This is a genomic window from Streptomyces sp. NPDC005799 (assembly GCF_040630525.1).
Taxonomy (GTDB): domain Bacteria; phylum Actinomycetota; class Actinomycetes; order Streptomycetales; family Streptomycetaceae; genus Streptomyces; species Streptomyces griseorubiginosus_B.
Genome location: NZ_JBEXXQ010000074.1, coordinates 1 through 45,458, shown reverse-complemented (window position 1 = coordinate 45,458; position 45,458 = coordinate 1). Strand labels below are relative to the sequence as shown.

Annotated in this window: 41 protein-coding genes, 2 tRNA genes and 2 pseudogenes; 34 read left to right on the top strand and 11 right to left on the bottom strand. The window is 70.2% G+C overall.

Going from position 1 to position 45,458, the window contains the following annotated elements; all coding sequences use genetic code 11:
* Positions 1-125: 125 nt before the first annotated feature.
* Entirely contained in the window at positions 126-641 is a 516-nt protein-coding gene (locus ABZ453_RS44985) for a DsbA family protein (protein WP_359024915.1), read from the bottom strand.
* 233 nt (positions 642-874) lie between these two features.
* Here ABZ453_RS44985 and ABZ453_RS44980 point away from each other — a divergent pair, with 233 nt between their 5' ends.
* Together ABZ453_RS44980 and ABZ453_RS44975 are read left to right on the top strand one after the other, a co-directional pair.
* Positions 875-1,318, top strand: a complete 444-nt coding sequence (locus ABZ453_RS44980) for a hypothetical protein (RefSeq protein ID WP_133044916.1) — start codon at positions 875-877, stop codon at positions 1,316-1,318.
* A gap of 131 nt (positions 1,319-1,449) precedes the next feature.
* Positions 1,450-1,626: a hypothetical protein gene (locus tag ABZ453_RS44975; protein WP_359024917.1), complete on the top strand. Its 177-nt coding sequence runs from the start codon at positions 1,450-1,452 to the stop codon at positions 1,624-1,626.
* 144 nt (positions 1,627-1,770) lie between these two features.
* Here the strand turns inward: ABZ453_RS44975 and ABZ453_RS44970 are convergent, their stop codons facing one another.
* Positions 1,771-2,331 carry a CGNR zinc finger domain-containing protein gene (locus ABZ453_RS44970; protein ID WP_359024913.1) on the bottom strand — a complete coding sequence of 187 codons (561 nt, stop codon included), beginning with the start codon at positions 2,329-2,331 and terminating at the stop codon, positions 1,771-1,773.
* Between the two features lie 238 nt (positions 2,332-2,569).
* Positions 2,570-2,983: an SsgA family sporulation/cell division regulator gene (locus ABZ453_RS44965; RefSeq protein ID WP_004002642.1), complete on the bottom strand. Its 414-nt coding sequence runs from the start codon at positions 2,981-2,983 to the stop codon at positions 2,570-2,572.
* Positions 2,984-3,184: 201 nt separating this feature from the next.
* Between ABZ453_RS44965 and ABZ453_RS44960 the strand changes: the two genes are divergently transcribed.
* The 7 genes from ABZ453_RS44960 to ABZ453_RS44930 all read left to right on the top strand — a co-directional run bounded on the left by ABZ453_RS44960 (position 3,185) and on the right by ABZ453_RS44930 (position 10,768).
* Positions 3,185-3,643, top strand: a complete 459-nt coding sequence (locus ABZ453_RS44960) for a TIGR02611 family protein (RefSeq protein ID WP_359024911.1) — start codon at positions 3,185-3,187, stop codon at positions 3,641-3,643.
* 54 nt (positions 3,644-3,697) lie between these two features.
* A tRNA-Val gene (locus ABZ453_RS44955) sits at positions 3,698-3,769 on the top strand.
* Between the two features lie 332 nt (positions 3,770-4,101).
* Positions 4,102-5,391 (top strand): sugar ABC transporter substrate-binding protein, encoded by a 1,290-nt coding sequence (locus tag ABZ453_RS44950; protein WP_359024909.1) that lies wholly within the window; start codon positions 4,102-4,104, stop codon positions 5,389-5,391.
* A 23-nt stretch (positions 5,392-5,414) separates the two neighbouring features.
* A complete protein-coding gene (locus ABZ453_RS44945) occupies positions 5,415-6,371 on the top strand; it encodes a sugar ABC transporter permease (protein ID WP_359024907.1) in 957 nt (318 codons plus the stop codon).
* A complete protein-coding gene (locus tag ABZ453_RS44940) occupies positions 6,368-7,255 on the top strand; it encodes a carbohydrate ABC transporter permease (protein ID WP_359024905.1) in 888 nt (295 codons plus the stop codon). Before ABZ453_RS44945 ends, ABZ453_RS44940 begins: the two co-directional genes overlap by 4 nt.
* A gap of 61 nt (positions 7,256-7,316) precedes the next feature.
* Positions 7,317-7,889: a hypothetical protein gene (locus ABZ453_RS44935; protein ID WP_359024903.1), complete on the top strand. Its 573-nt coding sequence runs from the start codon at positions 7,317-7,319 to the stop codon at positions 7,887-7,889.
* Between the two features lie 143 nt (positions 7,890-8,032).
* Positions 8,033-10,768: a Tat pathway signal sequence domain protein gene (locus tag ABZ453_RS44930; RefSeq protein ID WP_359024901.1), complete on the top strand. Its 2,736-nt coding sequence runs from the start codon at positions 8,033-8,035 to the stop codon at positions 10,766-10,768.
* A 74-nt stretch (positions 10,769-10,842) separates the two neighbouring features.
* On the opposite strand, the gene ABZ453_RS44925 is transcribed toward ABZ453_RS44930, so the two are convergent.
* The gene (locus tag ABZ453_RS44925; RefSeq protein WP_359024899.1) at positions 10,843-13,263 is read right to left on the bottom strand and encodes a hypothetical protein; all 2,421 of its coding nucleotides are present in this window, start codon (positions 13,261-13,263) and stop codon (positions 10,843-10,845) included.
* 76 nt (positions 13,264-13,339) lie between these two features.
* Between ABZ453_RS44925 and ABZ453_RS44920 the strand changes: the two genes are divergently transcribed.
* The gene (locus ABZ453_RS44920; protein ID WP_359024897.1) at positions 13,340-13,786 is read left to right on the top strand and encodes an SRPBCC family protein; all 447 of its coding nucleotides are present in this window, start codon (positions 13,340-13,342) and stop codon (positions 13,784-13,786) included.
* A 39-nt stretch (positions 13,787-13,825) separates the two neighbouring features.
* A tRNA-Val gene (locus ABZ453_RS44915) sits at positions 13,826-13,897 on the top strand.
* A 52-nt stretch (positions 13,898-13,949) separates the two neighbouring features.
* On the opposite strand, the gene ABZ453_RS44910 is transcribed toward ABZ453_RS44915, so the two are convergent.
* Positions 13,950-14,675 carry a 3'-5' exonuclease gene (locus tag ABZ453_RS44910; RefSeq protein ID WP_359024896.1) on the bottom strand — a complete coding sequence of 242 codons (726 nt, stop codon included), beginning with the start codon at positions 14,673-14,675 and terminating at the stop codon, positions 13,950-13,952.
* A gap of 169 nt (positions 14,676-14,844) precedes the next feature.
* On the opposite strand from ABZ453_RS44910, the gene ABZ453_RS44905 reads away from it, so the two are divergent.
* The 3 genes from ABZ453_RS44905 (at position 14,845) to thrS (ending at position 18,729) form a co-directional block, all read left to right on the top strand.
* Entirely contained in the window at positions 14,845-15,411 is a 567-nt protein-coding gene (locus ABZ453_RS44905; RefSeq protein ID WP_359024894.1) for a DUF4365 domain-containing protein, read from the top strand.
* Positions 15,408-16,643, top strand: a complete 1,236-nt coding sequence (locus tag ABZ453_RS44900) for a hypothetical protein (protein ID WP_359024892.1) — start codon at positions 15,408-15,410, stop codon at positions 16,641-16,643. The genes ABZ453_RS44905 and ABZ453_RS44900 overlap by 4 nt, the downstream gene beginning before the upstream one ends.
* 109 nt (positions 16,644-16,752) lie before the next feature.
* A complete protein-coding gene (gene thrS, locus ABZ453_RS44895; protein WP_359024890.1) occupies positions 16,753-18,729 on the top strand; it encodes a threonine--tRNA ligase in 1,977 nt (658 codons plus the stop codon).
* 28 nt (positions 18,730-18,757) lie between these two features.
* Here thrS and ABZ453_RS44890 read toward each other — a convergent pair whose 3' ends face one another.
* Positions 18,758-19,414, bottom strand: a complete 657-nt coding sequence (locus tag ABZ453_RS44890) for an ion channel (RefSeq protein ID WP_359024888.1) — start codon at positions 19,412-19,414, stop codon at positions 18,758-18,760.
* Between the two features lie 67 nt (positions 19,415-19,481).
* Here ABZ453_RS44890 and ABZ453_RS44885 point away from each other — a divergent pair, with 67 nt between their 5' ends.
* On the top strand, positions 19,482-20,039 hold the full coding sequence (locus tag ABZ453_RS44885; RefSeq protein ID WP_359024886.1) for an HIT domain-containing protein: 558 nt from the start codon (positions 19,482-19,484) through the stop codon (positions 20,037-20,039).
* Positions 20,040-20,054: 15 nt separating this feature from the next.
* On the opposite strand, the gene ABZ453_RS44880 is transcribed toward ABZ453_RS44885, so the two are convergent.
* Complete coding sequence (locus ABZ453_RS44880) at positions 20,055-21,764, bottom strand: hypothetical protein (RefSeq protein WP_359024884.1); 1,710 nt, start codon at positions 21,762-21,764, stop codon at positions 20,055-20,057.
* Positions 21,765-22,068: 304 nt separating this feature from the next.
* Positions 22,069-24,267 carry an elongation factor G-like protein EF-G2 gene (locus tag ABZ453_RS44875; protein ID WP_359024882.1) on the bottom strand — a complete coding sequence of 733 codons (2,199 nt, stop codon included), beginning with the start codon at positions 24,265-24,267 and terminating at the stop codon, positions 22,069-22,071.
* A gap of 220 nt (positions 24,268-24,487) precedes the next feature.
* On the opposite strand from ABZ453_RS44875, the pseudogene pgsA reads away from it, so the two are divergent.
* The 15 genes and pseudogenes from pgsA to ABZ453_RS44800 all read left to right on the top strand — a co-directional run bounded on the left by pgsA (position 24,488) and on the right by ABZ453_RS44800 (position 39,804).
* A pseudogene (gene pgsA / locus ABZ453_RS44870) lies at positions 24,488-25,214 on the top strand (phosphatidylinositol phosphate synthase).
* Positions 25,211-26,200, top strand: a complete 990-nt coding sequence (locus ABZ453_RS44865; protein WP_359024880.1) for a phosphatidylinositol mannoside acyltransferase — start codon at positions 25,211-25,213, stop codon at positions 26,198-26,200. Before pgsA ends, ABZ453_RS44865 begins: the two are co-directional and overlap by 4 nt.
* Positions 26,197-27,363 (top strand): glycosyltransferase family 4 protein, encoded by a 1,167-nt coding sequence (locus tag ABZ453_RS44860; protein ID WP_359024878.1) that lies wholly within the window; start codon positions 26,197-26,199, stop codon positions 27,361-27,363. Before ABZ453_RS44865 ends, ABZ453_RS44860 begins: the two co-directional genes overlap by 4 nt.
* A gap of 86 nt (positions 27,364-27,449) precedes the next feature.
* Positions 27,450-27,992, top strand: coding sequence for a hypothetical protein (locus ABZ453_RS44855; protein ID WP_359024876.1), 543 nt, complete (start codon positions 27,450-27,452; stop codon positions 27,990-27,992).
* A 114-nt stretch (positions 27,993-28,106) separates the two neighbouring features.
* The gene (gene pdxS / locus ABZ453_RS44850) at positions 28,107-29,018 is read left to right on the top strand and encodes a pyridoxal 5'-phosphate synthase lyase subunit PdxS (RefSeq protein ID WP_208781057.1); all 912 of its coding nucleotides are present in this window, start codon (positions 28,107-28,109) and stop codon (positions 29,016-29,018) included.
* Positions 29,019-29,026: 8 nt separating this feature from the next.
* A complete protein-coding gene (gene pdxT, locus ABZ453_RS44845; protein WP_359024874.1) occupies positions 29,027-29,635 on the top strand; it encodes a pyridoxal 5'-phosphate synthase glutaminase subunit PdxT in 609 nt (202 codons plus the stop codon).
* Between the two features lie 52 nt (positions 29,636-29,687).
* Positions 29,688-30,440 (top strand): YebC/PmpR family DNA-binding transcriptional regulator, encoded by a 753-nt coding sequence (locus tag ABZ453_RS44840; protein ID WP_133044892.1) that lies wholly within the window; start codon positions 29,688-29,690, stop codon positions 30,438-30,440.
* 142 nt (positions 30,441-30,582) lie between these two features.
* Complete coding sequence (gene ruvC, locus ABZ453_RS44835; protein WP_359024871.1) at positions 30,583-31,122, top strand: crossover junction endodeoxyribonuclease RuvC; 540 nt, start codon at positions 30,583-30,585, stop codon at positions 31,120-31,122.
* A complete protein-coding gene (gene ruvA / locus ABZ453_RS44830) occupies positions 31,119-31,724 on the top strand; it encodes a Holliday junction branch migration protein RuvA (RefSeq protein ID WP_359024869.1) in 606 nt (201 codons plus the stop codon). The genes ruvC and ruvA overlap by 4 nt, the downstream gene beginning before the upstream one ends.
* 31 nt (positions 31,725-31,755) lie before the next feature.
* Positions 31,756-32,826 (top strand): Holliday junction branch migration DNA helicase RuvB, encoded by a 1,071-nt coding sequence (ruvB, locus tag ABZ453_RS44825; protein WP_359024867.1) that lies wholly within the window; start codon positions 31,756-31,758, stop codon positions 32,824-32,826.
* Between the two features lie 175 nt (positions 32,827-33,001).
* On the top strand, positions 33,002-33,505 hold the full coding sequence (gene yajC, locus ABZ453_RS44820) for a preprotein translocase subunit YajC (RefSeq protein WP_133044888.1): 504 nt from the start codon (positions 33,002-33,004) through the stop codon (positions 33,503-33,505).
* 135 nt (positions 33,506-33,640) lie between these two features.
* The gene (gene secD, locus ABZ453_RS44815) at positions 33,641-35,422 is read left to right on the top strand and encodes a protein translocase subunit SecD (RefSeq protein ID WP_359024864.1); all 1,782 of its coding nucleotides are present in this window, start codon (positions 33,641-33,643) and stop codon (positions 35,420-35,422) included.
* 1 nt (position 35,423) lies between these two features.
* On the top strand, positions 35,424-36,539 hold the full coding sequence (secF, locus tag ABZ453_RS44810) for a protein translocase subunit SecF (RefSeq protein WP_359024862.1): 1,116 nt from the start codon (positions 35,424-35,426) through the stop codon (positions 36,537-36,539).
* On the top strand, positions 36,536-37,075 hold the full coding sequence (locus tag ABZ453_RS44805; RefSeq protein WP_359024860.1) for an adenine phosphoribosyltransferase: 540 nt from the start codon (positions 36,536-36,538) through the stop codon (positions 37,073-37,075). Before secF ends, ABZ453_RS44805 begins: the two co-directional genes overlap by 4 nt.
* A gap of 203 nt (positions 37,076-37,278) precedes the next feature.
* The gene (locus ABZ453_RS44800) at positions 37,279-39,804 is read left to right on the top strand and encodes a bifunctional (p)ppGpp synthetase/guanosine-3',5'-bis(diphosphate) 3'-pyrophosphohydrolase (protein WP_359024858.1); all 2,526 of its coding nucleotides are present in this window, start codon (positions 37,279-37,281) and stop codon (positions 39,802-39,804) included.
* A gap of 89 nt (positions 39,805-39,893) precedes the next feature.
* Here the strand turns inward: ABZ453_RS44800 and ABZ453_RS44795 are convergent, their stop codons facing one another.
* The gene (locus tag ABZ453_RS44795) at positions 39,894-41,123 is read right to left on the bottom strand and encodes a DUF349 domain-containing protein (RefSeq protein ID WP_359024856.1); all 1,230 of its coding nucleotides are present in this window, start codon (positions 41,121-41,123) and stop codon (positions 39,894-39,896) included.
* A 157-nt stretch (positions 41,124-41,280) separates the two neighbouring features.
* On the bottom strand, positions 41,281-42,099 hold the full coding sequence (locus tag ABZ453_RS44790; RefSeq protein ID WP_359024854.1) for a peptidylprolyl isomerase: 819 nt from the start codon (positions 42,097-42,099) through the stop codon (positions 41,281-41,283).
* Positions 42,100-42,290: 191 nt separating this feature from the next.
* Here ABZ453_RS44790 and ABZ453_RS44785 point away from each other — a divergent pair, with 191 nt between their 5' ends.
* The 3 genes from ABZ453_RS44785 to ABZ453_RS44775 all read left to right on the top strand — a co-directional run bounded on the left by ABZ453_RS44785 (position 42,291) and on the right by ABZ453_RS44775 (position 45,209).
* Positions 42,291-43,001, top strand: a complete 711-nt coding sequence (locus ABZ453_RS44785; protein ID WP_359024852.1) for an MBL fold metallo-hydrolase — start codon at positions 42,291-42,293, stop codon at positions 42,999-43,001.
* 12 nt (positions 43,002-43,013) lie between these two features.
* Positions 43,014-44,276: a histidine--tRNA ligase gene (gene hisS, locus ABZ453_RS44780; RefSeq protein ID WP_356764450.1), complete on the top strand. Its 1,263-nt coding sequence runs from the start codon at positions 43,014-43,016 to the stop codon at positions 44,274-44,276.
* Positions 44,277-44,393: 117 nt separating this feature from the next.
* Entirely contained in the window at positions 44,394-45,209 is an 816-nt protein-coding gene (locus ABZ453_RS44775) for a tetratricopeptide repeat protein (protein WP_359024850.1), read from the top strand.
* A 17-nt stretch (positions 45,210-45,226) separates the two neighbouring features.
* Here the strand turns inward: ABZ453_RS44775 and ABZ453_RS44770 are convergent.
* Positions 45,227-45,310: pseudogene (locus tag ABZ453_RS44770) on the bottom strand (DNA-binding response regulator); the annotation flags it as partial.
* Between ABZ453_RS44770 and ABZ453_RS44765 the strand changes: the two are divergent.
* Positions 45,269-45,458: hypothetical protein (locus ABZ453_RS44765; protein ID WP_359024848.1), on the top strand; the 190-nt coding region annotated here is incomplete at its 3' end. The pseudogene ABZ453_RS44770 and the gene ABZ453_RS44765 overlap by 42 nt on opposite strands.

The following is a 45,458-nucleotide window of genomic DNA, read 5'->3' as shown; positions in this document are numbered from 1 at the left end:
GACCTGGACCCTAGACAAGTCCCATCGTTGCAGGTCAGGAGCACTCTCCGCGTTTCTGATCACCCACCGGACGCCCTGCACATGAAAGCGCGAGGCTAGGACCCGCTCTCGGCCCACTCCGGCGTTCAGGCCCCGTCGGCCAGCAGCCGGTCCGCGATTCTCTCGATCCGCTCCCGCAGCCCCGCCTGGCTCTTGCCGCCATCCAGCCGCTCCCCGCCGATGACGTACGTCGGCGTGCCGGTCACGCCGATCGCCTTGCCCTCGGCCTGGTCGGCGTCGACGATCAGGATGTGCCGCCCGTCGATCAGCGCGGTGTCGAGCTCCTCGGCGTCAAGGCCGAGTTCACCGGCGACCTCGACCAGGAAGGGTTCCCCCCTACGGTCCAGCTCCTCCACCCGGCCCAGCACCGCCTCGACGTACTCCCAGCCCCGGCCCTGCTCCAGCGCTTCCTCGGCGGCCTGCGCGGCGGCGAAGGCGTGCTTGTGCTTCTCCAGCGGGAAGTGCCGCAGCCGCAGCTCCAGCCGGTCGCCGTAACGGGCGCGCAGGGCGCGCAGATCGTCCAGGGCCCTGCGGCAGTCGGGGCACTGGAGCTCGCACCAGACCTCGAGGACGGGCGTGGGCACGGGGGAGGAGTCGCTCATGCGGTCAGTCTCCCAGGTCGGGGCGAGGCCGACCCAATCGAGCCGGACGGTGCCGGTCCACCGCGCCGACCCCGATCCACACCCGGGGGTGGGCATCCGACCGGCACCTGGGGAGGAGGGGACCCGGAGATGTCCCTGATGTCCGCCCGAGGCATGGCCCGGCGGGGTCCGGGCGGTGCAGGATGGAAGGGACGAAGTGCCCCTGCCCTACCGAGCCCTGCCTGGAGGACCGGATGATCGCCGAGACAATCTGCTCCGCCGTGTCCGCGGCCGGCCTCGGCATCGCGGCGGTCACCGCGTACCGCAAGCGCTTCCTCTCGGCCGCCCGGATCGCGGCCTACTCCCTCGTGCCCATCGGCCTGGTGATGACCGGGGTCGTGCAGTGGCTCGCGGACACCGCATTCAGCGTCACGGCCTGGGCGGGCTTCGGCGTGCTCGGCGTCGCCTGGCTGCTGTTCTCCACGACCCGGGCCGTGGAGCGGCGCCGGGGCGGCACCCGCAAGGAGCGCAAGGAGGCCAAGGCCGCCGCGCGGCGCGACGCCGTCGCCCCGACGGCCTCCGCGCCCTCCCTGGGGCCGGGGACCCAGGCGGCCACCCGCCCCGCGACCGCACCCCGCTCCGGATCCACGGACGACTTCAGCGACATCGAGGCCATCCTGAAGAAGCACGGCATATGACCCTCGCATGACGACTGAAACGACACAGTGGATCAACGCCGTGCACGGAACTGGTCGCTTCCGAAACCGGACATCACGGGATCTGGCGAACTCCTGGTCATTCCGGGCGTGTTGATCGCGCGGAAGCCGCAGTGTGCGCCATCATCGCCCGCGAGATGCTGGACACGACACAAGGCGAAACCGCGCCGCCGAAGGACGAGCCGCGCGGGTGCCTCTTCGCCCTTTCCCAGCCACCGCTGATGATCTTCCTTGCGGTGATCGGGTGTCTGCTGCTCATGGCTGCGCTGCACGATCTGCTGCTGCTCTGAGCCGTACCCGTGATCCCCGGCGCCACCCGCCGGGGATCACGACGACAGCACCGTGGTCGACAGCACCTTGACGGACCTTCCGGGGCCGGGAGGGACCGCGCGCCGGGAAATTGCCGCACCGTCCGGGCGTCTCGATCGTGCCCGTCAGCCCGCCGCCTCCTTGCGGCGCGCCCGGTAGGCGGCGACATGCAGGCGGTTCCCGCAGGTGCGGCTGTCGCAGTAGCGCCGCGACCGGTTGCGGGAGAGGTCCACGAAGGCGCGCCGGCAGTCGGGGGCCTCGCAGCGCCGCAGCCGCTCCTGCTCGCCGGCCACCACGAAGAAGGCCAGCGCCATCCCGCAGTCCGCCGCGAGGTGATCGGCCACGGAGGCGCCCGGCGCGAAGTAGTGCACGTGCCAGTCGTAGCCGTCGTGGTCGGTGAGGCGGGGCGTGGTGCCCGCGGCCGCGACCAGTTCGTTGATCAGCCCCGCGGCGACCCGGGCGTCGGGGGCCGCGAACACCGACGCGAACCGCCCGCGGATCTTCTTCACCGCCGAGAGATCGAACTCCGACAGCATGCCGACATCGCTGACCTCGTGGTTCTGCACGAAGTCCTCGAGCGCCGCCACGTCGGGCAGCCCGTCCGGCGTGGTGTCGTCCTCCGGCGCGGTGTTCACCAGATCGACCACGGTGTCGAGGGCGCACCGGGTGTCGTGGGTGATCAGCACGTTTCGCTCCCTGGCCTGGGGGTCGGGCACACGCCCGCCGATGCTGGCCGATGGTAATGGTTTCCGGGAGACGGAGAGCGGCCCCGGCGCCCCGCGGTCCGGCTTCCGTGACCGCCCCGGGCGCGCACGTCGGCGCCGCCCCACCGTGGGACGGCGCCGACGCGTGCCGTATGCGGTTGTCCTGGCCCGAGCCGTCTCCCCGAGTCGACGGCGCCGGGCGGCTTGGTGCGGCCTCGGCCTAGCTCTCCGCCAGGATGTGGGAGAGCTCCTGGTCGAGGTCGAAATGCCGGTGTTCCGTGCCGGGCGGCACGGCGGCGTCCGTCCGCTTCAGGAAGGACTCCAGAGCCCGCGCCGGGGCTTCCAGCAGCGCCTCGCCCTCCGGTGAGCTCAGGGCGATGCAGACGACCCCCTGACCGTGACTGCGCGACGGCCAGACTCGGACGTCGCCGGTGCCGGTGGGCCGGTGCAGACCCTCCGCGAGGAGGTCGCGGGCGAACACCCACTCGACGGTCTCCTCGGCTCCGGTGTGGAAGGTGGCGTGCACGGCGTAGGGGTCGGCCGTGTCGTACCGCAGGCCTGCGGGGACAGGCAGGGAGGACTCGCTCGACACAACGAGGCGCAGGTGCAGCTCGCAGCTGACCGTGGTGTTCATAAGCGCCAGGGCCTTTCGCTCAGTGTGCGCTCGGGGATTCGCACGTCGGCGAAATCGACATGCCACCTACGGTGCCGTTGTAAACCCCTCTGAGTGTTTTGCGTGCCTTTACGTAACTCTTCCGGCCGAGACCTCCTTCGTACGGTACGCCCATTCCGGTGACTGGTTTCCGGTCAGTAAAGTAAGGTAAAGTTTGGCCGTATGAATACGGGGAGTGACCAGTCGCGCGAGGTCGCCGTGGCACCTGACGGGACGCCCGCGGACGAGGCGAAGCCGGACGGTGAGCAGGGACTCGGCTCCAGGGCGCCGGGCTTCATCAAGCGGAGCCGCGCCCTGCATCTGAGCTGGCAGGTCGGCGTCTTCGTCGTCGGCCTCGCGATCGTCGGGGCCGGCATCGTGATGCTGCCGCTGCCCGGGCCCGGCTGGGTCGTGATCTTCGCCGGCATGGCCGTCTGGGCGACCGAGTTCGTCTGGGCCCAGCTGGTGCTGCGCTGGACGAAGCGCAAGGTCACCGAGGCGGCCCAGAAGGCCCTCGACCCGAAGGTGCGACGCCGCAACATCACACTCACCGTGATCGGCCTCGTGATCGTCGCTGTCCTGGGCGGCGTGTACCTGTGGAAGTTCGGGATGGTCATGCCCTGGAAGATCAGGGATCAGTGAGCTGCCGGGGTGCGGGCGCACCCCCTGACATGGGGTAATGTTCTTCCTGTGCCCGGGCGATTAGCTCAGTGGGAGAGCGCTTCGTTCACACCGAAGAGGTCACTGGTTCGAACCCAGTATCGCCCACCCGGAGGCGGCGGCCCATCTGCTTCAGTGCAGGTGGGCCGTTGTCGTGCCGAGAGGTCAACTACCCGATCCGCCGGGCGGGTTTCGGCCGTACCGCCTTCGCGCACCACCGGCTGTCGGCCGTTCGGTCCGTCGATCGCGCCTCCCTCACCTGGGACGTTGTCGCGATCGTCCGCGCATGCCGCCTTTCCGTCGCTCCGGGGCGCTCGGCGGGCCCGCGAGAAATTCCTGTCCGAATCATTGACGCACTCCGAGCCCCTCCGTAACTTGTGCCAGCAAGCGCTTACTTGAAACGATTCATGCACAGGCGACGACGCCGGGGAGGCCCGACTGTGGGAACCAGCAGGAATGTTGAGAGGCGTACGATCCTGAAGGCGGCCGGGGCGGGGGCGGCCGCGCTCGGGCTGGGAGCGACGACGGGGTGCGGGGGCGACAGCGGCACCTCGGCCGACGGCACGGTGACGATCCGTTACTCGTGGTGGGGAGCCGACGAGCGGGCCAAGAAGATCAACCAGACCATCGCGCTCTTCGAGAAGAAGTATCCGAAGATCAAGGTGAAGACGGACTTCCAGGACTATGTGTCTTTCTGGGAGAAGTTCCAGACACAGGCCTCCGGCGGAAATCCCCCGGACGTTTTCCAAAACGCCGTCACATTCCTTCGCAAGTACGACAAGAGAGGCGTGCTGCTCGACCTCAGGTCGCAGATCGACGCCGGGAATCTGCGCCTGGACAACTTCCGGGCCGGTGTCACGAAGGTCGGCGAGGTCGACGGCAAGCAGCTCGGCGTCCCCGTCGGCTCCAACACCATGGCTCTCGTCGTCGACAAGAAGGTCTTCCAGAAGGCGGGCGTGGAGCCGCACCCGGGCTGGACCTGGGACGACTACTTCAAGGCCCTGAAGACCATCCACGACAAGACCAAGGTGCCGGGCGACACGGGCTACTTCAGCATCATGTACCTGTACGACCTGTACCTGCGGCAGAACGGCAAGGCGTTCTACACCAAGGACGGACTCGGCTTCGACAAGGCCGATCTGACGGAGTGGTGGCAGGACGGCTACAACCGGACCAAGGCCGGCATCATCACCGACCCGAAGATCGTCGCGCAGGACCGTCCCAAGTCCTCCCTCTCCGCCGGACACGGAGCCTCGGAATTCACCTGGGACAACTTCACCGTCCGCTACACCGCCGAGGGCGACAGCGAGTACGGCCTCGCGCCGATCCCCACCATGGACGGCAAGCACACCGGTCAGTACCTCGCCTCCCTGATGCTGAGCGCGTCGTCGCGCACCCAGCACCCCAAGGAGGCCGCCCAGTTCATCGACTTCATGGTCCACGACCCCGAGGTCGGCAAGATCATGGGCTACGACCGGGGCATCCTCGCCGCCACCGAGCAGTACGACGCCTTCAAGCCGACCGACCCGGTCAACAAGGAGATCGCGCGGTACGAGGCCGACACCGCCGAGGCGGGAGTCCTCGGCACGATCACCCCACACCCCTCCGGCGCCGACACCATCGAGGCCTCCTTCCTGCGCATCGGCGGTGACCTCGGCCTGGGCAAGGTCAAGACCTCCGACGCGGTGAAGCAGTTCTTCGACGAGGCCCAGGCCGCCTTCCAGGCCTGACCGGAACCGATGGGGAAAGCACCGTGACGCTCGTCAAGGACTCACCGCCCGCCACCCGGCGGGCCCGCTCCGCCGCCCCCGCCGCCGACAAGCGGCGGGGCCGCCGGGAGAACCTCGCCGGCTACCTCTTCATGTCCCCGTGGATCGCGGGCTTCCTGCTGCTGACCGCGGGCCCCATGGTCGCCTCGCTCTACTTCGCCTTCACCGACTACAACCTCTTCAACACCCCCAAGTGGGTCGGGCTCGACAACTTCACCAAGATGTTCGACGACCCCCGGTGGCAGAAGTCGGTCGCGGTGACGGCCAAGTACGTCGTCATCGGTACCCCGCTCAAGCTGCTGCTCGCCCTCGGGGTCGCCCTGCTGCTCGCCCAGAGCCGACGCGGACAGGCCTTCTACCGGGCCGCCTTCTACGCCCCCTCGCTCATCGGCGCGAGCGTCTCCGTCGCCTTCGTCTGGCGGTCGATCTTCTCCGACAACGCCATCGTGGACCGTGCGATGTCCGCCGTCGGCATCCACGCCGGCGGCTGGGTCGGCAACCCCGACTGGATCCTCTACAGCCTGGTCGTGCTCACCGTCTGGCAGTTCGGCGCGCCCATGGTCATCTTCCTGGCCGGTCTCAAGCAGGTACCCAGAGAGCTGTACGAGGCCGCGGAACTCGACGGGGCCGGAGCCTTCCGCAAGTTCTGGAGCGTCACGCTCCCGATGATCTCCCCCGTCCTCTTCTTCAACGTCCTGCTGGAGACCATCCACTCCTTCCAGATCTTCGGCTCGGCCTACGTCGTCTCCAACACCTACTGCGGCCCGGCCGACGCCACGCTCGTCTACACCTGCTACCTGTACCAACAGGGCTTCAAGAACGCCCAGATGGGCTTCGCCTCCGCGATGGCCTGGATGCTGCTGCTCGCCGTGGCGCTGGTGACCGCCGTCCTGTTCTGGTCGCAGAAGAAATGGGTGCACTACGAGGAGGACGCCCGATGAGCGCGACCACGACCAGACCGACCGCCACGAAACCCCTGCCCCTGAACCGCAGGCGCACCGGCTCGCTCGCCTGGCACATCGGCGCCCTGCTGATCCTCGCGGTCATCCTCTACCCCGTGCTGTGGGTCGTCGGAGCCTCGTTCAAACCGAGCAAGGACATCATCAACAGCCTGCAACTGTTTCCCGGCCACCCGATCCTGGCGAACTTCAAGGGCCTCGCCGACGGCATAGCCGACATCTCCATCTGGACCTTCTTCAAGAACTCCCTGTTCTACGCGGGCGGTGCCGTCGTCGGCATCCTCGTCTCCTGCTCGCTGACGGCGTACGCCTTCGCGAAGATCAGGTTCGCGGGCCGGAACCTGCTGTTCTCCCTGATGATCGGCACGCTGCTGCTGCCGTACCACGTCCTGCTCATCCCGCAGTACGTGATGTTCCAGAAGCTGCAGCTGATCAACACCTATGTGCCGCTGCTGCTCGGCAAGTACCTGGCCACGGAGGCGTTCTTCGTCTTCCTGATGGTCCAGTTCATGCGGAACCTGCCGAGGGAACTGGACGAGGCGGCGCGCATCGACGGCTGCGGGCACCTGCGGATCTACTGGTCGATCGTCCTGCCGCTGTGCCGGCCCGCGCTCATCACCAGCGCGATCTTCACCTTCATCAACGCCTGGAACGACTTCATGGGCCCGCTGATCTACCTCAACGAGCCCGGCAAGTACACCGTCTCGCTCGGCATGATGATGTTCCGCGACTCCGACGGCGTGGCGGCCAACTACGGCGGACTCATCGCCATGTCCCTCGTGGCGCTCCTCCCCGTCCTTCTCTTCTTTCTCGCCTTCCAGCGCTATCTCATCGACGGCATGGCGACCTCCGGACTGAAGGGCTGAGGCGGTCACGATGGCTCAGGTACGGGTGAAGGCCCGCGGGGAATCCGCGAGTTCCAGTGCTATGTCACATACCACCGCGCGGCTCGCCGAGCGGTTCGCCGTGTTCGCCGAGTGTCTGCTGACGGGGGTGTGGATCGCGGTCGTGTCGGCCGGCGTGGTCACCTACCCCGCGGCCTTCGCCGCGGGAGCACGACATCTGCGCCGGCGGACGGCTCATCAGGGCGGCGGCTGGCGGGAGTTCGCCGGCGACTTCCGTACGGCCGTGCGGCGCGGGTGGGTCGTCGGGCTCGGCGGCTGGGTCGCCGTAGCGCTGGTCTGGGTGGACGTCCAGGCCGGGCGGGCCGGGCTGCCCGGTGGGCCGGCCGTCGGGGCCGTCGGGCTGTTCGCGCTCATCGGGGCCGCCGTGGCCGGGCTGCGCGCGGCGGCCGTGTGGACGCCGGGGGAGCGGTGGCGGGCGCTGCTCGCGAGCGCCGGGCGCCGTACCGTCCTCGATCCGGCCGGATCCTTCCTGATCGTCGGCGGCTTGGCGCTCGTCGCGTTGTCCGCCTGGTTCATCGCGCCGCTGGCCGTTCCCGTGCTGGGAGCCGTCGCGGCGGCCGCCGTCGCCGTGGAGGAGCGGCGGCGGGGGCGATGAGGGGTGGGGCCGCCGGGAATCCGGCGGCCACCACCGTTGGACGCGAGGGCAGTGGTATGTGACATACCACTGTGCCTGCCACCTGTCATGCCCCTGACCATCCGCTCGGAAGCAACCTCCGGAAAAGGAAAGGCTGAACTCTCATGTCCCCCATCCCCCGCAGGTCCCTCCTCAAGGCGGCCGCCGTCGCCGGAGCCGCCGCGCAGTTCAGCTGGGTGCCCGGAGCCCGGGACGCCGAGGCCGCCCCCAGAGCCGACTCGGCCGACGACGGTGCCGTGACCCTGGACTGGCTGGAGGACGGCGGCCTCGGTGCCGCACCTGGCTCCACCGTCGGCGTCCCCTGGCCCAAGGGCGCCCATCGGCCCGGCCGGACCTTCGCGCTCACCGACGCCGACGGCAAGGCCGTACCGGTGCAGTCGTGGCCGATCGCCTACTGGCCGGACGGATCCCTCAAGTGGACCGCCCATGCCATGAGTTCGGGCTCGGGCAAGCTGACGCTCAGCGCCGGTGACGCGGCCGCCCCCGACAAGAAGGTCACCGTCGACCAGAGCGGCGGCACGATCGACGTGTCCACCGGCGCCATCGCTGTGAAGATCGGCAAGAACGGTTCGACGATCATCAAGTCCGTCACCCGCGGATCCGCCGAGATCGCCAGGAACGGGCGGCTCGTCCTCGTCCGGCAGCCCGAGACCGAGGACGAGGACCAGGGCACGGTCAGAACCGAGCGCTTCGACGGGGCGATCGGCGAGGTGACGGTGGAGCAGGACGGGCCGGTCCGCGCCGTCGTCCGCATCGACGGCAAGCACCGCAAGGGCGGACGGAGTTGGCTGCCCTTCTCCATCCGGCTGTACTTCTACGCCGGCGCCGACTCCTTCCGCATGGTGCACACCATCACCTATGACGGCACCCAGGAACCCGGCAGGGCGAGCGGCGACTTCATCCGCGGACTCGGTGTGCGCTTCAGCGTGCCGATGCGGGACGAGTCCTACGACCGCCACATCCGCATCGGCGGCGAGGGCACCGGACTGCTGCGGGAGGCCGTGAAGGGCATCACGGGACTGCGCCGCGACCCCGGCGCCGCGGTGCAGGCGGCACAGTACGCCGGGCAGAAGTTGCCGGACCCGTCCACCTGGGACCAGCGGGTGACGACCCGGCTTCAGTATATCCCCGAGTGGGGTGACTACACCCTCTCCCAGCTGTCCGCCGACGGCTTCACGCTGCGCAAGCGCACCAAGAAGGGGTACGGCTGGATCGGCGCCGGCGGCGGCAGACGGGCCTCCGGGTTCGGGTACGTGGGCGGGGCGAGCGGCGGATTCTCCTTCGGCCTGCGGGACTTCTGGGAGAAGTACCCGGCCCAGCTCGACATCCGCGACGCCCACACCGACGCGGCCGAGGTCACCCTCTGGCTCTGGTCGCCCGAGGCCCAGCCCATGGACCTGCGCTTCTACCACGACGGCATGGGCCAGGACACGTACGCCAAGCAGCTCGAGGGTCTCAACATCACCTACGAGGACTACGAACCCGAGTTCGGCACCCCCTACGGCATCGCCCGCACCTCGGAACTGCTGTTCTGGGCCAACGACTCGACGCCCAGCGCGGAGACGCTCGCCCAACAGGTCGCCGCCGTACGAGTGTTGCCGCAGCTGGCCGCCCCGCCCAAGCAGCTGATCAAGGCCGGGGTCTTCGGGCCGGGGCTGTACTCCGAGCCGGACCGCTCCACCCCGGCCAAGGCGAAGATCGAGGACCACCTCGACTTCCTCTTCACCTACTACAAGGAGCAGGTGGAGCAACGCCGTTGGTACGGCTTCTGGGACTACGGCGACTTCATGCACACGTATGACACCGTGCGCCACCAGTGGCGCTACGACATCGGTGGCTACGCCTGGGACAACTCCGAGCTGTCGCCGGACATCTGGCTCTGGTTCGCGTACATCCGCTCCGGCCGGGCCGACATCTTCCGCTTCGCCGAGGCGCTGACCCGGCACACCGGCGAGGTCGACGTCTACCACATCGGCCAGTGGGCGGGCCTCGGCACACGGCACGGTGTGCAGCACTACGCCGACAGCGCCAAGCAGCAGCGCATCGCCAACACGACGTACCGGCGCTACTACTACTTCCTCACCGCGGACGAGCGGGTCGGCGACCTCATGCACGCCAATGTCGACTCCGACGAGACGTTCCTCGTCCTCGACCCGCAGCGCAAGGTGCGGACCGATCCCTACACACCCGACCGGCACGCGCTGTCGATCGGCTTCGGCACGGACTGGAGCGGGCTGGTGTCGGCCTGGCTGACCGAGTGGGAGCGCAAGGGGCCCAAGTGGGAGAAGGCCAAGGCGCGGGTCCTGTCCACGATGGAGGGAATCGCCGCCCAGCCCAACGGTTTCGTCCAGGGCAGCGGACTGTACGACCTCGACACCGGCACGTTCGCCGTGGCGAGCGCGCCGGCGGTGTCCGTGTCCCACCTCTCGGCCGTCTTCGGGCTCAACGAGCTGTGCGCGGAACTGATCGACCTGGTCGACATGCCGAAGTTCGACCAGGCGTACTTCGACTACTGCCGGTACTTCAACGCCACCAAGGCCGAGCAGAAGGCGCGGTACGGCTCCGACTTCGGCACGCTGCTGCTCTTCCAGGGGCACTCGCGGCTGGACGCGTACGCGGCCGTCCAGACGGGGGATGCGGCGCTGGCCAAACGGGCGTGGACGAAGTTCTACAACTCCGACGGGTACACGGAGGCGTCGCCCTGGAAGACCGAGCCGTTGAGCGGGCCGGTGGCGTTGGTGGCGGGTGGTGAGGCCGCGTGGGTTTCGTCGAACGACACGGCTCTGTACGGGCTGGCGGCCATTGAGAATCTGGCGTTGCTGGGGGACAGGATGCCGTAGCGCCGCGGGGGGACGGCGCGGGGAACTGCGGGTCCGTTGTGGATGGCGCAGTTCCCCGCGCATCTTCGGGCGCTTCAGTGCATGTTCGTCAAGACGTCCCGGACTCGGCGGACATCGCGGATCCGGCGTTCGTAGGTGGAGCCCAGAGCGAGGAGCAGTGCGCCTGCCAGGGCGAAGGGGGCCCAGCGGGGGAGGGCGCCGGTCAACTGGGCCAGGTACGGGGCCAGTTCGTGCAGGGCGTCCAGGGCCAGGACCGAACCGCCCAGGAGCAGGGGAGCCTGGAGGCGTTGGCGGGCGCCCAGCAGGGTGACCGTGAGCGCCGCCGTGCCCAGCAGCAGCGGGCGCGTCCAGTGCGGGTCGTCCCAGGCCGCGGCGAGGCTCGGCAGCAGCGTGGCGGCGAGCCCGGGGCCGTACGCCGTCCAGGACGACGTGAGCCGGTCGCGCCGCCTGCGCCAGGCGCCGACGCACAGAGCCGGGACGGTGACCGGGATCGTGTACGCCTCGACGGTGCCGACGTCCCAGGCAGCGAGCCGTACCCAGGTGGCCAGCAGGAACAGTACGGCCGCCGCATAGCCGACCGGCCGGCGGTCGGGGCGTACGGCCACGCCGGCCGCGATCACCGCGCACAGCGCCAGCACCAGGGCGAGCATGGGTGGGTCGGTGATCGCGAGGCCGACCGCGAGCAGCGCGGTCGCGGCTCCGGTCAACTCCACCGGCAGGGTGGCCCGCCCGGTGACGCGAGCGGCGAGCAGAGCCGCGGCCACGGGGACGGGCAGAACCAGCAGCGCGGTGTGCTGCGGCTGCCATCCCGCCGCCGCGCCGATCGCGCAGGCCAGCGCGGCGGCGTACCCGAGGGCGGTCGGGGCGGTGAGGGGAGCGAGGCGGGAGCACAGGGAGGCCGCGGCGAAGAAGGCGGTGAGGAGGGAGAGGACCGTCAGGGTGGCGGGCTGGGAGGCGAGGGAGAGGAAGGCCGCCGAGAGGGAGGTGCCGACGGCAAGGACGAGGGCGAGGACGGCCGGGCGGAGGAACGCCGAGGTCGCGCGCGACGGGAAGACGGCCGCCGCCAGCGCGGCCGCAGTGGTCACGGTCTGGGCCGACAGGGCTACGGCGTAGGGGAGTTGGAGGGCGGCGGGCAGTGTCATGAGCGTCGCCCAGGCGAGGACCGCGGCGGTGTTCAGGGCCGCCGGCCGCCAGGACTCGGTGCGGACCAGCAGGGCCAGTACGGCGGCGACGAGCAAAGGCGCGAGCAGGAGTTGGGTGGGGTACGGCGGCCAGGGCGTGTGCACGGCGACCGCGGCGCGCGCGTCCGACGGCACACCGGACCAGGGCCGGTCCGCCCAGCCCAGCGGACCCAGCAGAGCGACCGCGATCAGGGGCAGCGCGCATGTGAGGGCGATCGCCTGTACGGCGGCGGAGGCGTGGGCCAAGCCCCGCCGTACCGGCTCGGGGAGGCCCGAGCGCAGTGCGGCCAGCAGTGCCACACCGCAGATGAGATAGCCCGGAACGGTCCACGCACCAGGCAACGCCGCCCGGAGCAACCCGCCGGCGCCGGCGACCAGGAAGAGCCCGCCGGCGAGGGTGTTGCCCACGGCGGCCACCGTCCCGGTGCCGCTCTTCGCCCGCCACCACGCCGACCCCACCGCGATCGCCGCCGCCAGAGTGAGGAGCGCCGCCGCACGGGCGGCGGCGCTCGGGCCGGCTGCGTCCCAGGAGAGCAAGCCGGCCGCCAGTGCGCCCCACGCACCCGCGCCGTAGGCGCCGAGAACGGCGACGAGACGTACGGCCTTCGCGGTGCTGCGGAGCGCCACAATCGTGTCGAACGCGGCCGTCACCAGGAGGGCCGCCGTGATGATGTAAGGGTCCGTGGAGACCGCGACCGCCGCCAGGAACCACGGGAGTTGGGCCATGGCCATCGCCGCCGGGAGCGGCAGACGCAGGTCGGAGGCGGTGGGCAGGGAGCCGTACGCCGTCCACAGGGCCGCCAGCGCCGCAGTCGCGGACGCCGCGAACGCGGCACCGTCCGCGCCCGGGAACACCGTCTCGTGCAGCGCGTACGCGTCCAGCGCCGTCAGGGCCAGTCCGAGGCCGGCCATCGACTCCGCCGTCGACCGCAGTCCGCGCCGCAGCAGGGCGACCGGCGCGGTGAGCACGGCCAGGGTGAGCACGCCGAGGACCAGCGCGCGTCCCGTGATGCCCAGGTGTCCCCAGCTGACGAGGGTGAACACCATCGCCGCGATGGTCAGCAGGACGCCCCCGAGGAGGAGCAGGACGTTCTGGACCCGGGGTGCGGTGGTCTCCCGGCGGGGCTGGGCCGGCGGGGCGGCCGAGGGCGCCTGTGACTGGAGGACCGTGAGCAGCCAGGCTCTGCGCGTCAGCAACTGCGTGCGGCGGGCGTCGAGTCGCCACAGCTCGGCGTCGAGGAGCCGCAACTCCTCGGCCGGGGGCGGAACATGCGTCATGGCACGGAGTGTGGTCCGCGTCACGTCGTAGGGCATGAGTGTGGGTACTCAGGACGTACTCAGATCGACACGGGTGCGCGGAGAAAGCGCTGGGTACGGGCACACTCCCCGCATGGACTGGACGCACTACCGCTTCCGCAGCCTCTGGGCGCTGCCCCTCCCGCCCGCCGCCGTCTACGAGGTGCTGGAGCGGGCCGAGGAGTACCCCCGCTGGTGGCCCCAGGTACGGGAGGTGACCCGGCTCGACGACAGCAGCGGAGTCGTCGTCGTCCGGTCCGTGCTGCCGTACGACCTGCGGTTCACCGCGCGCGAGACGCGCCGCGACCCGGTGGCCGGCGTGCTGGAGGTCTCGATGAGCGGCGACCTCGACGGCTGGGCCCGCTGGACGGTCTCCGCCGGCCCCGGCGGCACGCTCGCCCGGTACGACCAGGTCGTCGACGTCAACAAGCCGCTGCTGAGGTGGCTGGCCGTGCCGGGGCGCCCCGTGTTTCGCGCCAACCACCGGCTGATGATGCGCGCCGGGCGGCGGGGACTGCTCGCGTACCTGGAAGCGGTTTGAAGGAAACCGGCGGAGACCTGTATGGTTCAGTGCGTTCCCGGGCGATTAGCTCAGTGGGAGAGCGCTTCGTTCACACCGAAGAGGTCACTGGTTCGAACCCAGTATCGCCCACCGGGAAAGGCCGGTCCGCAGAAGCGGGCCGGCCTTCTGCGTGTCCGAAGGCTCAAGCCGCCGCCGGCAGCTCCGGACGCAGGGGCCACTCCGTGCTCACCACTTCGTCCGTGCCGCTGCGCGCGAACCACGCCTGCAGCCCGCGCGCCTGCGCCGCGTGCCAGCCCGTCTGCAGGGTGTGCAGCTCGGTGGGGGAGAGCCGTTCCAGCCGGGTGGCGAAACGGCGGCCCAGCGCCCGTACGAGGTCCAGGGCCGCCAGTGCGTCCGCACCCGCGTCGTGCGCGCCCTCCAGAGAGACGCCGTAGTGCGCGCACAGGTCGGTCAGGGTGCGGCGGCCCTTGCGGTAGCGGTCCAGGTGCTTGTCCAGGACGCGGGGATCGAGGACCCGCAGCGCGGCGGACTCGAACCAGCTGTCCAGCGAACAGGCGCGATGGCGGCGCAGCTCGCGGTCCAGGAGGGTGAGATCGAAGGGCGCGTTCATCACGACCAACGGGCGGGCCATCGCCGCCTGTTCGGCCAGCTCCTCCGCTATCTCGTACATCACCGGCGCCGGCCAGCGGCCGTTGCGCTGCAGGTGTTCGTCCGTCAGCCCGTGCACCGCCGTCGCCGCCTCCGGCACCGGCACACCCGGGTTGACCAGCCAACGGGTCACCCGGGGCCGGGTGCCCGGGGCGTCCTGGACGACGACGGCGGCCGACACGATGCGGTCGGTCTCGACGTCAACGCCCGTGGTCTCCGTGTCGAAGGCGGCCAGGGGCCCCTCGTACCAGCACGTCATGCCTACACAACTCCTCGTTCACCCATGGCAGCTGACGTCCCGTCTTCTGCCTGTTTGGTGATACCCGGGCTGTTTGCGCACTACGCCGGAAGGACACAACAGGAGTACGGGTCTTTGCAGTTCAGCGGCCCGCAGCGGGGATTCACTTGGCTTGGAAGGCTGTTTGGTCATGGCGATAGCGCAGCCCGAACGGGGCGGGCTGCTGCCCGAACGTACGGGCCCCCTTCGCGGCACACTCGCCACCACCGCCTGCATGGAGACACTGCAGGTGGGCTATCTGCACGCCGTCGCCGCGGCGGCCGGCTGCTCGCTGTCGCAGCCCTTTCCGGACAACGGCATCGACTGGCACGTCAGTCACGGCTCGCCCGGGCACACCGTCGACGACGAGGTGACCATCAAGGTGCAGCTGAAGTGCACCTACCAGGTCGCGCCCAACCCACCGGGCCGCTTCTTCTCTTTCACGCTCGACAACGACCATCTGCGCAAGCTCGCGCGCACGCCGGTCTCGGTGCACAAGATCCTGGTCGTGATGCTCGTCCCGCGCGCCCAGGACGACTGGCTCAGAGCCAGCCACGACCGGCTGGACCTGCGCCACTGCTGCTACTGGGTCAATCTCGCCGGGCATTCCATCACCGGCCGCACACGGACCACCGTCCGCATACCGACCTCACGCATCTTCGACGACCGAGCGCTGTGCGAGATCATGACGCGGGTCGGGACGGGAGGCAGACCATGACGCACCGCCCCCTTCAGGAGCCAGTCCGGCCGGTGAGGCCGCACCCCGACGACATCGCCGCCGCGGCCTGGCACCGGCCCCCCGAGCCCGACCAGGTCGATCCGGCCGTGCTGAGCGCCCTGCTGCAACGGCACGGCTGGCAACGCCGTGGCGGCGCCGCCGGGCGCTACGGCCGCTGGACCCCGCCCGGCCCCGGCGGCAGCGGCACGAGCCTGCTCGTGCCCGAGAGCCGCGCCTTCCCCGACAGCGACGACCTGCTGGGCGAGGCGCTCGTCGCGCTGACCCGCTCCGGCACGCCCTCCGCGCGCGAGGTGCTCGTCGGCCTCGCCGTGCCCAGCGACGAGATCCGCTGGCGGCGGGACGTGCCCACCGGCCCTGCCGACTCCGCGCCCTGGGTGGTCGAGGAGCAGCTGCGCTCCGCCGCCCGCCAGATGCTGCTCGCCGCCGCGCTCGCCACACGCGCGCGTGCGGGCTACTACGGCGTACGGCACCGCCGTGCCGCCGCCGCGCAGCTGGAGAGCGTCCTCGTCGGACCCGCGGCCGGCCACGGCAGGCTCACCGCCTTCGTCCCCGTCGGTACCGGGCGACCGCTCGCCGTACGGCTCCACCAGTCCCTGTACGCCGCCCGCGAGGCCATCGACTACCAGCGGGCCACCGGCGGCATGGACGCCTTCGACGGGGCCGTGGAGGCGGGCGTCAGCCGCGAGCTCACCGAGGCGCTGATCACCCTCGTACGCGGCACCGAGGGCGCCCGGATCGCCGTCGAGTGGGCGCCCGCCGCCGGGGTGCCCGAGGACTGCGTGGCGGGCGTCGAGCCCGTCGAGTTCTCGCCGGGCGACCTGCCCGTGCTGCGTGAGGCCGGCGCCCGCTTCCTGCGCGAGGAGCCGTCCGTGCCCGTCCGGATCACCGGCACGGTGGTGCGGATGCGCAGGTCCGGACCGCGCGGCGAGGGCAGCGTACGACTGCGGGTGATCGCCGGGGCCGAGATACCGCACGTCCGGATCACCCTGGACGAGGAGGACTACCGCATCGCCGGGCACGCCCACCTCGTCGGACTGCCGATCCGGGTGCACGGCAGGCTGGAGAGCCGGGGCGGCTTCCGGCGACTGACCGGCGCCTGCGGGGTCGTACCGGTGCAGGTGGACGACGCGGAGCGGGACCGGCTGATGAAGTCCCTGCAGGAGAATCTGGACTTCTTCGAGGAGGCGTGCAGCGGCGACGACTGCGACTGAGCGCTGCTGTCGGTGACCGTTTCGCGGTCGGTGGGTCGGGGTCGGTACGATCCTCTATTGCGCGCGCTCCTGGTATGGCGCCGCACCCACCTTCAGTCAGGAGAGACCGGTGTCAGACGTCCGTGTGATCATCCAACGCGATTCCGAGCGGGAAGAGCGCGTGGTGACGACGGGCACTACGGCCGCCGAACTCTTCGCCGGCGAGCGCTCGATCATCGCCGCACGCGTGGGCGGCGAGCTCAAGGACCTCGCGTACGAACCGCGCGACGGCGAGACCGTCGAGGGCGTCGACATCTCCTCCGAGGACGGCCTGAACATCCTGCGCCACTCCACCGCGCACGTGATGGCGCAGGCCGTGCAGGAGATCTTCCCCGAGGCCAAGCTGGGCATCGGCCCGCCGGTCAAGGACGGCTTCTACTACGACTTCGACGTGGAGAAGCCGTTCACGCCCGAGGATCTCAAGGCCATCGAGAAGAAGATGCAGGAGATCCAGAAGCGGGGGCAGAAGTTCTCCCGCCGTGTGGTGACCGACGAGGCGGCCCGTGAGGAGCTGGCGTCGGAGCCGTACAAGCTGGAGCTGATCGGCCTCAAGGGCTCGGCGTCGCACGACGACGGCGCGGACGTCGAGGTCGGCGCCGGCGAGCTGACGATCTACGACAACCTGGACGCCAAGACCGGCGAGCTGTGCTGGAAGGACCTCTGCCGAGGCCCCCACCTGCCCTCCACCCGGCTGATCCCCGCGTTCAAGCTGATGCGCAACGCGGCCGCCTACTGGCGCGGCAGCGAGAAGAACCCCATGCTCCAGCGCATCTACGGCACCGCCTGGCCGTCCAAGGACGAGCTGAAGGCGTACCTCGACTTCCTCGCCGAGGCCGAGAAGCGCGACCACCGCAAGCTGGGCTCCGAGCTCGACCTGTTCTCCATCCCGGAGCAGATCGGCTCCGGCCTGGCGGTCTTCCACCCCAAGGGCGGCATCGTCCGCCGCGTGATGGAGGACTACTCGCGCCGCCGGCACGAGGAGGAGGGCTACGAGTTCGTCTACACCCCGCACGCGACGAAGGGGAAGCTCTTCGAGACGTCCGGGCACCTGGACTGGTACGCCGACGGCATGTACCCGCCCATGCAGCTCGACGAGGGCGTGGACTACTACCTCAAGCCCATGAACTGCCCGATGCACAACCTGATCTTCGACGCGCGCGGCCGCTCCTACCGCGAACTGCCGCTGCGTCTCTTCGAGTTCGGGACCGTGTACCGGTACGAGAAGTCGGGCGTCGTGCACGGCCTCACCCGCGCCCGCGGCTTCACACAGGACGACGCGCACATCTACTGCACCCGTGAGCAGATGTCGGAGGAGCTCGACAAGACGCTCACCTTCGTCCTCGGCCTGCTGCGCGACTACGGCCTGACCGACTTCTACCTCGAGCTGTCGACGAAGGACCCGGAGAAGTTCGTCGGCTCCGACGAGGTCTGGGAGGAGGCGACCGAGACGCTGCGCCAGGTCGCCGAGAAGCAGGGCCTGCCCCTGGTCCCGGACCCGGGCGGCGCCGCCTTCTACGGCCCGAAGATCTCCGTGCAGACCAAGGACGCCATCGGCCGCACCTGGCAGATGTCGACCATCCAGCTCGACTTCAACCTGCCGGAGCGCTTCGACCTGGAGTACACGGGCCCCGACGGCTCCAAGCAGCGCCCGGTGATGATCCACCGCGCGCTCTTCGGCTCCATCGAGCGATTCTTCGCGGTGCTCCTCGAGCACTACGCGGGCGCCTTCCCGGCGTGGCTGGCCCCGGTCCAGGCGGTCGGCATCCCGATCGGGGACGCGCACGTCGAGTACCTGGAGAAGTTCGCCGCCGAGGCCAAGAAGAAGGGCCTGCGGGTCGAGGTGGACTCCTCCTCCGACCGTATGCAGAAGAAGATCCGCAACGCCCAGAAGCAGAAGGTGCCCTTCATGGTCATCGCGGGCGACGAGGACATGGCGGGCGGCTCGGTGTCCTTCCGCTACCGCGACGGCTCCCAGGAGAACGGCATCCCGTTCGACGAGGCCATCGCGAAGATCGTGAAGGTCGTGGAGGAGCGGGCGCAGGTCTGACCCGGCTGTGACGCGGGGCCCTCGGGAGTCAGATCCCCGGGGGCCTCTCGTCGTCCTCCCGGGCGAAGACCTGCAGCAGCCAGGAGGCGAAGGTGCCGGTGACCGCGCCCAGCAGGGCCAGGCCGATGGCCATCATCCCGACCGCGATGACCCGGCCCATCGGCGTCACCGGGACGACGTCGCCGTAGCCGACGGTCGTCAGGGTCGCGCAGGCCCACCAGACGGCGTCCCCGAACGTCTTCATGGACGCGCCCGGCGCGCCGCGCTCCTGCTGGTAGACGGCGAGGGCACCGGCGAAGCCGAGCAGTACGGTCGCGATCCCGGAGTACGCGATCACGCGCGCGTGCAGCGCGAGCCGCGGCTTGCCGTGCCGCCGCTGCACGGCCTCGTAGACCTTCACGACCCGGAGCGGGCGCAGCAGCGGCAGGACGACCACCACGGCGTCCAGCGGGTGCTTCCGTACGAAGCTCAGCCCCTGCCCGCTCAGCCGCCAGACCACCGCGTAGTTGACGGCGAACAACACCCAGGAGGCCAGCAGCACCGCGAGGGCGAAATCCTGCAGGGCGTCCTTCAGACCGGGCGCCAGGACGCGGACCGCGTACGAGGCGAGGAAAGCCAGGGACGCGAACGCGAGCGGAAGCTCGGTGGCTTGCTCCCAACGGGCCTTGCGAGTGTCATCGTCCACGGCCCCAGCTTGACGCGGCGGGCTTTTCCCGGAACCCCGCCGACACGCCGCGAACGGGCGACGCCATATGCTGCACTGCATGACGAGTGAGCCGGAGCAGCAGTTGGGAGTGGGGACGCAGGACGCCTTCCAGCGTCTGTGGACGCCCCACCGGATGGCCTACATCCAGGGCGAGAACAAGCCGACCGGCCCCGGCGCCGGCGACGGCTGCCCCTTCTGCTCCATCCCGGCCAAGTCGGACGAGGACGGCCTGGTGGTCCGCCGCGGCGAACAGGTCTACGCCGTGCTCAACCTCTACCCCTACAACGGCGGTCACCTCATGGTCGTCCCCTACCGCCACGTCGCCGACTACACGGACCTCACGGACGCGGAGACGATCGAGCTGGCCGCCCTCACCAAGCAGGCGATGACGGCCCTGCGCACGGCCTCCGGCGCCCACGGCTTCAACATCGGCATGAACCAGGGCACGGTCGCCGGCGCCGGCATCGCGGCACACCTCCACCAGCACATCGTCCCCCGCTGGGGCGGCGACACGAACTTCATGCCGGTGGTGGGGCACACGCGGGTGCTGCCGCAGCTGCTGGCCGACACACGGAAGATGCTGGCGGAGGCCTGGGCCTCCTAGGCCGCGAACCGAGGTCTACGCGTCGTACACGTCGTCCTTCTTCGGCGTCGGGTCCTGGACCGCCCCGCTGAGCACGGAGGACCGCCCGTCGAACTTCTCGGTGTCCACGTTGTGCCCCTTGAGGAACTCGATGGTCGCCTCGTGCACCACCCGCATCACGGGCGTGGCGGTCCGCAGCACGTCGTCGGTCATGAAGCGGTTCCCCCAGGGCTGCGCGGCCCACGCATGACGCAGTCCGAAGGGCTCCGGCAGCACGAGGGAGCCGCCGAGCCAGTTGAGCAGCGGCGGATACCAGGTCAGCGGCGCCCGGGCGGTGAGCCGGACCACCTCGTCGCTGTCGACCAGCGGAAGCGTCACCTTCCGGGTCTCCCAGAACTTGACCTGCTTGGCGACCTCCTTCTCCTTGGCCGCCGGCTTGGTCGTGAACAGCCCGTGCACCGGCCCCAGCGCATGCCCCGTCAGCTCGATGCGCAAGGTCTTGTGCAGCACCGTCACCGTGATCATCATCGTGATCACCAGGTTGCCGTCCCAGAGCGTCCACTGGACGCCCAGATAGTGCCGGTCACCCTGGTCGTACTGCTGGGAGTTGCAGGTCTTGCGTATCTCCTCCAGGTTCACCTGGTGCGCCGTGGTGCCGCTGGGGCGGGAGACCTCCTTCGCGCCCGCGCCGATGTGCGAGACGATCCAGTGGGCGACCTTCGGCTTGGGGAAGCCACCCGTGGTCAGCGGGCCCGTGTCGAGCCGCTCGAGGCCGCGCTGGATGGCGGTCACCACGTCGAAGCTCTGGAACCGGTTGATCTCCGGCTCGGGCACCAGGTGCTTGGACAGGTCCGCGCTGAGCGAGCCCACCTTCGGGGCGTCCTCCACGGGGTTGGGCACCAGGTCCTCGGCAAGGTGCCAGTGGCCCCAGCGGGTGCCCATGCCGAGGATGCCCTTGGGACCGGCGTAGAAGACCACGTTGGACCGCTGCTCGTCCCGCAGCTCGCCGAAGGCCTGCCGCAGTCGCTCGGCACGGGTGTCGCCGGGGCTGCTGGGCACCGACTCGGGGACCTTGGCGCCGACCGTGCTGCCGGACAGCAGGCTGTCCCAGTGGGCGCGCAGTTCCTTGGCCGTGCGCTCGCAGATCTGCTTGGCCAGGAACCAGCCGACCACCGGGGCGATGATCGCCAGCCGCGCGTACCAGGCCCAGAAGCCGGTGAACGGCATACGGATCAGGAAGAGCACGGCGAGCGCGCCCACCGCCACCAGCAGGGTCGTGGCCATCGCGCCGGCCCGCTTGTCCTCGCGCCGGGCGATCACGGTCCGTATCTGGAAGACCAGCAGCCAGATCAGCAGGCCCGGCAGGAAGAGGACACCGCACAGCAGGGCCACGCCGGTCAGCTGCCGGTCGCGCTGCCTGCGGACGTTGTTCGCCGCCATGCAGTGCTCGACGACGGTCTGCGGCTCGAGACCGAAGGACTGGACGACCGGCTTGCGGCCGGCCCCCAGCATGCGGGACACCACGGCCTGGGAGAACGCCTCGCCGAGGTTCGGCCGGAAGATCGTCGCCCACCTGCGGGGGAGCTTGACGGTCGATTCGTGCCACTCGTTGTTCGTCTCGAGGATCTTGATGACCTCGTCGTCCCGGTACGCCGCCGAGGCCAGCGCGAAGGTCGCCTTCTGGTCCGAGCCCGTGCGCGGTACCTGCGGCCCGAACATGTCTCCCCAGCCGCCCACATCGCTCATTCCCGCCCCCCATCGCCGCTCGACGTCGCTTCTGCGGCTCTTCCCGACTTCCTTGCCCCGCACACCTGTTGATCAGGTCATCACGGTGATCGCCTGATCCCGCGACCACTTGATCAGCTTGTCACCAGCGTATCCGCAGGCACCGACATTCGTCGGCGGACGGCCGAAGCCGTCCGCCGACACCGGAGGGGAGCGTTCCGCGAAAGCCGGTTGTGCGCTGCCGCAAGCCGTCCGTGCGCCGTCGTACGCCACTTGTGCGCCGCCGTACGGGACTTGGGCCCGGCCCGCGTCAACCCCGCGTCAACTACGACGCGTCGCGGGTCTCTTCACGAATCCTTTCCGCGATCTGTGGGGGCATCGGTTCGTGCCGCGCGTAGGAGCGGTTGAAGCGCGCGGTGCCGTGCGAGAGGGAGCGCAGGTCGACGGCGTACCGCCCGATCTCGATCTCGGGCACCTCGGCCCGGACGAGTGTGCGTCCGCCGACGGTCTGCTCCGTGCCCAGCACCCGGCCCCGCCGCCCGGACAGGTCGCTCATGACGGCGCCCACGTAGTCGTCGCCGACCAGGACCTTCACCTCCGCGACCGGCTCCAGGAGGTGGATCTTCGCGTCGGCCGCCGCCTCCCGCAGAGCGAGCGCGCCGGCCGTCTGGAAGGCCGCGTCAGAGGAGTCCACGGAGTGCGCCTTGCCGTCGAGCAGCGTCACCCGGACGTCGATCAGCGGATACCCCGCCGCGACTCCTTTGGTGGCCTGGGCCCGCACTCCCTTCTCGACCGACGGGATGAACTGCCGCGGCACCGCCCCGCCGACCACCTTGTCCACGAACTCGACGCCCGAGCCGTTCGGCAGCGGCTCCACCTCGATCTCGCAGATGGCGTACTGCCCGTGACCGCCGGACTGCTTCACATGCCGCCCGCGTCCCGCCGACTTGCCGGCGAAGGTCTCCCGCAGGGACACCCGGTGCGGTACGACGTCGACCTGGACGCCGTAGCGGCTGCGCAGCCGCTCCAGGGCCACGTCCGCGTGCGCCTCGCCCAGGCACCACAGCACCACCTGGTGGGTGTCCTGGTTCTGTTCGAGCCGCATCGTCGGGTCCTCGGCGACCAGCCGGGCCAGGCCCTGCGAGAGCTTGTCCTCGTCCGCCTTGCTGTGCGCCTGGATGGCGAGCGGCAGCAGCGGATCGGGCATCTCCCACGGCTCCATCAGCAGCGGGTCGTCCTTGGCCGAGAGCGTGTCCCCGGTCTCCGCGCGGCTCAGTTTCGCCACGCACACCAGGTCGCCGGCGACGGCGTGCGTCACCGGCCGCTGCTGTTTGCCGAAGGGCGTGGACAGCGCGCCGATGCGCTCGTCGACGTCGTGGTCCTCGTGCCCGCGGTCGGCGAGCCCGTGCCCGGAGACGTGCACCGTCTCGTCGGGGCGCAGGGTGCCGGAGAAGACGCGGACCAGTGAGACCCGGCCGACATAAGGGTCGGACGCGGTCTTGACGACCTCGGCGACCAGCGGACCCTGCGTGTCGCAGGCCTTGATCTCCCGCGGCTTGCCGTCGATGGTGGTCACCCCCGGCGTGGGGTGCTCGAACGGTGTCGGGAAGCCGCCCGTGATCAGCTCCAGCAGCTCGACCGTGCCGAGCCCCTGCTTGGCGCCCTCGGCCGCGGGGGCGGCGGCCAGGACGGGGAAGAAGACCCCGCGCGCGACGGCCCGCTCCAGGTCCTCGACGAGCGTCTTGAAGTCGATCTGCTCGCCGCCCAGATAGCGGTCCATGAGGGTCTCGTCCTCGCTCTCCGAGATGATCCCCTCGATCAGCCGGTTGCGTGCCTCCTCGATCTCCGGCAGCTGGTCCTCGCCCGGTTCCGACTCCTTGCGCTCGCCGGTGGAGTAGTCGAACAGCTTCTGCGACAGCAGTCCGACCAGCCCCGTCACGGGCGCGTGCCCGTCGGGACCCTGCGGGCCGTGCAGCGGGGTGTACAGCGGCAGCACGGCGTCGGGGTCGTCCCCGCCGAAGGCCTCCGCGCAGACCCGCGTCATCTCCTCGAAGTCCGCCCGGGCCGCCTCCAGGTGCGTGACCACGATCGCCCGCGGCATCCCGACGGCCGCGCACTCCTCCCACACCATGCGCGTGGAGCCGTCCACGCCGTCGGAGGCGGAGACCACGAAAAGGGCCGCGTCCGCAGCGCGCAGACCGGCCCTGAGTTCACCGACGAAGTCGGCGTATCCGGGGGTGTCGAGAATATTGACCTTGATGCCGTCCCATTCGACCGGCACCAGGGAGAGCTGCACCGAACGGTTCTGCCGGTGCTCGATCTCGTCGTAGTCCGAGACGGTGCCGCCGTCCTCCACACGGCCCGCCCGGTTCACCGCCCCCGCGGTCAGCGCGAGGGCTTCCACCAATGTCGTCTTGCCCGATCCGGAGTGGCCGACCAGCACCACATTCCGTACGGACGCGGGATGGTCGGCCGCCGTAGCCCTGCCGGCGGCCCCGGGGTGTGCGTTCGCCTTGTCGCCCATGGCCTTGCCTCCCGTGCACGGTGAGGTCACTGTGGGCGCGGGCGTGCCGGGCCGCGTGCGGTGGCGGCTCCGATGACGCCCGCGGTCCTTCGAGCTTTCCACTCCCGTCACGGTGCGTCCATACGAACGACGGGATCGCGCCGTGACCCGTATGCCTTCGGCCCATGACGCAAGGGGGGTCCGGGTGCCCGGCCGTCGCACACACGCGCGCGTGGCTACGATGGGCGCGCCGGTGGCCAGCAGGGGCCGAGCCGGCCACACCGACCCTCGGGAAGGCCATGCTGAACAAGTACGCGCGTGCATTCTTCACGCGTGTCCTCACACCGTTCGCCGCGTTTCTCATCCGGCGGGGCGTCAGCCCCGACGCCGTCACGCTCCTCGGCACCGCCGGCGTGGTCGCGGGTGCGCTGGTCTTCTACCCCATGGGCGAGTTCTTCTGGGGCACGGTCGTGATCACGCTCTTCGTGTTCTCCGACCTCGTCGACGGCAACATGGCCCGCCAGCTGGGCCGTTCCAGCCGCTGGGGCGCGTTCCTGGACTCCACCCTCGACCGCGTCGCCGACGGCGCGATCTTCGGCGGCTTCGCCCTGTGGTACGCGGGCAGCGGCGACGACAACGTGCTGTGCGCGGTCTCCATCTTCTGCCTGGCCAGCGGCCAGGTGGTGTCGTACACCAAGGCGCGCGGCGAGTCGATCGGCCTGCCGGTCGCCGTCAACGGGCTCGTCGAGCGCGCCGAGCGCCTGGTGATCTCGCTGGTCGCGGCCGGTTTGGCGGGCCTGCACAAGTTCGGCGTGCCGGGTATCCAGTACCTGCTGCCCGTGGCCCTGTGGATCGTCGCCGTCGGCAGCCTGGTCACCCTGGTCCAGCGGGTGGTCACCGTCCGCCGTGAGTCGGCGGAGGCCGAGGCCCAGGCCACGGCGGAGCAGGAGAGCGGGGCGGCCAAGTGAGTGCCCGGGACCGCCTGACGGACGGCCTCTACGGGCTCGGCTGGAGCACGGTCAAGAACCTCCCCGAGCCGGTCGCCGTACGCGTGGGCCGCACGATCGCGGACCTCGCCTGGAAACGGCGCGGCAAGGGCGTGCTGCGGCTGGAGAGCAACTACGCGCGCGTGGTGCCCGACGCGAGCCCCGAGCGCCTCGCCGAGCTCTCCCGCGCGGGCATGCGCTCGTACCTGCGCTACTGGATGGAGTCCTTCCGGCTGCCCGCGTGGAGCAAGGAGCGCATCAAGAGCGGCTTCGACCCCAAGGACCTGCACCATCTGACCGACGGTCTCGCCGCCGGCCGGGGCGTCGTCCTCGCGCTGCCCCACATGGCCAACTGGGACCTCGCCGGCGCCTGGGTCACCACCAAGCTGCAGACGCCGTTCACCACGGTCGCCGAGCGCCTCAAGCCCGAGACGCTGTACGACCGCTTCGTCGCCTACCGCGAGGGCCTCGGCATGGAGGTCCTCCCGCACAGCGGCGGCACCGCCTTCGGCACCCTGGCCCGGCGGCTGCGCGACGGCGGTCTGGTCTGCCTGGTCGCCGAGCGTGACCTGTCCTCCTCCGGCGTCGAGGTCCAGTTCTTCGGCGAGGCCACCCGGATCCCGGCCGGACCCGCGCTGCTCGCCCAGCAGACCGGAGCCCTGCTCCTGCCGGTCACGCTCTGGTACGACGACTCACCCGTCATGCAGGGCCGCGTCCATCCCCCGATCGAGGTCCCCGAGTCAGGCAGCCGGGCCCAGAAGACGTCTGTCATGGCACAGGCGCTGGCCGACGCCTTCGCCACGGGGATCGCCGACCATCCGGAGGACTGGCACATGCTGCAGCGCTTGTGGCTCAAGGACCTCGACCCCACGAAGAATCCCGCGAAGAATTCTGTGAAGAACCCCGCTGGGGATTCCGCGGAGGATTCCGCGAAGAAGGCCCCGGCTCCCGAGAAGGGCACGTCGTGAGGATCGGCATCGTCTGCCCGTACTCCTGGGACGTACCGGGTGGCGTCCAGTTCCACATCCGCGACCTCGCCGAGTACTTCATCCGCCTGGGCCACGAGGTCTCCGTCCTGGCCCCGGCCGACGACGACACGCCCCTGCCGCCGTACGTCGTCTCGGCCGGCCGCGCGGTCCCGGTGCCGTACAACGGCTCGGTCGCCCGGCTGAACTTCGGCTTCCTCAGCGCGGCGCGGGTGCGGCGCTGGCTGCATGACGGCGCGTTCGACGTGGTCCACATCCACGAGCCGGCCTCACCCTCGCTCGGGCTGCTGACCTGCTGGGCGGCGCAGGGGCCGATGGTCGCCACCTTCCACACCTCCAACCCGCGCTCCAAGGCGATGATCGCCGCGTACGCGATCCTCCAGGCGGCCCTGGAGAAGATCAGCGCGCGGATCGCCGTCAGCGAGTACGCCCGCCGCACCCTCGTCGAGCACCTCGGCGGCGACGCCGTGGTCATCCCCAACGGCGTCGACGTCGACTTCTTCGCCAAGGCCGAACCCAGGCCCGAGTGGCAGGGCGACACGATCGGCTTCATCGGGCGCATCGACGAGCCGCGCAAGGGCCTGCCGGTGCTGATGAAGGCGTTCCCCGGCATCCTCGCGGCCCGCCCGCAGACGCGGCTGCTGGTCGCCGGGCGCGGGGACGAGGAGGAGGCGCTGGAACTGCTGCCCGCCGAGTTCCGCTCGCAGGTGCAGTTCCTCGGCATGATCAGCGACGAGGACAAGGCGCGATTCCTGCGCAGCATCGACCTGTACGTCGCCCCCAACACCGGCGGCGAGAGCTTCGGGATCATCCTGGTCGAGGCGATGTCGGCGGGCGCCCCCGTCCTCGCCGCCGACCTGGACGCCTTCGCCCAGGTGCTCGACCAGGGCGCGGCGGGCGAGCTCTTCACCAACGAGGACCCCGAGGCCCTGGCGGAGGCGGCGGTACGGCTCCTGCGGGACCCGGACCGCCTCGCCGAACTGCGCGAACGCGGCAGCGTCCATGTACGCCGCTTCGACTGGTCGACGGTCGGCGCGGACATCCTCTCGGTCTACGAGACGGTGACGGCGGGCGCGGCGGCGGTGGCGGCGGCGGAGGACCGGGGCCCGGGACTGCGGGCACGGTTCGGGCTGGCGCGGGAGTAGGGGGGCGTCGGGCGTTCCTGACGGGGGCGGCGTTGTCGTGAGGCGGCCGTCGGGCGCGGGTGCGGTCGGCGGTAACGTGTCCGGCCGTGACCGTAACCCTGATCTGGATTCTTGCCGTCCTGTTCGCGATCGGGCTGTACCTGAGCTGGACGGCCGGCCGTCTGGACCGGCTGCACTCCCGGATCGACGCCGCCCGGGCCGCCCTCGACGCACAGCTGCTGCGCCGGGCGTCCGTGGCCCAGGAGCTGGCCACCTCCGGCGTGCTGGACCCCGCCGCCTCCATCGTCCTGTACGAGGCCGCGCACGCGGCCCGGCAGGCCGAGGAGGAGCAGCGGGAGGTCGCCGAGAGCGAGCTCAGCCAGGCGCTGCGGGCGGTTTTCGGCGAACCGGCCCAGGTCGACGCGGTCCGCGAGGCCCCCGGCGGCGACGCGGCCACCCACGAACTCACCGAGGCCGTCCGCCGGGTCCCGATGGCCCGGCGCTTCCACAACGACGCGGTCGGCGCGGCCCGCAGACTGCGCGAGCACCGCAAGGTCCGCTGGTTCCGGCTGGCCGGTCACGCCCCCTTCCCGATGGCCTTCGAGATGGACGACGAACCGCCGCCGGCCCTCGCCGACCGGGCGGCATAGCCGCTTCCGGCACAAAAGGATCCACCGGCTTCCCATTGGCCCTTGCTGTGGACTGGCCCAATCCCGTTTCCTCGGTGATTGCAGCAACCCTCTTTCACTTCAGTGAGGTCATCCGTGTCCAGCTCGCTCTCCGAAAACCAGGCCCCCGAGACCGGCACCGCGCGCGTGAAGCGCGGCATGGCCGAGCAGCTCAAGGGCGGCGTGATCATGGACGTCGTCACCCCGGAGCAGGCGAAGATCGCCGAGGACGCGGGCGCCGTCGCCGTCATGGCCCTGGAGCGGGTCCCGGCCGACATCCGCAAGGACGGCGGCGTGGCCCGTATGTCCGACCCGGACATGATCGAGGGCATCATCGAGGCCGTCTCCATCCCGGTCATGGCCAAGTCCCGCATCGGCCACTTCGTCGAGGCGCAGGTCCTGCAGTCCCTCGGCGTCGACTACATCGACGAGTCCGAGGTCCTCACCCCGGCCGACGAGGTCAACCACTCCGACAAGTGGGCCTTCACGACCCCCTTCGTCTGCGGTGCCACCAACCTGGGCGAGGCCCTGCGCCGTATCGCCGAGGGCGCGGCCATGATCCGCTCCAAGGGCGAGGCCGGCACCGGCAACGTCGTCGAGGCCGTCCGCCACCTGCGCCAGATCAAGGGCGAGATCGCCAAGCTGCGCGGCTGCGACAACAACGAGCTGTACGCCGCCGCCAAGGAGCTGCGCGCCCCCTACGAGCTGGTCAAGGAGGTCGCCGAGCTCGGCAAGCTCCCGGTGGTGCTGTTCTCCGCCGGTGGCGTGGCCACCCCCGCCGACGCCGCGCTGATGCGCCAGCTCGGTGCCGAGGGCGTCTTCGTCGGCTCCGGCATCTTCAAGTCCGGCGACCCGGCCAAGCGCGCCGCCGCCATCGTCAAGGCGACCACCTTCTACGACGACCCGAAGATCATCGCGGACGCGTCCCGCAACCTCGGCGAGGCCATGGTCGGCATCAACTGCGACACCCTCCCCGAGACCGAGCGCTACGCCAACCGCGGCTGGTAAGCACCCCCATGAGCACTGAAGCACCTGTCATAGGCGTCCTGGCCCTCCAGGGCGACGTACGGGAGCACCTCGTCGCCCTGGCCGCGGCCGACGCCGTGGCCAGGCCGGTCAGGCGCCCCGAGGAACTCGCCGAGGTGGACGGCCTCGTCATCCCCGGCGGCGAGTCCACCACCATCTCCAAGCTGGCCGTCCTCTTCGGCGTGATGGAGCCCCTCCGCGCGCGCGTGCGGGCCGGAATGCCCGTCTACGGCTCCTGTGCGGGCATGATCATGCTCGCCGACAAGATCCTCGACCCGCGCTCGGGCCAGGAGACCGTCGGCGGCATCGACATGATCGTGCGCCGCAACGCCTTCGGACGGCAGAACGAGTCCTTCGAGGCGGCGGTCGACGTCCGGGGCGTCGAGGGCGATCCTGTAGAGGGCGTGTTCATCCGCGCCCCCTGGGTGGAGTCCGTCGGCGCCGAGACCGAGGTGCTCGCCGAGCACGACGGCCACATCGTCGCCGTCCGCCAGGGCAACGCGCTCGCCACGTCGTTCCACCCGGAACTGACCGGCGACCACCGGGTGCACCGCCTGTTCGTCGACCTGGTGCACGCGAACCGGGCGACGGAGTCCTAGTAGGATTCCTGGCGTTCGTTGCAGAGATGGGTTACGCGAAGGAGACAGGCAGATGTCCGGCCACTCTAAATGGGCCACGACGAAGCACAAGAAGGCCGTGATCGACGCCAAGCGCGGCAAGCTCTTCGCGAAGCTGATCAAGAACATCGAGGTCGCGGCGCGGATGGGTGGTGTCGATCTCGAGGGCAACCCGACCCTGTACGACGCCGTCCAGAAGGCCAAGAAGCAGTCGGTCCCGAACAAGAACATCGACTCGGCGATCAAGCGCGGCGGCGGCCTCGAGGCCGGTGGCGCCGACTACGAGACGATCATGTACGAGGGCTACGGCCCGAACGGCGTCGCGGTCCTCATCGAGTGCCTCACCGACAACCGCAACCGCGCCGCCTCCGACGTCCGCGTCGCCATGACCCGCAACGGCGGCTCCATGGCCGACCCGGGCTCGGTGTCGTACCTGTTCAACCGCAAGGGCGTCGTGATCGTCCCCAAGGGCGAGCTGACCGAGGACGACGTCCTCGCCGCCGTGCTGGACGCGGGCGCCGAGGAGGTCAACGACCTGGGCGAGTCCTTCGAGGTGCTCAGCGAGGCCACCGACCTGGTCGCGGTCCGCACCGCCCTCCAGGACGCCGGGATCGACTACGACTCCGCCGAGGCCAACTTCGTCCCGACCATGCAGGTCGAGCTGGACGAGGAGGGCGCCAAGAAGATCTTCAAGCTGATCGACGCGCTCGAGGACAGCGACGACGTGCAGAACGTCTTCGCCAACTTCGACGTCAGCGACGAGGTCATGGAGAAGGTCGACGCGTAACGCCGCCGCGAGCTGAGCGGACGCAACGGCTCAACGGGCCGACGGGACACGCCCCGTCGGCCCGTCGCCATGTCGGCCGTTGTCGGTGGCACCCGATAGCCTGCACAAACAGGCGATCGAAAGGGATCGAGGGGAGGGCGCGGTGCGCGTACTGGGGGTGGACCCCGGGCTGACCCGGTGCGGTGTCGGCGTCGTCGAAGGGGTCCCGGGGCGGCCGCTCACCATGGTCGGCGTCGGTGTCGTCCGCACGCCCGTGGACGCCGAGCTGGGGCACCGTCTCGTCGCGATCGAGCAGGGCATCGAGGCCTGGCTGGACGAACACCGGCCCGAATGCGTCGCCGTGGAGCGGGTGTTCAGCCAGCACAACGTCCGCACCGTCATGGGCACCGCCCAGGCCAGCGCCGTCGCCATGCTCTGCGCCGCCCGCCGTGGCATCCCCGTCGCCCTGCACACGCCGAGCGAGGTCAAGGCCGCCGTCACCGGCACCGGACGCGCCGACAAGGCCCAGGTCGGCGCCATGGTGACGCGGCTGCTCCGGCTCGACGCGCCCCCGAAACCGGCCGACGCGGCGGACGCCCTCGCGCTCGCCATCTGCCACATCTGGCGCGCCCCCGCCCAGAACCGCCTCCAGCAGGCCGTCGCCCTGCACGCAGCCAAAGCAACGAAAGGCCGCCCCGCATGATCGCCTTCGTCAGCGGCCCGGTCGCCGCCCTCGCCCCCGACTCCGCGGTGGTGGAGGTCGGCGGGATCGGCATCGCCGTTCAGTGCACGCCCAACACCCTGTCCGGACTGCGCATGGGCCAGCAGACCAAGCTCGCCACCTCGCTGGTCGTACGGGAGGACTCGCTCACCCTGTACGGCTTCGTGGACGACGACGAGCGTCAGGTCTTCGAGCTGCTGCAGACGGCGAGCGGAGTCGGCCCGCGCCTGGCCCAGGCGATGCTGGCGGTGCACAGCCCGGACGCCCTGCGCAGGGCGGTCGCCACCGGGGACGAGAAGGCACTGATCGCCGTCCCCGGCATCGGCAGGAAGGGCGCCCAGAAGCTGCTGCTGGAGCTCAAGGACCGGCTCGGCGAGCCCCTCGGCGCCCCCGCGATCGGCGCTCCTGTCAGCCAGGGCTGGCGCGACCAGCTGCACGCCGCCCTCATCGGCCTCGGGTACGCCACCCGGGAGGCCGACGAGGCGGTGGCCGCCGTGACCCCGCAGGCGGAGGCGGCCGGCGGCAGCCCGCAGGTCGGCCAGCTGCTGAAGGCCGCCCTGCAGACCCTCAACCGCGCCCGCTGACCCATCTGCGCCACCCCTGCTAGGAGACCTCGTGAACTGGGACGACCCGACCGACCCCCCCGCCCCCGAGCGGCTGGTCGGTTCTGTCGCCGACCGTGAGGACCAGGCCGTCGAGGCCGCCCTGCGCCCCAAGGACCTGGGCGAGTTCATCGGCCAGGAGAAGGTCCGTGAACAGCTCGACCTGGTCCTGCGCGCCGCCCGCGCGCGCGGCGCCACCGCCGACCACGTGCTGCTCTCCGGCGCCCCCGGCCTCGGCAAGACCACCCTCTCGATGATCATCGCGGCCGAGATGGGCGCCCCGATCCGCATCACCTCCGGCCCCGCCATCCAGCACGCCGGCGACCTGGCCGCGATCCTGTCCTCCCTCCAGGAGGGCGAGGTCCTCTTCCTCGACGAGATCCACCGGATGTCCCGGCCCGCCGAGGAGATGCTGTACATGGCGATGGAGGACTTCCGTGTCGACGTCATCGTCGGCAAGGGCCCCGGCGCCACCGCCATCCCCCTCGACCTGCCCCCCTTCACCCTGGTCGGCGCCACCACGCGCGCGGGCCTGCTGCCGCCCCCGCTGCGCGACCGCTTCGGCTTCACCGCGCACATGGAGTTCTACGAGCCCACCGAGCTGGAGCGCGTCATCCACCGCTCGGCGAACCTCCTCGACGTGGAGATCCAGGCCGACGGCGCCGCCGAGATCGCCGGCCGTTCCCGCGGCACACCCCGTATCGCCAACCGCCTGCTGCGCCGGGTGCGCGACTACGCCCAGGTCAAGGCCGACGGGATCATCACCCGGGACATCGCGGCCGCGGCCCTCGCGGTTTACGAGGTCGACGCCCGCGGCCTCGACCGCCTCGACCGCGGTGTGCTGGAGGCTCTGCTCAAGCTTTTCGGCGGCGGCCCGGTCGGCCTGTCGACCCTCGCCGTCGCGGTGGGGGAGGAGCGCGAGACCGTGGAGGAAGTGGCCGAGCCCTTCCTCGTACGGGAGGGACTGCTCGCCCGCACCCCCCGCGGCCGGGTCGCCACGCCCGCCGCGTGGGCGCATCTCGGCCTCACGCCACCGCGCTCGGCTACTGCGGGAAACGGACAACAAGACCTGTTCGGGACGTGATGCCATTGTGACGGCGCGGGCATTGGCCGGGTCAGGAACCCAGGTGCCATGCTGAGCGTTGTTCCATGCGCGCGGACTCGCTTAGACTCCGCCGATGCCGCCTTTGTCGGCGGTATACATACCCCCATCCATCAGGCCGCCGTCCGCCGCGGTCGTGCGAAGGAAATTCCGTCCCGTGAATATCACCATGCTCCTCCCGTTCATCGTGCTCATCGGGGCCATGTTCCTCATGACCCGCTCGGCCAAGCGCAAGCAGCAGCAGGCCGCGAACATGCGCAACGAGATGCAGCCCGGCAGCGGCGTCCGCACGATCGGGGGGATGTACGCGACGGTCAAGGAGGTCAACGAGGACACGGTCCTCCTCGACGCCGGTCCCGGTGTCGAGCTCCTCTTCGCGAAGAACGCCATCGGTTCCGTGCTCAGCGACGACGAGTACAACCGCATCGTGCACGGCATCGAGCACGACCTCAAGTCCGACTCCGACGTCGTCCCGGACGACGCCTCCTCCCTCACCGAGACCGACGACTCCGCCGACGAAGCTGCCGCCGCCTCCGACGACAAGTCCGTCGACCTCGGCAAGAAGGACGCGCCCGAGGAACCGGCCGACGAGCCCGTCGCCGCCGAGGCGAAGCCGGACGAGGAGCCGAAGAAGACCGACGGCGACTCCGAGTCGAAGTAGCCACGTCCAGAGGGCGTGTGGCAGACCTCCCGCGCCCCGGGACGTGTGCGTCTCGCACACGGGGATCCCGACACCATGTCATGGCCGCCACCACGCCGACCGGGCGCGGGGCGGCCCGAGAGGGAGTACGAGAAGGTGGCAGCACCTAAAAAGGGCCGGAGCGCGAGCGCCCAGAGCAAGCCAGGGCGCTCGCTGGCCCTCATCCTGATCGCCATCGTGGCGCTCACCGGAGGGATGTTCGCCTCCGGGCACACCACTCCGCGTCTCGGCATCGACCTGGCCGGTGGTACGAGCATCACGCTCCGGGCGGTCCCGGAGAAGGGCCAGGAATCCGCGATCAACAAGGCCAACATGGACACCGCGGTCGACATCATGAACCGCCGTGTCAATGGTCTTGGTGTCTCGGAGGCCGAGGTTCAGACCCAGGGCGATCGAAACATCATCGTCAACATCCCCAAGGGCACGAACTCCAAGGAAGCGCGTCAGCAGGTCGGCACCACCGCCAAGCTGTACTTCCGTCCGGTCCTCGCCACCGAGATCTCCGGCGGCTCCGCGACAACCAGCCCCACGCCCAACGCCTCCGGCAGCGCCTCGGGCAAGCCGACGGACAAGGCCTCGCAGAAGGCCACGGGTAAGTCGTCGTCCTCCGCGACGCCCTCGGCCACCGCTACTTCGCAGGGCCGCGCGGTGACCGACGCGCTGAAGGCCGACTCGACTCCCAGCGCCACAGCTTCCTCCAGCGCGAAGGCCTCCTCCAGCCCCTCCCCGTCGGCGAGCGGCTCCTCCGCCGCAAGTGCTGCCGCGGCCAAGCTGCAGGCCCAGTACGCCGCCCTCGACTGCACCAAGAAGTCGGTCCGGGCAACCGCCGGCCAGGGTGCCAAGGCCACCGACCCCACCGTCGCCTGCGGCAAGAACTCCGGCGGCCAGTGGCAGAAGTACGTCCTTGGCCCGGCCGCGGTCGACGGCACGGACGTCAAGAAGGCCTCGGCCGTCTTCAACACCCAGTCCGCCGCCGGCTGGACCGTCACCATGGAGTTCACCTCCAAGGGCGCCAAGAAGTTCGGCGACATCACCGGTCAGCTGGCCAAGAACCAGCAGCCGCAGAACCAGTTCGCGATCGTCCTCGACGGTAACGTCGTCTCCGACCCGCGCGTCTCGGAGGCACTGACCGGCGGCAACGCGGAGATCACCGGTAGCTTCACCCAGGAGGAGGCGCAGAGCCTCGCCAACATGCTGTCGTACGGCGCCCTGCCGCTGACCTTCAAGGAGGACAGCGTCACCACGGTGACCGCGGCCCTGGGCGGCGAGCAGCTGCACGCCGGTCTCCTCGCCGGTGCGATCGGCCTCGCGCTGGTCGTGATCTACCTGCTGGTCTTCTACCGCGGCCTGTCGGTCATCGCGATCCCCTCGCTGATGGTCTCCGCGATCCTCACCTACGTGATCATGGCGCTGCTCGGCCCGACCATCGGTTTCGCGCTCAACCTCCCCGCCGTCTGCGGCGCGATCGTCGCGATCGGTATCACCGCGGACTCGTTCATCGTGTTCTTCGAACGCATCCGGGACGAGATCCGCGAGGGCCGCTCGCTGCGCCCCGCCGTCGAGCGGGCCTGGCCGCGCGCCCGACGCACCATCCTGGTCTCCGACTTCGTGTCGTTCCTCGCCGCCGCGGTGCTGTTCATCGTCACCGTCGGCAAGGTCCAGGGCTTCGCGTTCACCCTCGGTCTGACCACCGTGCTCGACGTGGTCGTCGTCTTCCTGTTCACCAAGCCGGTCATGACGCTCCTCGCCCGCCGGAAGTTCTTCGCGAACGGCCATAAGTGGTCCGGCCTCGACCCCAAGGCGCTGGGCGCCAAGCCGCCACTGCGCAGCACCCGCCGTACCCGTCCCGCCGGCCCCGTCGACCCGAAGGAGGCCTGAGATGTCGAAACTCGGCAGCCTCGGCGCCCGACTCCACCGCGGCGAGGTCGGCTACGACTTCGTCGGCAACCGCAAGATCTGGTACGGCGTCTCGATCCTGATCACCATCACGGCCATCCTCGGCCTGACGGTGCGGGGCCTGAACATGGGCATCGAGTTCCAGGGCGGCGCCGTCTTCACCACCCCGAAGCACACCAACGTCTCGGTCACCCAGGCCGAGTCCTACGCCCAGGACGCCTCCGGGCACCCCGCGGTCGTACAGAAGCTCGGTGACGGAACCCTGCGCATCCAGATCGCCGGCATCGACACCAACAAGTCCGACCAGATCAAGGACACGCTGGCCAAGGACCTGAACGTCGGCACCGAGAAGATCGCCGCCGACCTGGTCGGCCCCAGCTGGGGCCAGCAGATCGCCGACAAGGCCTGGCAGGGTCTGGCGATCTTCATGGTTCTGGTCGTGATCTACCTGGCCATCGCGTTCGAGTGGCGGATGGCCCTGGCGGCGCTCGTCGCCCTGATCCACGACATCACGATCACGACCGGTATCTACGCCCTGGTCGGATTCGAGGTCACGCCGGGCACGGTGATCGGTCTGCTGACGATCCTCGGTTACTCGCTCTACGACACGGTCGTCGTCTTCGACAGCCTCAAGGAGCAGACGAAGGACATCACCAAGCAGACCCGCTGGACCTACAGCGACGTCGCCAACCGCTCGATCAACGGCACGTTGATGCGCTCCATCAACACCACGGCGGTGGCGCTGTTGCCGGTCGCGGCCCTGCTGTTCATCGGTGGCGGTTTCCTCGGCGCCGGTACGCTCAACGACATCTCGCTGTCGCTGTTCGTCGGCCTCGCAGCCGGCGCGTACTCCTCGATCTTCATCGCCACGCCGCTCGTCGCCGACCTCAAGGAGCGCGAGCCGCAGATGAAGGCCCTGCGCAAGCGCGTCCTCGCCAAGCGGGCCCAGGCCGCCGCGGAGGGCGCGCAGGCCCGGCCCGAGACCGCGGACACCTACGGCGACGAGCCCGAGGACGCCGCTCCCGCGGTCGTCGGGCCGCGCAACCAGCCCGCGTCCCGCAACCGGGGCCGCGGCCGACCCTCGGGGAAGCGCCGATGACTGACGTCGAGGAGCTGTTGCTCAGCCGCATCCGTGACGTCGCGGACTACCCGGAGCCGGGCGTGCTGTTCAAGGACATCACCCCGCTCCTGGCGGACGCGGCGGCGTTCACGGTTCTGACCGACGCGCTGGCCGGTATCGCCGCGAACACCGGCGCCACGAAGGTCGTCGGTCTCGAGGCGCGCGGCTTCATCCTGGGTGCCCCGGTGGCCGTCCGTGCCGGCCTCGGCTTCATCCCCGTACGCAAGGCGGGCAAGCTCCCCGGAGCGACCCTCAGCCAGGCGTACGATCTGGAGTACGGCTCGGCGGAGATCGAGGTCCACGCGGAGGACCTGTCGGCCGGGGACCGGATCCTCATCGTCGACGACGTCCTCGCCACGGGCGGCACGGCGGAGGCCTCGATCCAGCTGATCCGCAGGACGGGCGCGGAGGTGGCGGGCCTCGCGGTTCTGATGGAACTGGCCTTCCTCAACGGCCGCTCCCGCCTGGAACCAGCTCTGGAAGGCGCTCCCCTGGAGGCGCTGCTCGTCGTCTGACCGGGCTGCCACGGCACGTCTCGGTGCCTTGGGGCGCGACGCCTCGCAAGGGGCGGTCCCCGGAGGAATCCGGGGACCGCCCCTTGCGTTTCTCGGGTGGACGGGTCTCACATCGTCCTGCAGGCGATGCCGGGGCCCAGGATCGCTACCATGGGTCCTCCGGAGCCTGACCGGGGGACCCGGATCGCGCACGAGGAGTCCTCTTGCCAGACGAGGCCCAGCACCTGACCGCCGCCAAGCCCGAGTCCGCCTCGGCAGCCGCGGCCAAGCCCGCGCCGAGCGCATCGCACCCGACGAACGACAGCGCCGGGCCGGTCGAGCACGCCCAGTCGGCCCCTGTCGACAAGTCGGCCGATGAGTCGCGCCCCAAGCCGGCCCCGCCCGAGCACGCCCAGGCGCCCGCGGTCCGTCCCAACACCGGCCAGCCCGCCCGCTCCGGTTCCTCCAACCGCGTCCGTGCCCGCCTCGCCCGCCTCGGCGTCCAGCGCTCCAACCCGTACAACCCGGTCCTGGAGCCGCTGCTGCGGATAGTGCGCAGCAACGACCCGAAGATCGAGACGGCCACCCTCCGCCAGATCGAGAACGCCTACCAGGTCGCCGAGCGCTGGCACCGCGGCCAGAAGCGCAAGAGCGGCGACCCGTACATCACGCACCCCCTCGCGGTGACCACGATCCTCGCCGAGCTGGGCATGGATCCGGCCACCCTGATGGCGGGCCTGCTGCACGACACCGTCGAGGACACCGAGTACGGCCTCGACCAGCTGCGCCGCGACTTCGGCGACTCGGTCGCCCTGCTCGTCGACGGCGTCACCAAGCTGGACAAGGTCAAGTTCGGCGAGGCCGCGCAGGCCGAGACCGTGCGCAAGATGGTCGTGGCCATGGCCAAGGACCCCCGCGTCCTGGTCATCAAGCTCGCCGACCGGCTGCACAACATGCGCACCATGCGCTACCTCAAGCGCGAGAAGCAGGAGAAGAAGGCGCGCGAGACCCTCGAGATCTACGCGCCGCTCGCCCACCGTCTCGGCATGAACACCATCAAGTGGGAGCTGGAGGACCTCGCCTTCGCGATCCTCTACCCCAAGATGTACGACGAGATCGTACGGCTGGTGGCCGAGCGGGCACCGAAGCGTGACGAGTACCTGGCCATAGTGACCGACGAGGTGCAGCAGGACCTGCGCGCGGCCCGCATCAAGGCGACCGTCACCGGCCGCCCGAAGCACTACTACAGCGTCTACCAGAAGATGATCGTACGAGGCCGCGACTTCGCGGAGATCTACGACCTGGTGGGCATCCGCGTCCTCGTCGACACGGTCCGCGACTGCTATGCCGCCCTCGGCACCGTGCACGCGCGATGGAACCCGGTCCCCGGCCGGTTCAAGGACTACATCGCGATGCCCAAGTTCAACATGTACCAGTCGCTGCACACGACGGTCATCGGCCCCAACGGCAAGCCGGTCGAGCTGCAGATCCGCACCTTCGACATGCACCGCCGCGCCGAGTACGGCATCGCCGCGCACTGGAAGTACAAGCAGGAGGCCGTCGCCGGCGCCTCCAAGGTGCGTACCGACGTGCCCAGGGCCGGCAAGAAGGACGACCACCTCAACGACATGGCGTGGCTGCGCCAGCTGCTCGACTGGCAGAAGGAGACCGAGGACCCGGGCGAGTTCCTGGAGTCCCTGCGCTTCGACCTGTCCCGCAACGAGGTCTTCGTCTTCACCCCCAAGGGTGACGTCATAGCGCTCCCGGCGGGTGCCACCCCGGTGGACTTCGCCTACGCGGTCCACACGGAGGTGGGCCACCGGACGATAGGAGCGCGGGTCAACGGCAGGCTCGTACCGCTGGAGTCGACCCTCGACAACGGTGACCTGGTGGAGGTCTTCACCTCCAAGGCGGCCGGCGCCGGACCGTCCCGGGACTGGCTCGGCTTCGTCAAGTCGCCGCGCGCCCGCAACAAGATCAGAGCCTGGTTCTCCAAGGAGCGCCGCGACGAGGCCATCGAGCAGGGCAAGGACGCCATCGTCCGCGCGATGCGCAAGCAGAACCTGCCGATCCAGCGCATCCTCACCGGCGACTCGCTGGTCACCCTCGCACACGAGATGCGCTACCCGGACATCTCCGCGCTGTACGCGGCGATCGGCGAGGGCCATGTCTCCGCGCAGAATGTCGTGCAGAAACTGGTCTCCGCGCTCGGCGGCGAGGAGGCGGCCACCGAGGAGATCGACGAGTCGGTCCCGCCGACCCGCAGTCGCCGCAAGCGGCGCTCCAGCGCGGACCCGGGCGTCATCGTCAAGGGCGTAGAGGACGTGTGGGTCAAGCTGGCCCGCTGTTGTACGCCCGTCCCCGGCGACCCGATCATCGGCTTCGTCACCCGGGGTAGTGGCGTATCGGTTCACCGGAGCGACTGTGTGAACGTGGAGTCACTGTCCCGGGAGCCGGAGCGCATCCTCGACGTCGAGTGGGCGCCCACCCAGTCCTCGGTCTTCCTGGTCGCCATCCAGGTCGAGGCGCTGGACCGCTCCCGGCTGCTGTCGGACGTCACCCGTGTCCTGTCCGACCAGCACGTCAACATCCTCTCCGCGGCCGTCCAGACCTCCCGCGACCGCGTCGCCACCTCCCGCTTCACCTTCGAGATGGGCGACCCGAAGCACCTGGGACACGTCCTGAAGGCCGTACGGGGCGTCGAGGGCGTCTATGACGTGTACCGGGTGACCTCGGCCCGCAGGTCGTAGGGCGGACGACGAAGCAGAACGAAGCAGACGACGAGGAGGGCCCCGCACCGGCCGGTGCGGGGCCCTCCTTTTCAGCTTGGGAGGCGGGATCAGCCGCCGAACTCCTGCAGACCCTTCAGGGCCTGGTCCAGCAGGGCCTGGCGGCCCTCCAGCTCACGCTGGAGCTTGTCGGCCTTGGCGGTGTTGCCCTGGGCACGCGCCTGCTCGATCTGGCCCTTGAGCTTGTCCACGGCGGCCTGGAGCTGGCCGGTCAGCCCCTCGGCACGCGCGCGTGCCTCCGGGTTGGTGCGGCGCCACTCGGCCTCCTCGGCCTCCTGGATGGCCCGCTCCACGGCGTGCATCCGGCCCTCGACCTTGGGGCGCGCGTCGCGCGGGACGTGGCCGATGGCCTCCCAGCGCTCGTTGACCGAGCGGAAGGCGGCCCGGGCGGCCTTCAGATCGGTCACCGGGAGGATCTTCTCGGCCTCCTCGGCCAGCTCCTCCTTGAGCTTCAGGTTCTCGGACTGCTCGGCGTCCCGCTCCGCGAAGACCGAGCTGCGGGCGGCGAAGAACACGTCCTGGGCGCCGCGGAAGCGGTTCCACAGGTCGTCCTCGTGCTCGCGCTGGGCGCGGCCCGCGGCCTTCCACTCCGTCATCAGCTCGCGGTAGCGCGCGGCCGTCGGACCCCAGTCCGTCGAACCGGACAGCGCCTCGGCCTCGGAGACCAGCCGCTCCTTGGCCTTGCGGGCCTCCTCGCGCTGCGCGTCCAGCGACGCGAAGTGGGCCTTGCGGCGCTTGGAGAAAGCCGAGCGGGCGTGCGAGAACCGGTGCCACAGCTCGTCGTCCGACTTGCGGTCCAGCCGCGGCAGACCCTTCCAGGTGTCCACCAGCGCCCGCAGCCGCTCACCCGCCGCCCGCCACTGGTCGGACTGCGCCAGCTGCTCCGCCTCGCTGACCAGCGCCTCCTTGGCGTGCCGAGCCTCGTCCGACTGCTTGGCCCGCTGCTGCTTGCGCTCCTCGCGCCGCGCGTCGACCGTCTCGACCAGCTTGTCCAGCCGTTGCCGCAGGGCGTCCAGGTCGCCGACCGCGTGATGCGCGTCGACTTGCTCACGGATGTGGTCGATCGCCGTCTGCGCGTCCTTCGCGGACAGGTCGGTCGTCTTCACTCGCTTCTCGAGGAGGCCGATCTCCACAACCAGGCCCTCGTACTTGCGCTCGAAATAGGCCAGCGCCTCCTCGGGGGAGCCTGCCTGCCAGGAACCGACGACCTGCTCGCCGTCGGCCGTACGCACGTACACGGTCCCCGTCTCGTCGACGCGGCCCCACGGGTCGCTGCTCACAGCGCCTCCTCCACATGATGCCTGCGGAGGGCTTCAGTACCCCCGGGCATCGTCCACAGTTTCGTCACGGCCAACATAGGCGACCGGCGGGTTGCCTGTCCGCATCCCGCGCGACCGAAATTTCGCACCTCGGGGTCGGGATTCGGTCCCGACGCGATCAGGATTTGGTGACCGTTGCCTTGTTGATCACGACGGTCGCGTTGGGCGCCCCGTCGCCCTGGCCCGTGCTCTCGCCGGCCGCCGCGATCTTCTTCAGAATCTTCAGGCCCGAGGCTGAAATCGTACCGAAAGGCGTGTAGCTCGGGGGAAGCTGACTGTCCTGGTAGACGAGGAAGAACTGGCTGCCGCCGGTGTGCTTCTGGCCGGTGTTCGCCATCGCGACCGTGCCCGCGGGGTAGACCCCGCCCTTCAGGCTTTTGTCCTTGAGGTTCTCGTCCGGGATCGTGTAGCCGGGACCGCCGCTGCCGCTGCCCGTCGGGTCGCCGCACTGCAGCACGTAGATGCCGTTGGTGGTGAGCCGGTGGCACTTGGTGTGGTCGAAGAAGCCCTTCGACGCCAGGAAGTCGAACGAGTTCACGGTGTGCGGGGCCGCCGACGTCTTCAGCGCGATGTCGATGTCACCGCACGTCGTGGCGAGCTTCATCGTGTACTTCGCCGACGTGGCGATGGTCATCGCCGGCTCCTTCTTCCAGCTCAGCTTCTTCACCGAGCCCTCGGCCGGCTTCGCGCACGGGTCCGGGGCCTTGCTGCTCGGAGCCGCGCTCGGGGTGGTCTCCGAGCTGGCGTTCGCCTTCTTGCCGTCCTTCAGGACCCCGGTCGTGTAGATCGCGACGCTGCCTATCAGGATCACGCCGAGCACCGACGCGATCACCGAGTTGCGCATGCGCGCCTTGCGCCGCGCCTCCGTGCGCCGCTGCTGCTGCCGCAAGAACTTCTCCCGCGCGAGCTGCCGCTTCCGCTGTTCCTGGGTGACCACGGGGTTTTCTCCTCATGCGTCTCGTACGCCGACTGGGACGCGTGCGTCTGGTGAGCCGAGCGCCTGCGTGTGCCCCGTACCGTATATGGGTTCGCTGAGGATTCGGCAGCGCCGGTAGGCTCTGACGACAGCTGTAGCCATTCGTTGACAGCAGCTGTAGCCGCCCGTAATCGACACCACGAAGGACGATCGTGCTCATTGCCGGGTTCCCCGCCGGGGCCTGGGGGACGAACTGTTATCTCGTCGCCCCGGCCGTCGGTGAGGAGTGCGTGATCATCGACCCCGGCCACCAGGCCGCCCAAGGCGTCGAGGAAGCGCTGAAGAAGCATCGGCTCAAGCCCGTCGCCGTCGTCCTCACCCATGGCCACATCGACCATGTGGCCTCGGTCGTCCCGGTGTGCGGCGCGCACGACGTCCCCGCGTGGATCCACCCCGAGGACCGCTACATGATGGCGGACCCGGAGAAAGCGCTCGGCCGTTCCATCGGGATGCCGCTGATGGGCGAGCTGACCGTGGGGGAGCCGGACGACGTCAGGGAGCTGACCGACGGCGCGAAGCTGGCGCTCGGGGGTCTGGAGTTCTCCGTCGCGCACGCGCCCGGCCATACCAAGGGGTCGGTGACCTTCCAGATGCCCGAGACCACGGACATCCCTTCCGTGTTCTTCTCCGGGGATCTGCTCTTCGCCGGCTCCATCGGACGCACCGACCTGCCCGGCGGTGACCTGGCCGAGATGCTCGACTCGCTGGCCCGTGTGTGCCTGCCGCTCGACGACTCGACCGTGGTGCTGTCCGGCCACGGCCCCCAGACGACCATCGGCCAGGAGCGTGCCACCAACCCCTATCTGCGGCAGGTGGCCGCCGGCCCGGGAGCGGATGTCGACGCTCCCCGACGAGGAATGTGACGAGAGACTTCCGTGAGCACCTTTCAGGCCCCCAAGGGCACGTACGACCTGATCCCGCCCGACAGCGCCAAGTACCTGGCGGTCCGCGAGGCGATCGCAGCGCCCCTGCGCAACTCCGGCTACGGCTACATCGAGACGCCCGGCTTCGAGAGCGTTGAGCTCTTCGCGCGCGGTGTCGGTGAGTCGACCGACATCGTGACCAAGGAGATGTACGCCTTCGAGACCAAGGGCGGCGACAAGCTGGCGCTGCGTCCCGAGGGAACGGCGTCCGTGCTGCGGGCGGCGCTTGAGGCCAACCTGCACAAGCTGGGCAATCTGCCGGTCAAGCTCTGGTACTCCGGCTCGTACTACCGCTACGAGCGCCCCCAGAAGGGACGCTACCGGCACTTCTCCCAGGTCGGGGCCGAGGCGATCGGCGCGGAGGACCCGGCGCTGGACGCCGAGCTGATCATCCTGGCGGACCAGGCGTACCGCTCGCTGGGACTCAGCGACTTCCGGATCCTGCTCAACAGCCTGGGCGACAAGGAGTGCCGGCCGGTGTACCGGGCCGCGCTGCAGGACTTCCTGCGCGGGCTGGACCTCGACGAGGACACCCTGCGCCGCGCCGAGATCAACCCGCTGCGTGTCCTGGACGACAAGCGTGAGTCGGTCCAGAAGCAGCTGGGTGACGCCCCGCTCCTGCGCGACTACCTCTGCGACGCCTGCAAGGCGTACCACGAGGAGGTCCGCGAACTGATCACCGCCGCGGGCGTGGCCTTCGAGGACGATCCGAAGCTGGTCCGCGGGCTGGACTACTACACCCGTACGACCTTCGAGTTCGTCCACGACGGTCTGGGCTCGCAGTCCGCGGTGGGCGGCGGCGGCCGTTACGACGGACTGTCGGAGATGATCGGCGGCCCCGCGCTGCCGTCCGTGGGTTGGGCCCTCGGCGTCGACCGCACGGTCCTGGCGCTGGAGGCCGAGGGCGTCGAGCTCGAACTCCCCTCCACCACCAGCGTGTTCGCGGTGCCGCTGGGGGAGGAGGCCCGCCGGATCCTGTTCGCCAAGGTCACCGAGCTGCGCAAGCTCGGCATCGCGGCCGACTTCTCCTACGGCGCCAAGGGGCTCAAGGGCGCGATGAAGAACGCCAACCGCAGTGGCGCCCGCTACACGATCGTCGCCGGCGAGCGCGACCTCGCCGAGGGTGTCGTCCAGCTCAAGGACATGGAGTCGGGCGAGCAGACGGCGATCGGCGTCAACGAGATCGTGGCGGAACTGGAGTCACGGCTCGGCTAGGACAGCACCCTTGGCGTTCCCCCAACTCGCCGCCGTCAGGCGGCAGTTGGGGTCGTCCAGGTAAACGCTTCTTGATGTTCGCGAACGAGCGTGCGCGACCTGCGTACGCTCCCGGGCATGAAGCTCTTCCGGTCGCGCGGCGGCAACGACGGCCCGCAGACGACGAGTTCCCCCTTGGCCGGGCCCACCGCCCTGTTCCAGGCGGGGCGTTACGCCGAGGCGGAGGCCGAGGCCCGTGCCCTGGCCGCGAACGACTCCCGGTACGCGCCGCTCGCGCTGAGCGTCGCGGCGCGGTCGGCGGGAGCCCAGGGCCGTCATGCCGAGGCTCTCGCCGAGTACGACGCCCTCCTGCCGACGTTCGGCAAGGGGCTCGGTGCCGAACATCCGCAGACCCTGATGCTGCGCTCGAACCGCGCCCAGACGCTGATCGCGCTCGGCCGGCACGCGGAGTGCGAGGCGGAGTGCGCGGCCGTCGCCCGGACCGCGGCGCGCGGTACGGGGCCGGAGTCGGCGCTCATCGCGGCGGCGGCCCGCATCGGACAGATCTACGCCGTCAACGCGCAGGACCGCCACACCGAGGCCGAGGCGCTCGCCCGCGAGGCTCTCGCGGACCATCACACGCCGGACCGGGTCACGGTCGGGCTGCGCCTGGGCCTGGCCCGCAGCCTCAACAGCCAGGGCCGCCACGAGGAAGCCCTTCGGGAGGCGGAGAGCACCGAGCAGCTGAGCCGCAGCCTGTCCGAGGACCAGCGCCGCCAGGAGGCCGGTGCCGTCGACGTGGCGCTGGCGACCGCCCTGCTGGGGCTGGGCCGTGACGCCGAGGCGCGCCCCCGTGCCCAGGCCGCCCACGACGCCTGCGTGACCGCCTTCGGCCCCGGCCACTACCGCACCACCGAGGCCCGCGCCCTCCTCGACCGCGTCGACGGCATCTGAGCACCCGCGTCCCACTGCTCGAGGAGCCCGTGCCGCATGGCGCTGGTGACGGCGGCCGTATGGTCGTCGACGTCCAACTTGCCGATGGCGCGCAGCAGATGGTCTTCGCCGTCGGCTCGCCGATGCTGTGTTCATGTGCGGCTGTCGCCGGGCGGGGGGGGTGCCCCTATCTCTTTCGTCAAGGGGCGGGGCGGTTGATTGGTGATGTTTCAGGCGGCTTGGGGGACGGCTTGAGGTTCGAAGAACGTG

Excerpts from the sequence above, each read along its gene's own strand:
- ABZ453_RS44985 (WP_359024915.1), bottom strand. The coding sequence starts at position 641 with ATGAGCGACTCCTCCCCCGTGCCCACGCCCGTCCTCGAGGTCTGGTGC.
- ABZ453_RS44980 (WP_133044916.1), top strand. The coding sequence starts at position 875 with ATGATCGCCGAGACAATCTGCTCCGCCGTGTCCGCGGCCGGCCTCGGC.
- ABZ453_RS44965 (WP_004002642.1), bottom strand. The coding sequence starts at position 2,983 with ATGAACACCACGGTCAGCTGCGAGCTGCACCTGCGCCTCGTTGTGTCG.
- ABZ453_RS44960 (WP_359024911.1), top strand. The coding sequence starts at position 3,185 with ATGAATACGGGGAGTGACCAGTCGCGCGAGGTCGCCGTGGCACCTGAC.
- ABZ453_RS44940 (WP_359024905.1), top strand. The coding sequence starts at position 6,368 with ATGAGCGCGACCACGACCAGACCGACCGCCACGAAACCCCTGCCCCTG.
- ABZ453_RS44935 (WP_359024903.1), top strand. The coding sequence starts at position 7,317 with ATGTCACATACCACCGCGCGGCTCGCCGAGCGGTTCGCCGTGTTCGCC.
- ABZ453_RS44930 (WP_359024901.1), top strand. The coding sequence starts at position 8,033 with ATGTCCCCCATCCCCCGCAGGTCCCTCCTCAAGGCGGCCGCCGTCGCC.
- ABZ453_RS44925 (WP_359024899.1), bottom strand. The coding sequence starts at position 13,263 with ATGCCCTACGACGTGACGCGGACCACACTCCGTGCCATGACGCATGTT.
- ABZ453_RS44920 (WP_359024897.1), top strand. The coding sequence starts at position 13,340 with ATGGACTGGACGCACTACCGCTTCCGCAGCCTCTGGGCGCTGCCCCTC.
- ABZ453_RS44910 (WP_359024896.1), bottom strand. The coding sequence starts at position 14,675 with ATGACGTGCTGGTACGAGGGGCCCCTGGCCGCCTTCGACACGGAGACC.
- ABZ453_RS44905 (WP_359024894.1), top strand. The coding sequence starts at position 14,845 with ATGGCGATAGCGCAGCCCGAACGGGGCGGGCTGCTGCCCGAACGTACG.
- ABZ453_RS44900 (WP_359024892.1), top strand. The coding sequence starts at position 15,408 with ATGACGCACCGCCCCCTTCAGGAGCCAGTCCGGCCGGTGAGGCCGCAC.
- ABZ453_RS44885 (WP_359024886.1), top strand. The coding sequence starts at position 19,482 with ATGCTGCACTGCATGACGAGTGAGCCGGAGCAGCAGTTGGGAGTGGGG.
- ABZ453_RS44880 (WP_359024884.1), bottom strand. The coding sequence starts at position 21,764 with ATGAGCGATGTGGGCGGCTGGGGAGACATGTTCGGGCCGCAGGTACCG.
- ABZ453_RS44875 (WP_359024882.1), bottom strand. The coding sequence starts at position 24,267 with ATGGGCGACAAGGCGAACGCACACCCCGGGGCCGCCGGCAGGGCTACG.
- pdxT (WP_359024874.1), top strand. The coding sequence starts at position 29,027 with ATGAGCACTGAAGCACCTGTCATAGGCGTCCTGGCCCTCCAGGGCGAC.
- ABZ453_RS44840 (WP_133044892.1), top strand. The coding sequence starts at position 29,688 with ATGTCCGGCCACTCTAAATGGGCCACGACGAAGCACAAGAAGGCCGTG.
- ruvA (WP_359024869.1), top strand. The coding sequence starts at position 31,119 with ATGATCGCCTTCGTCAGCGGCCCGGTCGCCGCCCTCGCCCCCGACTCC.
- secF (WP_359024862.1), top strand. The coding sequence starts at position 35,424 with ATGTCGAAACTCGGCAGCCTCGGCGCCCGACTCCACCGCGGCGAGGTC.
- ABZ453_RS44805 (WP_359024860.1), top strand. The coding sequence starts at position 36,536 with ATGACTGACGTCGAGGAGCTGTTGCTCAGCCGCATCCGTGACGTCGCG.
- ABZ453_RS44775 (WP_359024850.1), top strand. The coding sequence starts at position 44,394 with ATGAAGCTCTTCCGGTCGCGCGGCGGCAACGACGGCCCGCAGACGACG.